This is a genomic window from Basilea psittacipulmonis DSM 24701 (assembly GCF_000743945.1).
GTDB classification, from domain to species: Bacteria; Pseudomonadota; Gammaproteobacteria; order Burkholderiales; family Burkholderiaceae_B; genus Basilea; species Basilea psittacipulmonis.
In genome coordinates, this window is the sequence record NZ_CP009238.1 from 173,015 (window position 1) to 230,685 (window position 57,671).

The window sequence follows — 57,671 nt, forward strand, 5'->3', positions numbered from 1 at the left end:
GGCGATTTCAGAAAAGTCCCGAGCAAAAGATGTTTTGACTCATCCAAATTTACTAAGACTCAATATCAGTGTGTTTGTTTTGCATTTTTGCATGATGGCTTTGTTTATGGCCGTACCAACGATTTTGTTCCAGATGGCAGGGATGACGGCATCTGATTTGTGGAAATTTTACTTACCCACTTTGTTTATCGCCTTAGTGGCTATGGTACCTTTGGTTATTGTGATTGAGGTAAAACGTTGTCATCGCTTGGGTTTGTGGGGAAGTGTGTGGGGATTGTGCGTTATCATGTTGTTGTTTATATTGACTTCCCACCATGTGTATGGCTTTGCGATCGTGTTTACGTTATTTTTTATAATGTTTAATTTATTGGAAGCCATTTTACCGTCTAGTGTGTCACAAGTCGCTACGCCTGAACATAAAGGTATGGCCTTAGGCTTTTTTAATATGTCGCAAGCGTTAGGCGTGGCTTCGGGAAGTGCTATGGGTGGCTGGGTGATTAGCCATTACGGGTTGCACTCGGTCTTTGTGATGGGAATCGTGATGAGTGTGATTTGGATGTTTTTTTTGAGAGGCTTTCGTTTAAGTCGGTAAAAATACGCTTGGATATTTGTTATGATGAGAAGCATGAAAAAAGAGTTCATGAATCATAATAACAACACGTTTAAATTTTTTAAGGAAATATTATGGCATCAGTAAATAAAGTGATTTTAGTGGGTAACTTGGGAAGAGACCCTGAATATCGTGTGTTCCCGAATGGTGAAGGGGGTGTCACGAATTTTTCAATCGCTACATCGTATCGTATGAGAGGACAGGATGGTAATTGGCGTGATGAAACAGAATGGCATAATATTGTTTTATTCGGTCGTAATGCAGAGAATGCAAAAACTTATCTAAAAAAAGGGAGTTCTGTTTATATTGAAGGTCGCATTCGTACTCGAAAATGGCAAGATAAAAACACAGGTGCGGAACGCACGTCTTATGAGATTCTTGGTGATGTGATGCAGTTTTTAGGTGGTCGTCCCGCTGATGCCTCACATGCATCGAGTGGTTATGGGGCGGATGCTTATGATGAAGCGACCTCGTCTTCTCAAAGAAACGAACATGCTGCTGCCACCTCTGTCGCGGCTTCAGTGTCACCTGCTACACCCGTGGCAACTTCTTATGGACAAACAGCACCATCGGCTGAACCATCTTTGGATAAGTCTAAGAGTCTTGATGATATGGAAGATGATATCCCGTTTTAATCGGATGCATCTTGCCAATGATGATTATGGCATACCGATGATATGAGACGGTATCATCGGTATCTGTTAAATGTCAAACAAATTTCTATATTCTTTCATCGCATAACGGTCGGTCATCCCCGCAATATAATCTCGAATAGCGATGGCTTGTTCTGTTTTGTCGGTCTTTTGATAATCCGTCGGTAAGAGTTTGGTATTATCCAAAAAGGTGGTATATAAAGACTTGACGATGTGTTCAGCTTTTAAAGACATCCTCATGACTTGATAATGTCGATAAAGATTATCCATCAAGAATTTCTTTAAGATTTGGGCCTGTTCTTTTATTTCAGGCGAGAAACTAACGATAAGTGGTGCAAAAGGGACATCTTCTGCTGTTTCAATACGATACTGGTGAATGTTTCTTTCGGTATGTTCGGCGATATCTTTGATTAATGTATTAATAATCTGCCGAATGGTTTCAGCAATCACGCGTCGTCCCTTGAGGTCAGGAAAAGTTTTGCGGATGTTTTGGTAATGAGTGTTCCAAAGCGTGATGTTTTCAAGCTGTTCAAGGTGAATTAATCCAGAACGTAAGCCGTCATCAATATCGTGATTATTATAGGCCACTTCATCGGAAAGATTGACTAATTGGGCTTCTAAGCTGGGTTGTTCATTTTTAAGGAATCGTTGTGCCACATCGCCTAACAACAAGGCATTTTTCTTTGAGCAATGTTTTAAAATGCCTGCACGCGTTTCAAAACTCAGGTTGAGTCCATTAAATAAAGCGTAACGTTCTTCTAATTCATCCACGACTCTTAATGACTGTAGATTGTGTTCAAACCCACCAATTTCAGGTGTTTTTTCTTTGACGATGGCGTTCAAAGCATCTTGCCCTGCGTGACCAAAGGGGGTATGCCCTAGATCATGTGCCAAGGCGATGGTTTCCGCTAAATCTTGATTCAGTTTTAAGATCCTTGCTAGAGAACGGGCGATTTGGGCCACTTCTAGGCTATGGGTTAATCGATTTCTAAATAAGTCGCCCTCATGATTTACGAAGACCTGTGTTTTATATTCTAGTCGTCGAAAGGCTGTGCAATGAATAATTCTGTCTCGATCGCGTTGGTAATAGGTGCGTTGAGGATCTTCAGGTTCAGAAAAACGGCGACCTTTTGATTTTTCGGGATGTGTGGCCCAAGGTGCTAGTATCATTTTATGCCTCCACGGTGCGTTCAATCACTTGGCTGACTAATTCATCCTTAACGGGTGTCATGACAGCTTCACCGATACGTTTAAGTAAAATATAGTGAATTTCTTTGCCAATGGATTTTTTATCATGTCGCATGTAATCTAACCACTTATCCGTTCCAAGATTTGGTGCCATGGTTGGACAATTCATGCGTTCAAATAACTGTCTAATGCGTAGGATATCTGCTTTGGGCAAGCCATAGACTTCATGAGATAGTTCGGCTGCTTGTATGATGCCACACGCGACGGCTTCGCCATGTAGCCATGTGCCAAATCCTAAACCTGCTTCAATAGCGTGTCCAAACGTGTGTCCTAGATTTAATAAGGCTCGGCGACCTTGTTCTTTTTCATCTTCTGATACGATTTTGGCTTTACATTCGCACGATTTTTGGATGGCGTAAATCAGTGCTTGAGGCTGACGTTGGCGTAATGCTTGAACATTTTCCTCACACCAATCAAAAAACTCTGCATCCATAATTAAGCCGTATTTGACGACTTCTGCTAAACCTGCACTGACCTCACGATCAGGTAATGTTTGGATCACATCCACATCGATATTGACGGCAATCGGCTGATAAAAGGCACCGATCATATTTTTACCAAGAGGGTGGTTAATGGCTGTTTTTCCCCCGACTGATGAGTCAACTTGGGATAAGATGGTGGTGGGAACTTGAATGAAACGAATACCTCTCATATAACAAGCGGAGGCAAAACCTGCTAAATCGCCTACAACGCCTCCTCCTAATGCCACCAGTACACTGCGTCTGTCCAGTCCCGCTTTAAGCATATGGGTAAAGGCCTCGTTCAGGATGTCGATGTTTTTATACTGTTCGCCATCTGGCATGCAATACGTGTGAATTGGCTTGTTTAGCTGGTTAAGACAGGTGTTTAAACGGTTGCCATATAAGTTATAAACAGTTGTGTTGCTTAACACAAAGATACTGCTTGTGTTGGCGGGAATGAATGATGAAATATCTTCAAAGTTGTTGCGACCAATTTTGATCGGATAGTGAGTATCAGATGTGTGGACAAATAAGGTGCTCATAACGGTTGTTGTTTTAAAAGTGTGTGAATATGGTTGACAGTGTGATTGACTGTTCCATAACCAGTATTGATCTTCATATTCGCTAATGACTCATACAGCCCATGGCGTGTTTCCATGAGTTCTTTGATTTTTTTTAGCGGATTGTCGGTTGCCATGAGAGGGCGGTTTTTGTCAAAAGCAATTCGATGATAGAGTTGCTTGGCATTGGCGTGTAAATAAATGATAAATCCTTGCTTCAGAAGTGCGCGGTTTTCAGGGCGTAATATCGCACCACCGCCAGTAGCAAGAATAATATTTTCTAAAGACATCATCTCTTCAAGCGTGGCAGATTCACGCTTTCTAAAACCATCTTCGCCCTCAATATCAAAAATCGTGGGGATACTGACACCGCATCGTTTGATGATTTCTTGGTCAAGGTCATAAAAATCTCTTTTTAGGTGATTAGCCAAAGCCTTGCCAATCGTGGTTTTTCCTGCCCCCATCATGCCGATAAGAATGATATTTTTATTTGGAATTTGGGAATGTATGGTCATGCTGTCTGATTAATACGTAAATATTTATGATAATATCACGCTCTTTGCTGATAAAGTAGGCATATATATGGACAATCACAAGATTTTTTTATAAAAACAAATTAAAATTTATTTTTCAGAAAATCAGATGAAATAAAGATGACAACCCCTAAGAAAAAATTTAGTTTTTGGCGTGGATTTTGGAAGTTAGTATATTTTTTCATTGGTTTAATGGTGTGTGCAGGACTGCTCGCTGCTGTCACGCTTTATACCACTTGGAAAAAACTCCCTGAATTGCAGGCGATGACGAATTATCGTCCAGCGATTCCGCTTCGTATTTATTCAAATGACGGTATTTTGTTGGCGGAATACGGTGAGGAAAGACGAGAGTATTTAAGTTTTAATGAAATTCCTCAAGTGATGAAAGATGCGTTATTAGCGGCTGAAGATGGCGGCTTTTATGAGCATGGTGGTGTTGATTGGATTGGTGTCGGTCGTGCGGTATTGGCTAATTTGATTTCAGGTGCCAAAATGCAAGGTGCCAGCACCATCACGATGCAGGTAGCACGTAACTTTTATCTGTCTTCCAAAAAAACTTATACACGAAAATTGTATGAAGTGTTGATGACGTATAAGATCGAAAGCGAGTTAAGCAAAGATCAAATTCTTGAGTTGTATATGAACCAGATTTATTTGGGACATCGAGCTTATGGCTTTGGTGCAGCTTCCCAAATTTATTTTGGTGTGCCTTTGGAAAAAGTAACGTTGGCTCAGGCTGCGATTCTGGCTGGTATTCCTAAAGCACCTTCTCGCATTAATCCTATTAGCAATTTAAAAGAAGCTAAAGAACGTCAAGCTTACGTGTTAGGGCGTATGTTGAAGTTAGGCAAGATTACGCAAGCTCAGTATGATCAGGCCAGAGCAGAACCGATTGTATTATCTAAAGATCGTGAAAAAGAAAATGAGGATGGTTCGATAAATGCCTCAAAACAAGGGCGTTATGTGGCTGAATTGGCTCGTCGCTTGATGTATGAAATCTATAAAGAAGATGTTTATTCGAGAGGATTGAGTGTTTATCTGACCGTTGATTCTAAAGATCAGGATCTTGCTTATCAAGCGGTAAGAGATGCCGTGTTGGCATATACGGCACGCCGTCCTTATCCTGGACCTGAAGCCCAATGGGATTTGCCAGTAGGTATCGAAAAGAATACGCAAGCATTTTCTTCGATTTTGTCTAAGATGAAAACAGAGTATCCCGATGATGACGATTTGCTCGCTTATATCGTGTTGTCGGCTGATGCAAAACAGGTGGTGGCAACGCGATCGTTAGGACAGTCTGTTACATTGACAGGGAAATCTCTGGATTATGTGAAAAGAGCCTTGGTCGCTGGGGCAAACAAAAAACTTAAAATCGATCGTGGTTCGGTGATTTATGTACAGAAATTGGCAGATGGTCAGTTGAAAATTATCAATAAACCAACGGTAGAAGCGGCTTTTGTTGCATTGGATCCTTCAAATGGTGCGATTCGTGCCATGGTGGGTGGTTTTGATTATGAGGGATCGTTTAACCGCGTCACTCAAGCATGGCGACAACCTGGTTCAACCTTTAAGCCTTTCTTATATGCGGCGGCTTTAGAAAGAGGTGTGACACCACAAACGATTGTGTCGGATGAGCCATTTTACATGGTCACCCCACAACACACGATTTGGATGCCTAAAAATTATGGGAACAAATATGATGGACAGCTGACCTTGCGTCGAGGTTTGTATATGTCTAAAAACATGGTGTCGATTCGAACCTTACAGGTGGTGGGGCCAGATTTTGCGACCGATTTTATTTCCCGTTTTGGCTTTGATCCGAATAAACAACCGCCTAAAGGTGCTTATTTAACGATGGCATTGGGTTCGGGAAGCGTGACACCTTTGCAGATGGCGACAGGGTTTTCTGTTTTCGCAAACGGAGGGTATCGTATTCAACCTTATTTGATCAATCGTGTGGTGGATAGTACGAATAATGTGTTGATGATGCAGGCGAATCCTGATCGTGCAGGCGATGAAAATAACCGTGTTATTGACGCAAGAACGGCTTATGTCATGCAAGATTTGCTAAGAGGGGTGGCTACGCATGGTACGGCTGCTCGAGTCAGAGGAGAGTTAAAACGTAGCGATATAGCTGGAAAAACGGGTACGACAAATAATTCTTTGGATGCTTGGTTTGTTGGCTTTAATTCAAAGTTAGTCGGTGCAGCTTGGTTAGGCTATGATAATCCTAAGCCTTTGGGTGAACGTGAAACGGGTGGTGGTAGTGCCATGCCGATTTTCATTACCTTTATGAAAGGAGCGTTGGCTGGGGTTCCAGAAGATACGGTTAAATCGCCACCTATCGGTTTGACTAAGGATGGCGAAAATTTCTGGTATCGAGAATTTCCACCTGGTAAGTATATTGCGATGATTCAAGCAGGTGATAGTATTCCGCCTCAAGAATTGCGTGATGAAAAAGCACGTCAAGACTACTTGAGACGCAAGAATAAAACGGGTCTATCATCTTCGGTGATAACGGTAAAACCGGGTAATAACCCATTTAGCAATCAACGTATCGATTCCAATGACGATGATCTCGATGAGTAGAGATTAGTTTGTAAGTGAATCGGACAAAAGCTCCCAATGATGAGGTTGGGGGCTTTTTTTATTCATAGAAATATGTCCAAGATCTAAGATAAGAGAGGAGATATGGAACCAGCAAGTGGCGATGCTAGCTCGGGAGCTTCTCAATGGCTAATAGATAAGGCGGGCGATTGATGAGATTGATAAAGCCGTATTGAAGAACTTGATAGTGAGATTGGGGCAAAGCACGGGCCCATTGTTCAATAGCGACGGATTCTTTGGCTCCCTCTTCATGGCCAGGGTAGATGCAAAGTATCAACAATCCCTTTTCAGATAACAAAGAGATGGCTTTATCGAGTGCGGTTAAACTCGTTTGTGTTTGAGTGGTGTATTGTTTGTCCGCACCCGGTAAATACCCAAAATTAAACATGATGATTTTGGGCGTTTCGTTTTGAATATATCGATCCAAAAACTCGTGAGAGGCTTGAATAAGGGTGACGGGAGTCAATGCTTGATGTTGATGGAGACGTTCCTGTGTACGAATTAAGGCCTGCTCTTGTACGTCAAACGCATAGACTTTGCCAGTATGACCGACCGCTTGAGCGAGCATGAGGGTGTCGTGTCCATTGCCCATAGTCGCGTCAACAGCGACATCACCCGCTTGCAAACGTTCTTTTGCTAATTGGTGGGCAAACTTTAAGATGGGTGTTAAGGAACTTTTTTGTGAACTCATATGCAAGGCCTAAGCGGTAGTAGAGGGAGGGTGGTGCTGATCGAGTTGCGTAATCTGTTGTTTTTGAGATATTAATAACAAGATGCCAGGAATGGCCATCATAATGGTAAAAACAAAGAATAAGGGCCAGCCCCAGTCTTGAACGATAAAACCTGAAATGGATGATAGGTACACTCGGCCGATGGAGGCCAAAGCAGATAAAAGGGCGAACTGCGTGGCGGTGTAGGTTTGGTGACATAGCAACATGATAAATGCAACGAATGCAGCCGTCCCCATGCCTCCGCAAATATTTTCAATTCCAATGGCACCAATGAGGTAGTAGGATTTTGGCCAATGATCAAGGCCAATTTGCGTTAACATCCATGTGAGGGGATCGTTAGGATAAAGCGATAAAACCCAGTAAACGAGGTTTGAAACCGCTTGCAAGATGCCAAAGATAATGAGTGAACGGTAAATCCCCCATTTGCTCGTTAAGGCCCCACCGATGAATGCCCCTAAAATGGATGCAATCACCCCAAAAATCTTATTAACCAAGCCAACTTCTGCTTGTGAAAATTCCATATATCGGACTAAAAACGCAATGGAGATGGAGCCTGCAAACGCATCGCCTAGTTTGTAAAGAATAATGGTCAGCAATAGGATGATGGCCCCTTTGCGACTGAAAAATTCTTTTAAGGGCAGTAAAAAAGAATCTTGTAAGGTTCTGGGTGAAAGAATGGGTTTGAGTTTGGGGGCGATAAGGGTGATCAACATCAATACCAACATAGCCAATGCCATGATTTTGTAGGTGTTGTTCCATCCTAATCCCAAACCATCTTGGGTGTCTGCCATGATAAAAGCGTATCCACCCGAAAGAATCATTCCTAATCGATATCCTAATACTCGAATGGCGGCTCCTGGTGCCATTTCATGGTCAAGTAATACTTCGCGACTATAGGCATCGAACGCAATGTCTTGTGTGGCCGATAAAAAGCCGATAATCACGGCAACAATCGCCATTTGTAAAAGATGTTCATGCGGATTTAACATCCCCATGTAAAAAATGGAAACAGCTAAGAGTAGTTGGGAAGCGATTATCCAAGAACGTCGGTGATCCAAAAAGCGGATATGGTAATGGTCAACTAAAGGGGCCCATAAAAATTTAAAGGTATAGGCAGAACCGACTAAGGTGAGTAGGCCAATGGATTTAATATCGGTGCCACTGCTGGTGGTCCAAGCTTGCAAAGAACCTGCCGTTAAAGCAAGCGGTAAGCCACTGGATACGCCTAAAAATAATAAAGGCAGGACACGAGGGCTTAGATAAGGTTTTAACCAAGATAGCAGATAAGACATGCCGAGTCGCCTTTAGGTCAAAGACCAATCATAGTCAATTGTTAAAGGGGCGTGGTCAGAAAAACGCTTATCTCTGTATATCGAGGTTTGGCGAGCCGCTTTGGCAATGCCAGGCGTGCCGATTTGATAGTCAATTCGCCATCCTACATTTTTTGCCCAAGCTTGTCCGCGATTACTCCACCACGTGTATTCATCAGGGTTTGGGTTGAGTTGACGAAAAATATCCACGAATCCGCGACGCGTCAATAAATCGTCTATCCAAGCACGTTCTTCTGGCGTAAAACCAGAGTTTTTAAGGTTGCCTTTCCAATTTTTGATATCAATTTCTTTATGGGCGATATTCCAATCACCGCAAATTAAATAGTTGTGGCCGGTTTTTTGATAATCTTCCATCATGGCATCGATCCAAGGATCAAATTCTGCTAAAAATCGGAATTTGGCGGCTTGACGTTCTTCACTACTGGAGCCAGAAGGCAGATAGGCACTGATAATGGTGAGATTCGGCCAAGTGGCTTTAATGAGACGGCCCTCAGGATCGAATTCTTTGCTCCCCATCCCGATAGATAAGGTGTCAGGAGCTTGTTTGGTGTATAGGCCCACGCCACTATACCCTTTCTTTTCGGCATGGCAAAAAGCACCTTGGTAATCTAATGGATGGCGTAATGACTCAGTTAAGTCGGGGTCGCTGATTTTGATTTCTTGTAAACAGACGACATCGGCTTGATGTTCGGCTAACCAATCGAAAAAATCTTTTTTCACGGCAGAACGAATGCCATTGACATTGACACTGGTAATTCTTAACAAAGAAGTCTCCTGTAAATTGGATGGGACATTTTATTTTATCAAGAATATCGCTCAATTCAGGTGAAAGAGTGCTTTGATCAGTGGTATGGGCACCATGCGTTCTCGCCTTGTATAAGGTGGGCCATGTTGACGCAGCTTGGTTACCATCGATACCAAGTGAGCTATCGTATCGTATAAGGGGATGACGGTGAGTGGCTTGCTTTTAGGGCAGGCGAAGTATTGTATAAAGAGGACGGGGCCAGTAAGGTGGGTGGAGGTGATGAGATGAATGTTTTTTTAGGATGAATAAATGAATCGCTTGTGATACGCTAATGCGTAGATGGATTAAATGAGGATTAAAAATCATGCAACGTGATGAACTGGTGAACTGGATGAATCAAGCTTTGAATATTGGTGCGTGGAAAGACTATGCTCCGAATGGTTTGCAGGTGCAGGGTAAGGCGGACGTGAAAAAAGTATTAGTGAGTGTGACCGCTTCTTTGGCGTGTTTACAAAAGGCGATCGATATTCAGGCGGATATGGTATTGGTTCATCATGGTTGGTTTTGGAAAGGAGAGGACTATCGAATCGTGGGCCAGCGTTATGATCGTATTGCCTTGGCGATTAAACATGATTTGAATGTGGTGGGCTATCATCTGCCTTTGGATGCCCATCCAGTTTGGGGGAATAATGTTCAGTTAGCCGAACAATTGGGATTGGATGTGCTGAAAAATGAACAACAAGATCCTTTAATGGTAGGGGAAAGCGAATTGGTTCTTTTGGCGACCCCGAAAAAAGCGGGTGAAGTGAAACAAATTGAAACACTTTCTGATTTGGCCGTTGTAATAGAACAACGTTTAGGGAGAAGGCCAGTAGTCATTGGTGATGGGTCAAAAATCATTCATCGTATCGCCTTATGCACAGGTGGGGCCCAAAGTTTTTACATGGATGCGGTGCATTCTGGAGCGGATGTGTTCATTACGGGAGAAGCGTCAGAGAGGAATTATCATGATGCTTTAGAACAAGGCGTGGGCTTTATTTCTGCGGGACATCACGCGACTGAACGATATGGGATTCAAGCTCTCGGTAATGCGATCAAAGCAAGGTTTGGGCTTGATGTAACTTACTTTGAGCTTGATAACCCTATTTAAAGATTAGATGAGTTAAATAGGGAGATTGATTTATTTGTTTTTCAACAAATCGCGGATTTCTTTAAGAAGAGCGATATCTGCTGGATCCGCTGCAGGTGCAGGTGGAGCAGGTGGCTCTTCAAAGTTAGCTCTTGCTTTAGCAACGACTTTAACAAGAATGAACACCACGAAAGCCAAAAGAATAAAGTTAATTAGGATGGTAATAAAGTTACCGTAACCTAGGATATTTGCACCTGCGGCAACTAAGGCATCGCGTGGTTGGTCTAAATTTAATCCTTCTGGCGCACTAAGCACGACAAACATATTGCTAAAATCTACTTTTCCGCCTACCAAGAAACTGATAACTGGCATAAAAATATCTTTTACCAAAGAGTCGATGATTTTACCGAACGCAGCACCGATGATGACACCGACTGCTAAATCCATCATATTGCCTTTAACAGCAAATTTTTTGAACTCGGTCAAGAAATTAGAAGCTTTACTCATGTTATTATCCTTATGTTATCCAGATTAAGTCTGGACAGGTTATAATATTGGTTTAAGTTTGAGCCGTTTTTTTAAAATGACTCGATTGTTAAATCAATTTAACTCATCTAATTCGTAAAGGATATTGCAGAATGAGTCAAGAATCAAATACTAAAGACAGATCGTTTCCAGAACAGCTACCTGCTGATCCGGATCGTCGTTTCTGGCTGGGTTCAGCCTGTGCGATGGGCGGGGTGGCCGCTGTAGCAACAGCTGTCCCATTTGTCGCATCGATGACCCCATCTGATCGAGCACGTGCAGCAGGTGCACCTGTTTCTGTCAATCTTTCAACTATTGCACCAGGTACGATGGTCGCTGTTCAGTGGCAAGGTAAACCTGTGTGGATTATTCACCGTACGCAAGCACAAATTGACGAGCTTCCTAAGCTTGATCATTTGTTGGCTGATCCTAATTCTGATCGTCCAGGATTTACGCCACCAGCGGTTAAGAATTATTATCGTTCGCTAAAACCAGAATGGATGGTGTGTATTGGTATCTGTACACACTTAGGCTGTACACCAACGCCTAAGTTTGTCGTGGGTGCTGCAGAGGGTATGTCTCCTGATTGGCAAGGTGGCTTCTTATGCCCATGCCATGGTTCGGAGTATGACTTGGCAGGACGTGTATTTAAAAATCAGCCCGCACCTGATAACCTCCTAGTTCCTCCTTATTATTTTGTTGACGATGAGAATATCGTTGTTGGCTTGGATAAAGCTGAGGGCTAAATTGTTTTTAATCAAAAGTTTGAAAGGAGCCATAAATGGCTAAGGAAAAAGTTGTTACCGCAACAGGGTTCCTCGGGTGGATTGATAGACGTTTCCCATTAATGTCGATTTGGAGAGATCACCTTTCTGAATACTACGCACCTAAGAACTTTAATTTTTGGTATTGGTTTGGTTCATTAGCATTGTTAGTGCTAGTGTTGCAGATCGTCACAGGTATCTTTTTGGTCATGCACTATAAGCCTGACTCAGAACTTGCGTTTTACTCAGTTGAGTATATTATGCGTGAAGTGCCTCTGGGCTGGTTAATTCGCTATATGCACTCTACAGGTGCTTCGATGTTCTTCGTCGTGGTGTACCTGCACATGCTAAGAGGTATGCTTTACGGTTCTTATCGTCAGCCTCGTGAATTGGTATGGATTTTTGGTGTGGCGATTTTCTTGTGCTTGATGGCAGAAGCGTTCTTTGGTTATTTGTTACCATGGGGTCAGATGTCATATTGGGGTGCACAAGTAATTGTGAACTTGTTCTCTGCTATTCCATTTGTGGGTGAAGAGTTATCCGTTTGGATTCGTGGTGACTTTGTTGTATCAGACGCTACATTAAACCGCTTCTTCTCTTTCCACGTTATCGCTATTCCTTTAGTGTTGCTAGGTTTGGTGGTTGCTCACATTATTGCTTTGCATGAAGTCGGTTCAAATAACCCTGATGGCGTTGAGATCAAAGAAAAGAAAAATGCGGAAGGTATTCCTTTAGATGGTATTCCTTTCCATCCTTACTACACCATTCATGATTTGTTAGGTGTGGCAGGGTTCTTGATTGTATTCTTTGCTATCGTATTCTTCTATCCTACGATGGGTGGCTATTTCTTAGAAGCGAATAACTTCTTACCTGCTAACCCACTCTCAACACCTGAGCATATTGCTCCAGTTTGGTACTTTACGCCATTTTACTCTATGCTTCGTGCAACGACAGATGAGTTTACATGGGTATTGGCGGCAATGGCGATTGTGTTTGCTATCGGATTGTTGTTCTCTAAGAAAACAAAAGGTGTTTGGAAAATTGTTTGGCCTCTAGTATTGGTTGCGGTTGCAATCGGACTTCGCGTGTTTGATGCGAAATTCTGGGGTGTAGTCGTTATGGGCGGTACAGTGGTCATTCTAGGGTTCTTACCATGGTTGGATCAATGTGCCGTGAAGTCGATTCGTTATCGTCCAAGTTGGCACAAAATCATGTACGCCATCTTTATGGTGAACTTCGTGATTTTAGGCGTGATTGGTACGAAAGCACCGAACCCAACATTGAACTTGATTTCACAGACTTGTACGTTGATTTACTTATTGTTCTTCTTCTGCATGCCATTGTGGAGTCGTTGGGGCAAATGCAAACCTGTGCCAGAACGTGTTACTTTCCATCCACATGCGTAAGGGGTTAAGAATGAAAAAGTTACTTGCTATATTAGCTTTATGTGTATCTTTTGCTGCCCCATTAGCTCAGGCAGCAGGGCATGGCGTTAAGTGGGATGAGGCTCCTAACCTTATCCATGATAAAGCGGCCTTGCAAAACGGTGCAAAATTATTTGTGAATTATTGCTTAAACTGTCACAGTGCAAAAGCTTTGCGTTATAACAATCTAGAAAAGATTGGGTTAACCGATACACAGATTCACGATAATTTGTTGTTTACGGGTAAGAAAGTAGGCGATTTGATGACAGTGGCGATGCATGCTGATGATGCACGTGTATGGTTCGGTACAGCACCTCCAGATTTGTCAGTGATGGCTCGTGCTAAAGCTGAAAACTTGGGTGCACCAGGTACTGATTATATTTATACGTATCTACGCAGTTTCTATCGTGACAATAGTCGTCCTACAGGCTGGAATAACTTAGTATTCCCGAACGTAGGGATGCCTAACCCATTCTGGGAACTACAAAGTCCATCTATCGTGACATTCACAAAAGTTCACTTAGATGCTGACGAGAACGGTAAACCAGCTTGGTTCAAAACTGTGACTCAGTATGATGAAAAAGGCTACAAACATGTTTTGAGCAATGAGAAGTTGCCAGCCGATTATGCAGGTGGCCCTTCTGAACATCATGAAGTTGAGTATTTGAACCCAGGTAAACAAGAGGAATTTGACAAAAATGTTGCTGATTTGACCGCCTTTATGGGTTGGATGGCTGAACCTGATCAGGTGTTACGTCATCGAATCGGGTATGTCGTGATGGCATTCTTGTTCGTATTCCTGTTTGTATGCTGGAGATTGAACAAGGCCTACTGGAAACACGTTAAGTAGGACTTGACGAGTAAGGTATAATATAAATATATACCACAAAGGTGTTAGTGCCGTGGCATTGACACCTTTATTTTTTCAAGATTAGATCACTTTAAAAGGATAATTTCATTATGATGGTGTTGTATTCGGGTACTTCATGTCCATTTTCTCATCGTTGTCGTTTTGCTTTATATGAGAAAGGCATGGACTTTGAGATTCGTGATGTAGATTTGTACGATAAGCCAGAAGAAATTAGTATGATGAACCCTTATGGTCGAGTACCGATTTTGGAAGAACGTGATTTAATTCTTTATGAATCTAATATTATCAATGAGTATATTGATGAGCGATTCCCTCATCCAGAGTTGATGCCAACTGATCCCGTATTAAGAGCAAGAACGCGTTTGTTTTTGCATAATTTTGAGCGTGAAATTTTTTCTCATGTTGCTGTGTTGGAAGACCGTTCGCTAAAAGACGATGAAAAAGTGCTTGAAAAACATCGTAAGGTGATTCGTGATCGCTTGACCCAATTGGCACCGATTCTTGCTAAAAGCCGCTTCATGTTAGGTGAAGAGTTTTCTATGTTGGATGTGGCGATTGCTCCATTGTTGTGGCGTTTGGGCTATTACAAAATTGATTTGCCAAAATCTGCTGCACCTTTGATGAAGTATGCAGAACGAATTTTCTCAAGACCTGCATTTATTGAGGCGTTGACCCCCTCAGAGAAAATTATGCGTCGTTAAGAAAATGATGTGAATGATACGAAAGGGTAGCGATTAAATGTTACCCTTTGTTTTTATTTGGAGACGAATATGTTACCGAGTATGAAACCTTATGTATTGCGTGGTATTTACGAATGGTGCGTTGATCAGGGGTTTACGCCTTATTTGCTAGTAAAGGTCGATGATTATTGCCAAGTGCCTCGTGCCTATGTGAAAGAGGGATTTATTACTTTAAATATTTCTCACCAAGCCACCAAACATTTAAAAATGGACAATGAATGGGTGGAGTTTACCGCAAGATTTGGTGGGGTCGCTCAACAAGTTATGGTGCCGATTAGTGCGGTGGCAGGTTTATTTTCAAAAGAAAGTCAGGAGGGATTGTATTTTGACACAAGCGATTATGAGCCTGCAGCGGATAGCGAGTTTGAGTTGAGTGATGATGAGGATGGAAAAGGCAAGGATAATGACTCATCTTCAAAAGATACTGGCTTGCAGTGGGTGGATTAAAGATAGATGAATTGTTGTTTTTTATCTACACTTTTTGCCTTGTTTGGATGAAAAGTGAATAAAAGTAAGGGAAGTGCTAGACTTTTTAGATAAACTCATTCATAATAACAATTCTTACGGGCCGGCTTAGCTCAGCAGGTAGAGCAGCTGATTTGTAATCAGAAGGTCACGAGTTCAATTCTTGTAGCCGGCACCATCCCACATTTTCTATACATTTCCCTACACATCTACCATTTCATAAATCCCTTAATTTTATTGAGTTTTTTATTTTTCAATGTTGTATGTTATTACATTGAATGACTGCTAATGCCTTTTGAATGAGGGTAGAAATGCGAGTATGCTTGTGGCATTCTGATAATGCGTCGTAGTGTTGGGTTATTTGGGTGAGGGACTGTTTTTTATATCCTGTATGTCATAGAATTTGTAATGTGCCTTGAATAGGGGTATAAATAAGGTATCACGCCCAAGCCAGTTTTTATAAGACTATCGGTAATGTTCTTTGAGAGGTATCAATCAAGGTGCGAATATGCAAAGTTCGGCTTGTGCGAATGATGTTAAGTAGTCGCGATCTAGTTCTCTTATGCCGATTTCAATGGGTGTAGGTGCAATGAGAAAAAGTTTTAAATGAATAATTTTGGAGGTGTGTTGTGCTAAGTGAAGCGGATAAATCGTTGAAACGTCAGATGTTGATTCTTTATATCGCTTATATTGGCGTATTGACAATGGGAAGTTTTATTTTTTTGATTGTGGCGTATTTTATGCGTCGTAAGATGAAAGAAACAATCTTGGAATCGCATATTAATTGGTTTATCACTACCGTATGGCAGGTTCTTGCGTTTACGTTTCTTGCCCAGTTTTTAATGTCGTCTTTTGTGCCAAATGATGCTTCGGTTGAGTCTTTGGTAAGTTCTAACTCGTTTTCCATGATGATATTAGCGATGTTTTTGATGTTGTTGTATTCAGGCGTGCGATGTGCCCAAGGCATTTTGCGTTTATCGAATAATGAACCGATGGAATGAAGCTGAAAATCATCATGGGTTTGATTTGATAAAAAGTGAACGTTGAGATTTTCTAATCATAAGTTTAAAAGTAAGGGGCTTTTTGGCCCCTTTTTTATTAGGTCAAAGCTTGGAGCAGGAGCAAGGTGTGATGGTTGTGTAAGTTGAAAGCCAGTCATGATAAGGGTTTCTGAGTGTGAGTGGGGGTGTGGAAGTGTTGGTTAAGGTTTGGAGTGGGAGCAGGGTGTGATGGTTATGCAAGTTGAAAGCTAGTCATGATAAGGGTTTCTGAGCGTGCGGGGGTGTGTGGAAGTGTGTGTTGAGGTTTGGAATGGGAGCAAGGTGTGATGGTTGAGCGAGTTGAAAGCTAGTCTTGATAAGGGTTTCTGAGCATGCGGGGGAGTGTGTTGAGGTTTGAAATGGGAGCAGGGTGTGATGGTTATGTGAGTTGAAAGTCAGTCATGATAAGGGTTTCTGAGTGTGCGGGGGTGTGAGGAAGTTTTGGTTCAGGTTTGCAGTGGGAGCAAGGTAGAGTGAGGTAGTTGTGAGGAGTGAGCGTGGATGGGATGACACTTTAGGCGTAAATTGATTATAATCACTGGCTTGCTGATTTTATGGTCAGTTTTCGTGGACAACATAACAGGTAGTTGACATCTGTTTTGTTTTGTCTGGTGTCCCCTCACTTTTTTTGAATATAAATATGAAAAAAATTATACGTATTGCAGTGATTTTGCTGCTTGTTTTATTGATTGCGTTTATCGCATTTTTATTCCGTCCTGTTGCGACTAAGCCCGTTTCGGTTAAGGATGAACCTGTTGTGGATGTGGTGTTGATTGGTGGCGGTATTATGAGTGCGACATTAGGCACTTATTTAAATGAGCTTGAACCAAATTGGACGATTCAAATGTATGAACGTTTGGACAATGTGGCTCAAGAAAGTTCATATGGTTTGCATAATGCAGGTACAGGGCATTCTGGTTTTATGGAAATGAACTATACCGCAGAAGATAAAGATGGTCATATCGATATTAAACGTGCAGAAAATATTGCGAGCCAGTTTGAGGTGTCTAAGCAGTTTTGGGCTTATCAAGTAAAACATGGTCATTTAGGTAATCCTAAAGGTTTTATCAATCCTGTTCCTCATATTGCTTTTGTAATGGGTAATGATGTGGATTTCTTAAAGCGTCGTTATGCTGCGATGGTCAAATCACCGTTGTTTAGTGATATGGTATTCTCAGAGGATAAGGCAGAGATTGGCAAATGGGCTCCTTTGATTGTTGAAGGACGCGATGTTAATCAACCGATAGCGGCAACTCGCATGGATATTGGTTCTGACGTGAACTATGGTGCGATTACAACCCAGTTGATTGATGGACTCAAGAAAAGCCCGAATTTCAAGCTATCGACAAATGCTGAAGTGACAGGTATTAGCCGTAATGAGGACAAAACATGGACGGTAACGGTTAAGAATTTAAAAACAAATGAAGTGACTTATACCAAAACGCACTTTGTTTTCATTGGTGCAGGTGGGGCGGCTATCAAGTTGTTACAATACACAGGGTTGCCTGAAAGCAAGTATTATGGCGGTTTTCCAGTGGGCGGTTTATTTTTGATTACCGATAAACCTGAAATTGTGAATAAACATACGGTAAAAGTATATGGTAAGGCTGAGTTGGGTGCACCTCCTATGTCTGTACCGCATATTGATACACGTTATATTAATGGTAAAAAATATGTCTTATTTGGCCCATTTGCGACATATTCTAATAAATTCTTGAAAAATGGATCACAGCTGGATTTGATTAACTCGGTGACCAAAGATAACGTATTATCAATGTTGTCGGTGGGTTTAGAAAATACGGCTTTGATTAAATATTTAATGAGCCAAGTGATGTTAAGTGATGAAGATCGTTTGGCAGAGTTGAAAAAATATTATCCAGAAGCAAAATTGGAAGATTGGACACCTTCGCAAGGTGGTCAGCGTGTGCAGGTGATTAAGAAATTGCCTGACCAGCCTGCGAAATTGCAGTTTGGTACGGAAATTTTTACGTCTTCTGATGGCTCGGTGGCTGCATTGTTAGGAGCTTCGCCAGGTGCATCTACCTCGCCACATATTTTGTTGAACTTGTTAGAAAAAGCTTTCCCAGAACAAGTTAAAGGTCCATGGAATGCTAAATTGCATGAAATTATTCCGTCTTATGGTAAGGATTTGTCTAGAGATCCAGCGTTGCTCGATCAAGTTCGTACTTATACTAGTGGGGTATTAGGATTGACTTATACACCTAAAGCGATTCAGGAATCAGCACCGCAAGTGCCTACAGATGAAGATAATGTAAAGCGTTTAAATGAAACGTCCGACGAAGTGGAGCTTCAGTTATAAGCGAAGCACTGAGTTGATGATAAGCAATAAATCCTCCGCAGCGATGTGGGGGATTTTTTTTGGAAAGAAAGTGGGAGGTGAGTGGTGTGCTGTGGTGAACGATGCTTAAAGACTGATCAAAGAAATGAAGTAGATGAGCGGGAAGTTGGTGTAATGAGGATAAGTGAGGTGGTGCAAAAGTGATCAATAGTGTGTAGGTGATGAGTGGTGTGTTGAACGGAGGTGATGAAATTGATGATGAAGATATGAAAAACTGTTGTTGGGATTCAACATTGAAGTGAAGTCGAGGGAGGTGGTAAACAAGGGGTTATCGATAAATCAGTTTGTGTTTGATTGGTGTGCCTTGTAAAGAAAGGGCGTCATCGGATCGTTTAAGATACATCCTGTCAAAAAAGTGATAAGAAATATGTATTGGTTAATATTGGATATTGTTTCATGAAGCGTGAGAGCTTGAAAAAATCGGCTACTAACATTGAATCGCCATTAATGTGGCAGGTTTTATGAAGTATGGGGGATGAGTTTGGTGAAAAAATGTCAACTTTTTTTAATTTAGGTTAATTTTACTGTATAAATGTACAGTAAAACAAGGATTTTGGACAAAATAAAAAACCCTGTATTTTCAACTAGTTGATTAAAAATCAACTGTTTATATATACAGGGTTTAAGTATTAGGTGGTGGCCTGGGGCGGAATCGAACCGCCGACACAAGGATTTTCAATCCTCTGCTCTACCGACTGAGCTACCTGGCCAGAAGATAAAATTATACACTGTTTAAAAGATAATGCAAGCCCCTTTTGATAAAAAACAAGGATTTTTGTTGAAAAAAAGTTGTACAATCTCTATTGGTTTAATAAGAAACTATATTGGCATATGAACAGTTGCGTTTTTACGTTTGGACTTAATCATCATTCTGCGCCCGTGGCGATACGCGAAAAGGTATCGTTAGGGCCTGAAAGCGTTCGTCCAGCGATTGATGCAATACGTTCCACGTTTGGCAAAGGTTTGGAAGAAACGGCGATTTTGTCAACCTGTAATCGCACGGAGTTTTACTGTTCTGTGAATTCGGTTATGTCGGATGATTTGCTGAATTGGATGGCGGATTATCATGCTTTATCGCCAGAGGTGTTGAAACCTCATTTGTTCCAGTTAAAACAAGATCAAGCCGTCCGACATACGTTCCGTGTGGCCAGTGGTTTGGACTCCATGGTGTTAGGCGAGACGCAGATTTTGGGGCAGATGAAAAAGGCCGTTGCAGCGGCAGATGAGGCGGGTTCTTTGGGATCGGTGCTTCATCAGCTTTTTCAAAAGACGTTCTCTGTGGCTAAAGAAGTACGTTCACAAACGGCTATTGGCTCAGAATCTATCTCTATGGCCGCTGCCGCAGTAAGACTCTGTGAACGCGTGTTTGGCGATATACATGACTGTCGTGTATTGTTTATCGGGGCGGGTGAGATGATTGAGTTGTGTGCAGCTCATTTTTCTGGACATCAACCGAAATCGATTACGGTCGCGAATCGAACGCAAGAACGAGCTCAGGTGCTAGCATCTCAGTATAATGGCGATACGTTGAAGCTCGCTGATTTGCCTGATGAATTGCATAAATTTGATATTATCGTTTCCTGTACGGCGAGTTCCTTGCCTATTTTAGGTTTGGGTTTGATGCAAAAAGTTATTAAAGAACGCCGTCATCAGCCTATTGTGATGGTGGATTTGGCTGTACCACGCGATATTGAGCCTGAGGTGGCTAGTATCTCCGATATTTATTTATACACGGTCGATGATTTGGGTGTATTGGTTCAGCAAGGCGAGTATTCTAGAAAAGCTGCTGTGGTAGAGGCGGAGCAGATTATTGACTCGCGTGTACAAAATTTTATGCATTGGATGCAATCGAGATCGATAGTTCCTTTGATCAAAGATTTAAATATGAATGCTGAGGCATTACGCCAAATCGAGATGGAAAAAGCGATGAAGCAAATTGCCGCTGGAGAAAGCGTTGAGATGGTGCTGGATCGATTAAGCAAATCATTAACGCAGAAATATCTTCATGCACCGATGTCTTTGCTTAACAAAAGTAATACCAGTGAACGTGAGCAGTTGCTTGCTTGGGTGCCCAAGCTATTTCCGTCACAACAGGATAAAACCAATCATTAATTATTTAAGATAAATTATGAAAGATTCTATGAGAGCTCGTTTAGAGCAGATGTCTCAACGTTTAATTGAAATTGACGCACTTTTGGCTGAGCCTGATACGGCTTCAGATATGGATCGTTTTCGCAAACTGTCCGTGGAACGTGCGGCCATCGAACCGTTGATTACTTTGTTTCAAGAGTACCAAGGGATTGAGGCTGATATGCAAACCGCTCAAGAAATGCTGTCTGATCCAGAAATGAAAGAGATGGCAGAAGAAGAAATCAAAGCTGGCAAAGAACGTATTGAAGCCTTAGAAGCACAGTTGCAGATTGAGTTATTGCCTAAAGATCCTGATGATACACGAAGCGTGTTTTTGGAAATTCGTGCAGGAACAGGTGGTGATGAGAGTGCTTTGTTTTCAGGCGATCTATTCCGTATGTATTCGCGTTATGCAGAATCAAAATGCTGGCGAGTTGAGATTATGTCTGAAAACGTATCAGAACTGGGCGGGTATCGTGAAGTGATCGCACGTGTGGATGGCGAGGGCGTTTATGGTCGCTTGAAATATGAGTCGGGTGCTCATCGTGTGCAACGCGTGCCTGATACAGAATCTCAAGGACGTGTTCATACGTCAGCATGCACCGTAGCGATTTTGCCTGAAGCAGATGAGGTGGCAGAGGTGGTGTTGAATCCTGCAGATTTGCGTATTGATACCTTCCGTGCAAGTGGTGCAGGTGGACAGCATATTAACAAAACCGATTCAGCGGTACGTATTACGCATATTCCAACGGGCATTGTGGCGGAGTGTCAAGATGACCGTTCTCAACATAAGAACAAAGCACGTGCGATGAGTGTGTTGGCAGCTCGTATTAATGATATTCAACGCCAAGAACAACAGGCAAAAGAAGCGGCTGAACGTAAAAGTTTAGTGGGAACCGGTGACCGTTCGGAGCGAATTCGCACGTATAACTATCCTCAAGGTCGTGTGACTGATCACCGTATTAATTTGACTTTGTATAAGTTAGGACAGATTATGGACGGCGATTTAGACGAGTTGACGGGTGCGTTGATCGCTGAGCGTCAGGCGGAGTTGTTAGCGGCTTTAGGTGACGAATGAGTGTAACGGTTGCCGATCTGTTAAATTCATGTGCTTTGCCAAATTTAGAAAAGCAAATGTTGTTGCAATATGTGCTTCAAGTGCCCCGAATTTGGCTGATTACGCATGATAAGGATGTATTGGCAACTGAACAGATTGATGCATTTCAAACGCTTGCACAAAAACGCCTCAATGGTTGTCCAATGGCGTATTTGCTGGGTGAGAGAGAGTTTTATTCTTTGTCGTTTAAAGTTAATGAGTCTGTGTTGATTCCTCGCCCAGAAACAGAAGAGTTGGTAGCGTTGAGTTTACAGTATTTACAAGGTATTGCAGGTTCGCAGACTTTTCATTTTCCTTTGATCCCCCAAGCATTACAGGGGCGTTCATTAACAGCACCGCGAGTATTGGATTTGGGAACAGGATCGGGTGTTTTGGCGGTTTGTATCAAAAAGCATTTTCCCTCTGCACAAGTGACCGCGGTGGATATCAGTGATCGTGCTTTGCAGGTGGCAAAAGAGAATGCGACACGACATCATTGTGATATTTCGTTTGTTCAAAGTAATTGGTTAGATGAAATAGGTGATCAAAAATTTGATTTGATCGTGAGTAATCCGCCTTATTTGGCCCCTCAAGATGAGCATTTGATGCAAGGAGATTTAAGGTTTGAGCCTCAACAGGCACTGACTGACTTTGTTGATGGGCTGCAACCTTATCGTCACATACTTGAACGAGTAAGGCAACATCTGTTTGTTCCTCACGCTGCGGTGCTGTTTGAACATGGTTGGGAGCAAGCAGAATCCATCAGAAAATTATTTGAGCAATATGGTTTCTTGGCACCGAATATAGGCACTTTGCGGGATTTGGCGGGAAGAGACCGTATTACTGGTGGTGTTATGCTTGACTAGATTGCTGTAACTTCAAGTATAATGAAAACGTTTTTGCTAAGGAACGGTGAGCTGAAATAAGTGGTTTGCCGTGTGGTAATGATTGACTTAAAAGAGGATAAAAATGAGTGATACGCAAAATGTACAAGATTGGATCAAAGAGATTGTTACTGGCCATAATGTGGTGCTGTTCATGAAAGGCGCGGCATCAATGCCTCAGTGCGGATTTTCAAAGCGTGCCGTAGAAATTTTGCGTGATTTGGGCGTGACTAAATTAGTGACGGTCAATATTTTAGAAGATCAAGAATTGCGTGCGGCCGTGAAAGAATATTCTAATTGGCCAACGTATCCACAGCTTTATGTGAAAGGTGAGTTTATCGGTGGTGTGGATATTATGAATGAAATGGCTGAAAGTGGTGAGTTAAAGCCTTTGCTTGAAGAAGCAGGTGCGATGGATGCCTAAAAAACGGGTGGTCGTAGCCGTAACAGGGGCGACTGGTATCGTTTATGCGGTTACGCTATTAAAAAAACTGCGAACACTGCCAGAAGTAGAGACGCATTTGGTGGTGTCGCCAACGGCTTTGTTGACCTTGAAGCACGAGATGAATCAGTCTCGTGCTTATTTGAATGACTTGGCTGATGTCATTCATCACTATCAAGATGTTGGGGCTAGCATTTCTAGTGGTAGTTTCAAAACGGCGGGAATGCTGATTGTGCCTTGTTCTATGAAAACATTGGCTTCTGTGGCCCATGGGTTTTCAGATAATTTAATCGCTCGTGCGGCAGATGTTCATCTAAAAGAAAAACGTCCGCTTGTGTTAGCGGTCAGAGAAACGCCATTTAATTTGGCCCATTTACGCAATATGACAGCGGTTGCCGAGATGGGTGGCATTATTTATCCGCCTTTGCCCGCCTTTTACCATCATCCCGAAACGATTGAAGATATGGTTGAGCACAATGTAGAACGTATGTTGGGATATCTGGGCTTGGATGTTGATACGCAGGAATGGCAGGGTTTATCCGCCTGACGAATGTGTTGATGATCTCAACGTTGAAAGAAGCGGGGTTTTAAAATAAGCCTGTACTTTGCTTTTTAACAATCATACAGGCTTTTTGATGTGTAATGGTTATGCGGGTGTAACCGTGCTGCTAATTTGTCTCGGCTTATTGGGTGAGTTGGTAGAAGCACTCTCATCTGGTCCATTGGAGTCATCTTTGTGTGGTTGACGTAAATCGTAGAGTTCGCCCAATGCATAGCGACTACAAAAGATAATAGAAAAGATGGGGACCAAAAAGTTCACAAACGGAATGAGAAATAATAATGAGCAAATAAAACCGATTTTCCAAAAAGTCCCGTTGCTATTTTTTTTGATCACTTTTAATTCATCTTTTGTCGCGTAATCAACCAAAGCATCGACTTTGGTCATATGCGTAAATAAATAAGCATTCCAAATAATTGGAAGAAATATTCCTATCCCAGTAAAATGTAGGGGGAAAGTGATGATCCAACCTAATATAAAAATCGTTAGTACTTTGATGGTGTTTAGTACGCTGGTGGTGTTGGCGAATTTGCCAAGTTCGGCCAGATCAGGGTAATAGCTATTTTTGATCGTGCGAACAATCATGGGGGTCATGAAGATGGATGCAATGGCAAATCCAATAATGATGCTGACAAAAGCGATAAAAGCAAGAATGAATAACTTCAGCACTACTAAATAAATACCGTTGGTTTTCTCAAAAGTGGCGACGGTGCTGGCTCCCTCATAAATCCCCTCTTCAATAAAGCCTGTGGGAAGAAAAATAAGTAATGCTAAAAAACATACCAAACAAAAAATAAAGGGCCAAAGAGACGTAAAGATCATTTTTGGCGTAAATAGGGTTTTGACCGAATCAAGAAAGGCTGCGGAAAAAGAGTTTTTCATAGGCTTGTCTTCAGTGTCTTTGATAAAAGTGCTTATTATACTTTTCTCATGGACAAAGAAAATAGAGAAGGGTAAAGATAATCTGTTTTTGAAATATTTAGAAAAAAATGGGGAGTAAATGTCAAAGATAATGGTGGGTGATAAAGATAGGTGGTAGGGGGATGCAGTGGGTGTGGTGGTGGATAGAATGAGTAAGTGGGATGAATGGGGTGGTGGAGATGGCTTGTTAGAGGCATTATTTAGATGTCATGATGAGGAAGTCGTAGAAAATATTCAGCTGTGTAAAAAAGCAACAATAAAAACAGGAGGTGAGTTAATTTTTTAAAAAAAGGAGGGTTTGTGTAAATTATTTTTATAAATCATCTGGATAGATTTTTGTGGTGGTATTTTGATACAGTGTTGAGTAAGATTTTTTAAAAAAGGTGTTGACAGTAAAAATAAAAGGGGTCTATAATTCTAATCTTTCGCGATTAAGCGAATCTGTTCTTTAACAACGAAACAACCGATAAGCGTAGGCATGCTAGTGGTAGGGAGTGCGAGCTTCAAATAAGCTAGTGTGCTACGCGAATGACAGAAATAAACGAGTGAGGTTTATTGCTAGAGATAGTGATGAACACATTAGTTAATTTTTTTGAGTAGACGCTAGAAGTAGTGGTGCGGTAAGCGCCACGACCAAGAAATACAGAGATTAAACTCAAGAGTTTGATCCTGGCTCAGATTGAACGCTAGCGGGATGCCTTACACATGCAAGTCGAACGGCAGCGAGAGGAAGCTTGCTTTCTTGTCGGCGAGTGGCGAACGGGTGAGTAAAGTATCGGAACGTACCCATCAGTGGGGGATAACTACGCGAAAGCGTAGCTAATACCGCATATTATCTAAGGATGAAAGCAGGGGACCGCAAGGCCTTGCGCTAATGGAGTGGCCGATATCGGATTAGCTAGTTGGTGGGGTAAAGGCCTACCAAGGCGACGATCCGTAGCTGGTTTGAGAGGACGACCAGCCACACTGGGACTGAGACACGGCCCAGACTCCTACGGGAGGCAGCAGTGGGGAATTTTGGACAATGGGGGCAACCCTGATCCAGCCATCCCGCGTGTGCGAAGAAGGCCTTCGGGTTGTAAAGCACTTTTGTCAGGGAAGAAAAGCTTAGTGATAATACCATTGAGTGATGACGGTACCTGAAGAATAAGCACCGGCTAACTACGTGCCAGCAGCCGCGGTAATACGTAGGGTGCAAGCGTTAATCGGAATTACTGGGCGTAAAGCGTGCGCAGGCGGCAGGAAAAGAAAGATGTGAAATCCCCGAGCTTAACTTGGGAATGGCATTTTTAACTGTCTTGCTAGAGTGTGTCAGAGGGAGGTGGAATTCCACGTGTAGCAGTGAAATGCGTAGAGATGTGGAGGAACACCGATGGCGAAGGCAGCCTCCTGGGATAACACTGACGCTCATGCACGAAAGCGTGGGGAGCAAACAGGATTAGATACCCTGGTAGTCCACGCCCTAAACGATGTCAACTAGCTGTTGGGTCAAGACTGACTTAGTAGCGAAGCTAACGCGAGAAGTTGACCGCCTGGGGAGTACGGTCGCAAGATTAAAACTCAAAGGAATTGACGGGGACCCGCACAAGCGGTGGATGATGTGGATTAATTCGATGCAACGCGAAAAACCTTACCTACCCTTGACATGTCTGGAATGCTTTAGAGATAGAGCAGTGCTCGCAAGAGAACTGGAACACAGGTGCTGCATGGCTGTCGTCAGCTCGTGTCGTGAGATGTTGGGTTAAGTCCCGCAACGAGCGCAACCCTTGTCATTAGTTGCCATCATTAAGTTGGGCACTCTAATGAGACTGCCGGTGACAAACCGGAGGAAGGTGGGGATGACGTCAAGTCCTCATGGCCCTTATGGGTAGGGCTTCACACGTCATACAATGGTCGGGACAGAGGGTTGCCAAGCCGCGAGGTGGAGCTAATCTCACAAACCCGATCGTAGTCCGGATTGCACTCTGCAACTCGAGTGCATGAAGTCGGAATCGCTAGTAATCGCGGATCAGCATGTCGCGGTGAATACGTTCCCGGGTCTTGTACACACCGCCCGTCACACCATGGGAGCGGGTTTTACCAGAAGTCGTTAGCCTAACCGAAAGGAGGGCGATGACCACGGTAGGATTCGTGACTGGGGTGAAGTCGTAACAAGGTAGCCGTACCGGAAGGTGCGGCTGGATCACCTCCTTTAAGATAGCATAAAGCGAGGCTTCTTATCGATTATCGTGCCTACACTTATCGGTTGTTGTTGGTAGGAACAACTGTTCTTTAATAATTAGGAAGAAGCACAACTAAAGTATTCAAGGGTTTCTAGTGTTTGAATGAACGCTAGAGACGCGTTAAATGAAGACGGGTTGTGATTGCAAAATGAAGTTCTCGACGTCTTAGGTAGTAGCGATACTACAGAAGATGAAGAAAACGGCACAAACGCGAAACATGTAAGAGCACAATAGTGGATAAAAAGGCGCTATTGTGTGGTAGATAAGAAATTATTTACCGAAGAAGTTTTCTATAACAAGATTAAGTTATAGGATCAAGTGACCAAGTGCACATGGTGGATGCCTTGGCGATCACAGGCGAAGAAGGACGTGATAGCCTGCGAAAAGCTGCGGGGAGCTGGCAAATAAGCATTGATCCGCAGATATCCGAATGGGGAAACCCACAGCAATAAGCTGTATCATTAGCTGAATATATAGGCTAAATGAGGCGAACCTGGTGAACTGAAACATCTAAGTAACCAGAGGAAAAGACATCAACCGAGATTCCGGCAGTAGTGGCGAGCGAACCCGGAGCAGCCTGAGCGAGATAGCCGATTGTATAGTCAAAAGAGATGGAAAGCTCTGCTATAGAGGGTGATAGCCCCGTAGACGAAATGCAATCGGTGGTACTAAGCGCTGAACAAGTAGAGCGGGACACGTGGAATCCTGTTTGAAGATGGGGGGACCATCCTCCAAGGCTAAATACTCGTGATCGACCGATAGTGAACCAGTACCGTGAGGGAAAGGCGAAAAGAACCCCGGGAGGGGAGTGAAATAGAACCTGAAACCGTGTGCATACAAACAGTCGGAGCAGTCAGGAACTGTGACGGCGTACCTTTTGTATAATGGGTCAGCGACTTACATTCAGTGGCAAGCTTAACGAATAAGGAAGGCGTAGCGAAAGCGAGTCCGAATAGGGCGTCTAGTCGCTGGGTGTAGACCCGAAACCAGATGATCTATCCATGGCCAGGTTGAAGGCAAGGTAACACTTGCTGGAGGACCGAACCCACTAATGTTGAAAAATTAGGGGATGAGCTGTGGATAGGGGTGAAAGGCTAAACAAATCTGGAAATAGCTGGTTCTCTCCGAAAACTATTTAGGTAGTGCCTCGTAGGGTATCTGTCGGGGGTAGAGCACTGTTATGGCTAGGGGGTCATGGCGACTTACCAAACCATGGCAAACTCCGAATACCGACAAGATTGACTACGGGAGACAGAGCACTGGGTGCTAACGTCCAGACTCAAGAGGGAAACAACCCAGACCGCCAGCTAAGGTCCCTAAAATTGGCTAAGTGGGAAACGAAGTGGGAAGGCATAGACAGTCAGGAGGTTGGCTTAGAAGCAGCCACCCTTTAAAGAAAGCGTAATAGCTCACTGATCGAGTCGTCCTGCGCGGAAGATGTAACGGGGCTCAAGCCAGTTACCGAAGCTGCGGGTTTGTAGGCAACTACAAGCGGTAGGAGAGCGTTCTGTAGGCCTGAGAAGGTGTGTTGAGAAGCATGCTGGAGGTATCAGAAGTGCGAATGCTGACATGAGTAGCGATAAAGCAGGTGAAAAGCCTGCTCGCCGTAAGTCCAAGGTTTCCTGCGCAACGTTCATCGGCGCAGGGTGAGTCGGCCCCTAAGGTGAGGCAGAGATGCGTAGCTGATGGGAAGTAGGTTAATATTCCTACACCGGCATAGGATGCGATGGGGGGACGGATTGCGAAATGTGATCGGGGTGATGGAAGTCCCCGTTGTTGGTACTGAGAGGGTAGTTAGGCAAATCCGGCTACGACAATCAAGGTATTGAGTCGAAGGTAAGCTTGCTTACCGAAGTCACAGGAAGTGGTCCCAAGAAAAGCCTCTAAGCTTCAGTTCTATGTTGACCGTACCGCAAACCGACACAGGTGGACGGGATGAATATTCTAAGGCGCTTGAGAGAACTCAGGAGAAGGAACTCGGCAAATTGATACCGTAACTTCGGGAGAAGGTATGCCCTGGTAGCGTGTTAAAGCGTGATAGGGCCGCAGAGAATCGGTGGCTGCGACTGTTTATTAAAAACACAGCACTGTGCCAACACGAAAGTGGACGTATACGGTGTGACGCCTGCCCGGTGCCGGAAGGTTAAGTGATGGGGTGCAAGCTCTTGATCGAAGCCCCGGTAAACGGCGGCCGTAACTATAACGGTCCTAAGGTAGCGAAATTCCTTGTCGGGTAAGTTCCGACCTGCACGAATGGCGTAACGATGGCCACACTGTCTCCTCCTGAGACTCAGCGAAGTTGAAATGTTTGTGATGATGCAATCTCCCCGCGGCTAGACGGAAAGACCCCATGAACCTTTACTGTAGCTTTACATTGGATTGTGAACCGGCCTGTGTAGGATAGGTGGGAGGCGAAGAAAGGTGGATGCTAGTTCACCTGGAGCCGTTGTTGAAATACCACCCTGGTTTGTTTGCGGTTCTAACCTGGTACCGTGATCCGGTATGGGGACAGTGTATGGTGGGCAGTTTGACTGGGGCGGTCTCCTCCCAAAGTGTAACGGAGGAGTTCGAAGGTACGCTAGGTACGGTCGGAAATCGTGCTGATAGTGCAATGGCAAAAGCGTGCTTGACTGCGAGACTGACAAGTCGAGCAGGTGCGAAAGCAGGACATAGTGATCCGGTGGTTCTGAATGGAAGGGCCATCGCTCAACGGATAAAAGGTACTCTGGGGATAACAGGCTGATACCGCCCAAGAGTTCATATCGACGGCGGTGTTTGGCACCTCGATGTCGGCTCATCTCATCCTGGGGCTGTAGCCGGTCCCAAGGGTATGGCTGTTCGCCATTTAAAGAGGTACGTGAGCTGGGTTTAAAACGTCGTGAGACAGTTTGGTCCCTATCTGCCGTGGGCGTTGGATACTTGACGGAGGCTGCTCCTAGTACGAGAGGACCGGAGTGGACGCACCTCTGGTGTACCGGTTGTCACGCCAGTGGCATCGCCGGGTAGCTATGTGCGGAAGAGATAACCGCTGAAGGCATCTAAGCGGGAAACTCGTCTGAAGATAAGGTATCCCGGAGTCTTGAACTCCCTAAAGGGTCGTTGTAGACCACAACGTTGATAGGCTGGGTGTGGAAGTGCAGTAATGCATGCAGCTAACCAGTACTAATTGCCCGTGCGGCTTGATCCTATAACTTAATGTTGTTCTTACATGGTTATATGTTCAACGTGCCGTAACAATGAATTAAGCTCATATATCCCAATTCCCTTCATCAATGACTCATACAGGTTCGTGCTTCTTCCTAAGTGTTAAAGACACTCACAGGCTTTTGCCTGACGACCATAGCAAGGTGGTCCCACGCCTTCCCATCCCGAACAGGACCGTGAAACACCTTAGCGCCGATGATAGTGGATGGACATCTGTGAAAGTAGGTCATCGTCAGGCTCTCTATACCCAAACCCTCGTTGCTCACAGCAACGGGGGTTTTTTTGTTTTTATAACGCCATTAAATTTTTCACACTTAATGCTAGGTGTTATTGATTCATTGCGTAAAAATGGCTTTATTGGTGGATTGAATTAATTCATTAAGAAGCTTAACAAGACATGACACCATCTGTCCTATTGAACAAAATATACTTCCTGCAAAGCATAAATATGTATTTATTTGCGTAAATCCCTTGTTATATAAGTACTTATCATGTTAGTATGTGCATGCTTTGTAATCATGCAGGTTATTTATGAAAAAAATTGATGTAGTGGTCATATTACTCGTTTCGCTCGTTTTATTGCTGAGTGAACAGTTATATCGTTTTTGCTTTGGTATCCCTTTGTTAACTTTTTCAAAGTTGATGGAGACTGGTGCCATTTTCTTGGTTTTTGTGAGTATCTTTCGATTCACTAAATACCGTTTCAGTCGTTATCTGATTATTTTGTTCTTTTTTATCGCTCATGTCGCCAATAATGTGCATTACGCCATTTATGAAAGTTGGTTGACAGGCATGAATCTTTATTTGTTCTTCAAAGAATTTAGCGAAGTCAAAAACGCCGGATTGCCGATGTTAGGCACTTTGTTGCCTTGTATTCTTTGGGGACTAGGCGATCTGGTGATTTTCTTAATGGCACGTTATCGCCGACAAAAGACTTATTGGTTCAATGATGTATTGTTTGTTGCAATGATGCTTTACATTATTATCCGTTCGTTTTCTACTTATCAAGATCACGCAATTTCGCCTAAATACAGTTACGGCAAAATCAAATCAGCTTATTTTAGCGTTGGATATATGTTGGGTAAGATATTGCCTTATCAATGGCTTAATTTAAGCGATATGCCTGTTTATACCTCAAATACCCCCCCCCATTCGCAATTGCATGATTTAAATATAAAAAATATTATTTTGGTGATGGGAGAGAGTGAGTCAGCCATTCATTTAGATACTTTTGGTTACGATAGAAAAACCAGCCCTTTTATTAGTCAACTAAAAGACGATCCTAATGCCCTAGTAAGAAGTGCCTATGCATCGGGTTTCTTGACATCGGTGGCATTGCCTTCATTTTTCAACGCGATACCTCATCCTAATGGCTTGATGCAGATTTATAGTGGTCGAACAAATATTTTTAATCTTGCACAACAGCAACATTACAAAACAATATTTCATACCGCTCAAGCAGAATACGAAATGGCGATTATTAATCTCATTGGCTTGCATTGGATGGATGAGATCACGTATCCCACTAATTATGGTTATCCAATTAAGGAGAATATGCCTGATAATCAATTATTGCCTATTTTCTATCAAATGGATTTGGATAATGGTAAGCATTTTGTGGTATTGCATCAAAGAGGCTCACATGCACCTTATGGAAAGTACTTAACACCAGAAGAAAGAGTGTTTGGCGATGATGTATTCGACCAATACGACAATACTATTTACAATACGGATAGGTTCTTGCAAAAGGTTTATGAACATTTAAGCAAACGCCCTGATAATGATTGGTTGCTGATTTATACCTCCGATCATGGCCAGTATGTAACAAAAGCGGTGGCCAATCAAGGAACCGATCACGAGGATAGTTATCTGGTGCCTTTGGTGATTTATACTCGCAATGAGGCGTTGAAAGAAAAAATCGCTAAAACCTTTGATCATTGCCAACGTAGTACACATCAGCAATTAGCTACCTTTATCATTCAAATTATGGGATATGACATGCCGATTGCGGATTGCACGTCTGCTGCGGTAAATAGGATGATTACAGGCGATCTTGGGTATTTAAAAATCGATATGATTCAAAATACAAAAACCTGGATTTATCCTAAAAAGCATTAAGTCAAATCCATTATCTGAGGGAGTGGTTGTTCGGAAATTCCGAACAACCACTCAATTTATCTCCAAAGTATTAAATATCCTATTTTTAAACATCCTGTTCCGATTGCTTTTTGAGACTCGGAACGTATGCTGAATTGCGTAAACGTTTCCCAGCATCAGTATTAAAAAATCGCAAAGCAATATTACCAGTTCACCGTGGGTTTTTAGATACAAAGACCTGGATTTATCCTAAAAAACATTAAATCAGGTGCATTATCTGAGAGAGTGGTTGTTGCAAATTTTGCAACAACCACTTAGTATGAGAAAACTGAAACTTTAATCATCGTACTTGATAATCCATATTAAGCCACCTGCATGTTCCCGACTATCACAACACAAACGGCGTGGTCTGATAGATACGATAGTTTATCCAGTTACTAAACAAGGTATTGGAATCAGAACGCCATTTGTAATTAATATCGTTTAAATCGCCAATACGTGTGCGATAGTAATTGACGGGTGGTTTGATGGCTTTTCCAAGATCTTTATCGCGAATAAATTCTTTGTGTAAGGTTTCACGCGTATATTCAGGGTGTCCCATAATGAAAATATCTTGGTCATTGCGTAGGACGGTTGAGCCCGCTTCTTCACTGTACAAAAGCACCTCTACGCCTGAAGCGTTTTTGACTTGGGTTTCGTTTAAAGCACTGTGACGAGAATGAGGAATGGCGACAAAATCATTGAGATTGGTCAGTAGTAAATCATCCGCTTGTTTTTCATGATCAAAGATACCAAATTTCTTCTCATCTAACGCGACTTTATCGATGCCATGGAAGTGATAAAGTCCAGCCATGGCTCCCCAACACAGGTATAGAGTGCTGGTGACATGTTCTTTCAGGAAGTTAAAAATCCCTTGTAATTCATGCCAATAATGTACATCAGTGTAAGCCAATGTTTCAACGGGTGCCCCTGTCACAATGGCACCATCAAAACGTCTTTTCTTCGCTTCTTCGATACCGATATAAAACTGATTTAAATGCTCAATAGGTGTATTTTGACCGATATAGGTTTGGGTAGAAAGTAGGGTAATATTCGTTTGTAAAGGTGAGTTTGATAATAACGATAGAATCTGATTTTCAGTATCGATTTTGGTGGGCATGAGATTGACAATTAAAATCTCTAATGGACGAATATCTTGGGTATTCGCACGCTCTGTATCCATCACAAATGAGCGGTCTTTTAAATACGCATAGGCGGGTATATCCTTTGGAATAATGACAGGCATTTTGAGTTCCCTTATAAAACAATCAAGGTGGAAAATAAACGAATAAATGAGGAAGGATAAGAGAGTGTATGCGCCTTAGCGCATCATGAAGTGCATAGAAGTAACAGCGTGCATTTTAAAATGACGAATCATGCTGTAACTCCTATGAAAAAATTGATAACAGATATATCCTAATCATTGGACGTGATTTTGTCAAGCGATTTCTGTTATGTTCATTGCTTTTTGAGGTAATCAATCCAGTGTTGAGTAGAAATATCGTGTGGATGGTGTGTGTCAGGGTGGTGAATCTCATCCATAATATGGCTAGCTAATACTTTGCCAAACTCGACTCCCCATTGATCAAAAGGATTGATGCCCCAGATCACACTTTGTACAAAAACCTTGTGTTCATATAAAGCAAGTAATGCACCAAGTGTAAAAGGATTAAGCGTTTCCAGTAGAATAAGGTTGCTTGGACGACCGCCAGTATAGGTGCGGTGTTTGGCTAGATACTGTGCTTCTTCTTGAGGCATTCCTGCTTCTAAACATTCTTGGTAAGATTGCTCAAAAGACTTTCCTTGCATTAAGGCTTCTCTTTGGGCAAGGCAATTGGCGAGTAATTGTTCGTGATGTTTGGGCCAGCGGTGATCGGCTTGTAAACACGCGATAAAGTCAACGGCCGCCCCATCAATACTTTGGTGTAACCATTGGTAGAATGTGTGTTGACCATCAGTGCCTGTCATTCCCCAAACAGTTGGACCCGTCGGAATCGTCACTTTTTGTCCATTGATGGCCGTTGATTTTCCTAATGATTCCATTTCAAGCTGTTGAATATAAGGAATGAGGTTGTTTAAACGAGCATCATATACAGATAGATTTAAACTGCTGAATCCTAATAAACTTCGGTTGGCAATGCCTGCCATCGCCATTTGAATAGGAATATTCTCATCGATGTCAGCAGTAGCAAAATGTTGGTCCATTACGGCTGCACCATTTTGTATGCCTCCAATAATTTCATTGCCAACGGATAAAGCGGCTGAAATGCCTAAAGAAGACCAAATAGAAAAACGACCGCCTACCCATTCCCAAAAGTGAAAAATATTACTGGGTGAAAGCCCCCATTGTTCAGCGGCTTGGGGATTGGCGGTGATGCCGATAATTTGGTTGTAAGGATTCTCAATACCCGCCTGTTTAAGCCATTCTAAAGCTCTTTGTGCATTTTCTAAGGTTTCACTTGTTTTAAATGATTTGGTGGCAATGACGATAAGCGTCTCGTGAGGATTTAAACCCGATAATGCCCCTTCAATCGAGTGTCCATCGATGTTTGAGGCAATACGAATGTCACGCCATTTTCCTGTATAACCAAAAGCAGAGGTTAATAGTCGCACGCCCCAGTCACTACCGCCAATGCCAATGTGTAGAATACTTCTCCATTTTCGTTCACTATCTGCTCTAAACACAAAGTCTATGGCTCGACTGCGTTCTTTAGCGATTTCAGTAGTGGGTGGCATGTGTTTGCGTAAAGCCGTGTGCCAAGCAGCACGTTTTTCGGTGATATTGGCCATTCCTCCATTGAGTAGGATGTCGCGTTTTTGATCAAAATTTCTTGCTTTTAGTAATTCTTTAATTGCCTTGGAAATCGTGCTGTTATAACGTTGTCCAGTCATATCTACATATAAACCGGCAGTTGAAAAGACACGAAGCTCAGATGAGGTAGGTCTAGCCTGAATAATCGCATCTGAATAGTGTTGCCACGCTGGTAAATCTTGTAATAATGGTTCAGATAGAAATTCTGATGGTTTCATAACATTAAAAATAGTAAAATTAGCATATTGTTTTAATTAGATATATTACTATGAATCCAATCAGAAAAGCAGTTTTTCCAGTTGCTGGATTAGGAACGCGTTTCTTACCCGCGACAAAAGCCATGCCCAAAGAGATGCTCCCGATTGTGGATAAGCCACTCATCCAGTATGCTGTAGAAGAGGCGGTGAAAGCCGGTATTACGGATTTGATTTTTATTACAGGCCGAAATAAGCGTGCTATCGAAGATCACTTTGACAAAATTCCAGAGTTGGAAGCCGAGTTGGAAGCCAAAGGAAAACAAGCTTTGCTTGAGATGTTAAAAGATTTATTGCCATCTCATGTGAATTGTATTTATATTCGCCAGCCAGCCCCTTTGGGTTTGGGCCATGCCGTGTTATGTGCTGAACCCGTGGTGGGAAATGAGCCGTTTGCGGTATTGTTAGCCGATGATTTGATCGATTCATCCGTTAGCGTTACCCAACAGCTTATCCAAGCCGCTCATGAATTTAATGGCAGTGTGCTAGGTACACAAATCGTACCAAAAGAAGATATATCCAAATACGGCGTGGTAGCAGGTAAACGATTGAATGACCGTACTTTGCAGGTAACAGGTATTGTCGAAAAACCAGATGTTAAAGATGCCCCATCGGATATGGCCGTGGTTGGTCGTTATGTATTTGAATCCCGTATTTTTGAGCATCTTCGCCATGTAAAACAAGGTGTAGGCGGTGAGATACAGTTAACAGATGGGATTGCATCGTTAATGAAAGAACGTGCCGTCTATGCTTATGCTTATGAGGGAACACGATATGACTGTGGTTCTAAATTTGGATTCCTAAAAGCGAATTTGGAATTAGGTCGTAAATATCATGGATTTAATGACTTCTAAATGAACATATTAGTCACAGGTGGTGCAGGGTTTATCGGAAGTCATTTTATAGCATCCTGCACAGATGATGACACGCTTGTCAATCTGGACATTTTAAATTATGCGGCCGATCCTGAATTTGCCAAACGTTCCAGCCACTTTGTTCATGCCGATATTGCTGATCAAAACACGGTGGCAAGGGTGTTGGCATCTTATGATATTGGTGCGGTGGTGCATTTTGCGGCCCAAACTCATGTGGACAGATCCTTAAAACAGCCAGATGACTTTCTTGAACATAATACCGTCGGGACGGTGAGATTATTAGAGACCGTGCAAGCATATTGGGAACAAAAAGGTCGCCCAGATGCCTTTCGCTTTTTACATATCTCTACGGATGAAGTATATGGTGCGATTTTAGAGGGGCAGGCAGATGAGTTGGCCCCCATTTTTCCTAACAGTCCTTATGCCGCCAGCAAAGCAGCCGCTGAGCATTATGTACGAGCTTGGCATCGTAGTTATGGACTACCCGTCATTATCTCAAGGTGTGCCAATAATTTTGGACCGCGTCAATATAAAGAAAAGTTAATCCCTTTGATGATCGATCGTGCCTTGCAAGGACTGCCTTTGCCTATTTACGGTTCAGGCTTGCAAGTCAGAGATTGGTTGTACGTGGGTGATCACGTTGCCGCACTCAAGTTGTTGTTGGAAAAAGGACAGGTTGGGGAAATCTATAATATTAGTGCCCAAGATTATTGGCGTAATATTGATCTGGTGACTTATCTTTGTGAGTTATTAGATCGGTATCGTCCGACCCGTTATGCTTATAAAGATTTAATTCATTATGTAGATGACCGTCCAGGCCATGATGTTCGTTACGCCATCACTGCTGATAAGATGAATGCATTGGGGTGGTGTCCGACAAAAACGCTGAAAACGGGGCTTGAAGAAATGATTAAAAATATATAAGAGGGTGGTGATGAAAGCATTACAAAACATTATTGATTTAATGCAGCTCGAAAAGGACAATGACTCAGTTTTTATCGGAGCCACGCAAGATGTATTAGGAACGGGAAGAGTGTTTGGCGGACTGACGTTGGCACAGTCTTTGATGGCGATGTCTTTGACCTGTCCTGATCGTCATTTACATTCTTTGCACGCTTATTTTATGCGACCTGGCGATACGCAAACATCCACGTATTATCAAGTGGAGAACTTACGTGATGGAGCTGGTTTTAGTACACGTTCCGTTTTAGCGTGCCAACACGATCGTCCTATTTTCACTATGCAAGGATCGTTTCAAAAGCTTGAAACAGGCGTAGAACACCAAGATTTCATGCCTAATGTTCCAAGACCTGAACAGCTGGTGTCTTTGGAGGTGATCAAAAGAACGATGCTAGATAGAATGCCTGAACAGGTGGCTTTACGATGGCAAAAAGAACAGCCTTTTGATATCAGGCCCGTGGAGCATTTTAAAGAAGAGATTGCTTATCATCAGGCAAAAAGACATATTTGGTTTAAAGCGAATGGACAGATCCCCAACCACCAAGCCTTACATCAGGCTTTATTGCTTTATGTGTCGGATTTTTATTTATTGCTCACGGCTTTATTACCTCATGGCTTAAATGCTTTAAACCCTGATTTAAGAGTCGCTAGTTTGGACCATGCGATGTGGTTTCATCGCGAAGTGAATATGAATGATTGGGTGTTGTATTGTATGGATAGCCCTAATGCGGCGGGAGCTAGAGGGTTTAGTCGCGGACAGTTTTATAATATAGAGGGACATTTGATTGCATCAACCGCTCAAGAAGGTTTAATTAGGCACTTATAGTATATGGATATCTTGATAATTATTGGCTTGATTTTGTTAAATGGTTTGTTTGCGATGAGTGAAATCGCGGTGGTTTCCTCACGTCGGGTTCGTTTGCAGAATGAGATTGATAAGGGAAGTAAACGTGCTAAAGATGCTTTACAGCTGACGGAAGACCCGAGTCGTTTTTTATCAGTCGTGCAGGTGGGCATTACCTTAATCGGTATTTTCAATGGTGCAATGGGTGAAGCCTCCTTAGTCACCAAATTAAAACCCATGTTACAAGATTTGCCTGTTATTGGTGTATATGCTGATCAGTTTGCGACGGCTTTAGTGGTGATTGGTATTACTTTTGGGTCTTTGATTTTTGGTGAATTGGTACCTAAACGAATTGCGATGCGATACCCCGAAGCCGTGGCGTATTGGATGGCCAAACCCATGATTATTTTGGCAACGATTAGTTATCCGTTTGTGTGGATTCTGTCTAAAACCACTGACTTTATTTTGAAGATCTTAGGGTTTGGCAAAGAAGAAGGACAGGAATTAACGGAAGAAGATATTAGTGGGATTCTTAAACAAGGGGCTACTGAAGGGGTTTTTGAAAAAACAGAACATGAGATTATGGCAAGAGCCTCTCAATTAGACGATGTGGCGATACAGTCTATTATGACCCCAAGAAATGAAGTGCATTATATTGATTTATCACATACGTTGGATGAGTCTTTGGAACGTATTGCAGAAAGTCCATATTCACGTTTTCCTGTTTGTGAGAATGGCTTAGATACGGTGTTAGGTGTGGTGGATGCAGGCTCTTTGTTTGAACAAATGATTCGTGGCCAAAAAGTAGATATTCGCTCGTCTATGAAAGAAGTGGTCTTTGTCCCTGAAGTCATTAGTGTGATGGATTTGTTGGAGACTCTTCAGAAAAACCGTGCTGAGATGGCGGTGGTGTTGAATGAATTCGGCGAAGTAGAGGGTGTCGTCACGTTACGAGATATTTTAAAAGTGTTGGTTGGCCATAAGTTACTGAGTAATGAAAACGAAAAAGAAGATGCAATACAAGTGGCTACAGGTGGCTGGATTCTTGATGGTTCGGTCACTTTAGATCAGTTCCGTGAGATTTTTCAAACGGATGTAGAATTTCCAGATGAGAATGAAGAAAGCTATCATACGATTGCGGGCTTTGTTATGGATAATTTGGGACATATTCCCAAACCTGGTGAAAGCTTTGAGTGGAATGGTTACCAGTTTGAAGTCGTTTTAATGAATCGTTTAAGAATAGAAAGAATTTTTGTCAAAGCGATCGCTTAAATAATGAGTCATTTTTTTAAACGTTATTTTTGTATCGGCATACTTAACACCTTGATTCATTGGTCCGTAGCAGGTGCGATTTATTATTGTATGAATGGTTCTCAGGCAATGAGTAATTTACTGGGGTTTGCGGTGGCAACGACGTTTAGTTTTTTTGCGAATGCCTCGTGGAATTTTAAAATGTCACCTACTTTTAAGCGTTATATTTTATTTACCTTGTTTATGGGATGTTTGGCTTATAGTCAAGGTGCTGTGAATCATTATTTTGGCTTACCTTTGATCGTCAGCTTATTTGTATTCTCCCTCAGTAGTTTAGTGTTGGGTTTTTTATACGCACGGTTTATTGTTTTTAAAAGTTAACACACGGGTTAAATATAGCAAACAAGAGGTTGTGTAACGTTAAGGCGTTGATGGGCTGTTTGACGGGTGATTGGGTAATGGTCAGTCTGTGTTGGGTGGCGAATTGTTAAATATAGCAAACAAGAGGCTGTTCAATGTTAAGGTGTTGATGGCTTGTTTGACTGGTGATTGGGTAATGGTCAACGGTATCAAAATAGATGTAAAGTTGGTGGTCTTCAAAATAATCTAATGGCTTTAGGATAAGAAAATAAGCGGTTTTGGTGGGTGGTATGGATAAGAAAGTAACAATTTTTCCAGAAGTGTTTTTGATTAAACCCATGCGTTATCATGATCAAAGAGGGTATTTTCAAGAGTCCTATCAAGAAGAAAATTTTCACGCTTTGGGTATTACACATCATTGGGTACAAGATAATCTTGTGTCATCGAAACATGCAGTATTGCGTGGATTGCACGCTCAAAAACGACATCCTCAAGCCAAATTGGTACAGGTTTTACAAGGAGAAATTTACGATGTGGTGGTGGATATTCGCTTGGATTCGCCTACACTCGGTCAATACTTTTCGGTGTATTTAGATGCTGAACAAGGGTGGCAGCTTTATATTCCAGAGGGGTTTGCACATGGTTATTTGGTGGTGTCGGAAACCGCTTTGGTAATGTACAAAACCAATCGTTATTACGATCCCAGTAGTGAAGTGTGTTTGGCTTGGAATGATCGGGATTTAAATATCAGCTGGCCGTTAGATAGCTTGAAAACCGCCCCTGTCCTATCTCAGAAAGATCAGAGCGCGATTACTTATCAGACATTATTAAACACTTACTAATTAGTAAATAAGCCCGACTCGAGTGTAGAACTAGAATGACATGCCGTCATCACTAAGGCTGTGTCCACGTTTTAGCTATTTCGTCTCACGATAAAATTTATCGCTTGTATCGATTTAATCTTTTTGGAGAATGAGTTTGTCTGATTTAAAAATGGCCTGTGGTGTAAAAAAGCGTCTGTAAACGAGTACCACGGCCAATATGCTCCCCATGCTGGCAGCGGCACACATTAAAAATAAAATAACGATTTGATAACGAACGGCTTGTTCAGGATCGCCTCCTGCAAGGATTTGCCCTGTCATCATCCCAGGTAAACTCACAATACCGACAACACTCATATTATTAATAGAAGGGAGCATTCCTGCGGTAACCGCTTGTTTGGCACATTGACGAAACGCTTCCCAAGGCGTAGCTCCCATGGCTAATAACATTTCAATTTGAGGTTTATCTTGAGCCAATAGTTGGGTGATGCGATGAAATGTGAGTGAAACAGCATTTAAACTATTACCTAATATCATACCTATGATAGGGATGATGTATTGAGGTGAGTACCATGGATGGATATGAAGAACGATATAAAGCCCGATAATCGCCACTATCCAAGCGGTTATCCATACGCTGATTAATGAATCGATCTTTTGACCGCGATAAGTGTATTGGCTTCGAGCAGCGGCTGATAAACCCGCTATCATGGTCATGATCAAAATGATGATAACGACCCACAAAGGATGATCAGTGGAAAAAATATATTTCAGAATAAATCCAATGGCACTTAACTGAACGATGGTACGGATGGCCGCAATCAATGTTTTTTTGGCTAAGCCAAGCTTCATCATAAAAGAGATGAAAATGCTGATACACACCAAACTAGACGCAATGCTTAAATCAATCCAATTAATGTTGTACATGATAAGGCTCGGTATTTAGATGTCCGTGATCCATGGTCCAGATATGTTCAGACATTCTATCCAACTGTTCAGGTAGATGTGAAACCATGATATAAGAACGATCGTTGCTTTGTTCAAACCAATGAGAGATTAAATGTTCCGCATGATCGGTAGAAGCAGGGTCCAGTGCAGCGGTAGGTTCATCGAGTAATAGCACCTGTGGGTTTAACTGTAATATTCTCATCAGGCAGACTAATTGGGCTTCTCCACCTGATAGAGTATGACTATCTTTTTCCAAAAAATTTAAAGGTCGGTCAATTTCTGTTAACATCCTTTCCCAGTTTTCTTTGTTCAATACTCGACGGCGATAGATGTTTAAACGCCAAGGCAAGGAAAGGTTGTCGGCGACCGTTCCTGGCACGAGAACAGCCTGTTGTCGAATATAAGCAATCTGTGTACGATATTTCAAAATATCGTCGGGAGACTGCTGTAAAACAGGCTTTTGTTTCCAGAAAATATCACCTTTAGAAGGCTCGTTTAATAGTGCTAACGTTCTCAGAAAAACACTTTTACCACTGCCAGAGTTACCTTGTAATCCTATCTTAGTGTGAGGAAATAAGCGGATATCGGTGGGTGATAGCAGATCCCCAAAACTTAAATCTCTCGTGAATAAAATAGGTTCATCCATAAGGTTACTCTTTAGATGACAGAAATTAGGCGTTTTTCTTTTGTTTTTTAATTTTTGTTTTAATGCGACTTAATTTTAAAGGCGATAAACGTTCGACAAATACTTTGCCATTTAAATGGTCAAGCTCGTGTTGAACGCAAACAGCCAAAAGTCCATCTGCATCAAATTCAAATGCTTCGCCTTGTTCATCAAAAGCTTTGACTTTAATCTGTGCGGAACGTTCGACTTTTTCATAAATGCCTGGAACAGACAAACAGCCTTCTTCCCAAGGAATTTTCTCCTCGCTCATCCAAGTGATTTCTGGATTAATCAATACGAGTAGATCATTAGCTTCTTCGGAAACATCGATAACGACGATGCGTTCGTGTATATCGACTTGGGTAGCCGCCAAACCTACGCCAGGAGCATCGTACATGGTCTCAGCCATATTTTTTATAATCTCTCTGACACGATCATCGATCTCTTTAACCGGTGCCGCTACTTTATGAAGTCTTTCGTCAGGGTAGGTCAAAATGGGTAATAACATATTTCAAATTATCTTTAAATGATGTTTAATTATACTCCTGAGGCATATAATTCACAAATACTTAAAGGAGTCAACGTCATGAACATCACAGCGATCACGGAAAAAGAATTACGAACCTGTTTGAGATTGACTTTAAATCATGAGATTAAACCTAGTTTTTGCAGAATATTGTTGGCTCATTTTGGTTTTGATGTGTTTGAACAAACAGCCTCTCAGATCGCGTTGCTATCGAGTATGGAGCAGGCTGAAATAGTTTTGAAGCCTTTGACTCAAGAACAAGATGCATTACTTGAAAAAACCATGGAATGGGCCAGTAAGGATCAAAACTTCATCCTCACCTTAGCCGATCCTTTATACCCTAAAAAATTACTTGAAATTAGCGATCCACCGATATTGCTGTACGCTCATGGACATATTGATACCTTGAAAAGACGCATGTTAGCCATGGTAGGTTCTCGGAATGCAACGTTTTATGGCTTATCTAATGCTGAACAATTTGCTAAAAACTTGGCCCCTCATTTTTGTATAGTGAGTGGATTAGCTCGTGGTATCGATGCTTCAGCTCATCAAGGTGCCTTGGCAGCAGGCTGTCCTCAAGCCACGATTGCGGTGATGGCTACAGGTATGAATTATATTTATCCGTCTGAGAATAAGGATCTGGCTCATCGTGTTGCAGAACAGGGTTTGATTGTGAGTGAATATGCACTCGATACCCGTGCCAAAAATTATCATTTTCCTCGTCGAAACCGCATTATTGCTGGTTTATCCGATGGCACTTTGGTCATTGAAGCTAACGAAAAAAGTGGATCCTTAATTACGGCACAATTATCGCTAGATATGGGAAGAGAGGTGTTTGCCATCCCCGGATCGATTCATTCGCCCGAATCAAAAGGTTGTCATGCTTTGATTAAGAACGGTGCGAAACTAGTGGAATCTAGTGATGATGTTTTGCAAGAATTTGATTTGAATGGTTTGTTAATGCAAGAGGAGATGACGTTGAATGTTCAGCCCGCTTTAACGAATCAAGAAGAAAAGTTTTTAAGAAAAATGGGGTTTGAAGCATTAAGTTTGGAAGAGTTGATTTATCACACAGGTATTGATTTGGCAGGCTTAAATGCAAGATTATTCCGTTTGGAGCAGTTGGGATGCGTTAAACGATTGCCAGATGGACGTTATATTCAGTTGTCTCGATAGTGCCGATAAACGCGAACTCTCATTGTTTGAAAGATGTGTGAAAGGGCTTTTAAACAGCGGATGAGAATGGTTGGGTAAGATGACGCTTATCTTTTGATGAACGAGGATGGCGGTGTTGGCTTATCTGAGCATGTCATGATAGCGGGATATGGATAACTATAGAACTCTTTTATAATATTAAATGAGCTGAAAATAATGGATATAGAAAGATGGATAAAAATATGAAAGTCGTATTTGCGGGTACACCAGAATTTGCCAAAGTCGCTTATCAAGCCATTTTAGACGCAGGGTTTGAAGTGCCTTTGGTGATGACCCAGCCTGATCGCCCTGCTGGACGTGGTATGAAATTAACGCCTAGTCCAGTGAAATCTTTAGCATTAGAACATCACGCCCCCGTTATTCAGGTGCAAAGCTTACGTCTTGATGGTCGATATCCAGATGAGGCGGCCCAAGCCAAGACCATGTTAGAGGCTTTGCAACCAGATGTGATGGTGGTGGCAGCTTATGGTTTAATTCTACCCAAATGGGTGTTGAGTCTGCCAAAATACGGCTGTTTGAATATTCATGCGAGTTTACTGCCTAGATGGCGAGGAGCAGCACCCATTCAACGTGCCATTGAGGCAGGTGATGCTGAAACAGGTGTGTGTATTATGCAAATGAATGAGGGTTTGGATACAGGCGATGTATTGCTTCAAAGAACCTTGCCGATTGAGTATAAAAATGCTGCCCAGTTACATGATGAATTGGCAGTATTGGGAGGTGAGATGATTGTTGAGGTTATGAAGTCTATCGATGAAATCAACGCTCAACCACAGCCAGAAGTAGGTATCACCTATGCCCAAAAACTCACTAAGCAAGAAGCTCAACTAGACTGGAATGAATCAGCAAGCACTTTAGAACGTAAGATTCGTGCGTTTAATCCTGTCCCTGGAGCCAGTGTGTCACTTAAAGGAGAACGAATCAAAGTCTGGGCCTCTCAAGTACTAGACGAACGAGCAAATCAACATCCGATAGGTGAAATTATCCAAGTAAGTGAGCAAGGGATTGATGTACAAACGGCTCAAGGTGTGTTACGTTTATTGGAATTACAAAAACCAGGTGGAAAACGTCAGGCAGTAGATGTTTTTGTGCGAGGCTGGCATTAAATCTATCTGATAATTAAAAAAAGCCCAAAGCGTCAAGCGATGGGCTTTTTTAAAAACGATGGTAATTTTATTCTACGACAGGCGTTGCCCATAAATCGTATTCATCAGAGTCGGTAATATCACAGGTGACAATATCGCCAGGGAAAAGCTCATATTCGGTATCAATAAAAACATTTCCATCAATTTCTGGTGCATCACCCATTGAACGACCAATGGTTAAGCCATCTTCGGCGATTTCATCGACTAAAATCTCCATACGTTTGCCAACTTTTTGTTGTAAACGTTGGGTAGAGATGTCTTGTTGATGCTCCATAAAGCGTTCCCAACGTTCTTGTTTTACTTCTTCGGGAATTTGATCGGGTAACTGATTGGCTTGAGCACCCTCGACATTCGAGTATTGGAAACAGCCTATGCGGTCTAACTGTGCTTCATCTAACCAATCTAGTAGATATTGGAAATCTTCCTCAGTTTCGCCAGGATAACCCACGATGAACGTTGAACGGATTGTGAGATCTGGGCAAATGCTTCGCCATTGTTTAATACGTTCTAACGTTTTCTCCTCAAAAGCAGGACGTTTCATTGAACGTAAGATTTTGGGACTGGCATGCTGAAAAGGAATATCCAAGTAAGGCAGAATCTTACCTTCAGCCATTAAAGGAATAATATCATCTACGCTGGGGTAAGGGTACACATAGTGCAAACGAACCCAAACGCCAAGTTCTCCCAAAGCTTTGCATAGCTCATCTAAGCGTGTTTTCATCGGACGACCGTTCCAGAAACCACTACGATATTTTAGATCCACACCATAAGCACTGGTATCTTGTGAAATCACTAATAATTCTTTGACCCCTGCATTGACCAGTCTTTCTGCTTCCCCCATAACATCGCCAATTGGGCGACTGACGAGTTTGCCTCGCATAGAGGGGATAATGCAAAACGAACAGCTATGATTGCAGCCCTCAGAAATTTTGAGATAAGCATAGTGACGAGGGGTCAGTTTAATGCCTTGAGGGGGGACTAAATCGGTAAACGGATCATGTTCTTTGCTGGGTGGAGCGACTTTATGGACAGCACGTACTACTTCCTCGTATTGCTGAGGACCTGTCACCGCCAAAACGCTTGGGTGGACATCACGAATCGCCTGTTCATCGCCACCCATACAGCCTGTGACGATCACACGTCCGTTTTCAGCAATCGCTTCGCCGATAGCATCAAGTGATTCTGCTTTGGCACTATCGATAAAACCACAGGTATTCACCACGACAACGGCAGCGTCGTCATAATCGGAAGAAATTTCATATCCTTCTGTGCGTAACTGGGTCAAAATACGCTCAGAATCAACTAAGGCTTTGGGGCAGCCTAGACTAACAAAACTAACTTTTGGATTGGCCATATTGATTTTAATTATTTAAAGATGATGGGGGAATTATAACGTTTTATCCTCTTTGACAGTAAAACTTTAGCGTGAAAATAGGCGTTATAGGGTATGATAGAGTTTAGTAAAATTTATTTATATTGAATTTATGGCAACTTTAGTTCCCTTATCTTCATTGATTTTAGAGGTATCTGACTGTATTCGTTCGGTTCAATCAGGTGCTTCTTTAAACGATGTGCTACCGAAAGTCACTCATCGAGCCGCTACGCAGTCCTTAGCTTTTTATGTATTAAGACAATACTATCTTTGTCAGAAGATTAAGGAACAGTTGTTGACCAAAAAATCTCCCAATCCCAAGTTTGATAGCCTACTATTGGTATCGATAGCCTTGTTGTTACCCTCAAAATCGCCTGAAGCACCTGTTTATGCTGAATTTACAGTAGTGGATGAGGCGGTTAAAGCCTGTTCTCGTCATCCCAAAACAAAACCTTTTAAAGGTCTGTTAAATGCGTGTTTACGATCGTTTTTACGTTCAAAATTATCGATGATTGAACAAGCAGAATCGTTAAGTTTAGAAGCAAAATATGGATTTCCAATTTGGTGGCAAAAACGTTTGGAACAAGACTATGGCGAACAACGTTTTGAGATAATGGAGCGTTTGTATACGCCAGGTCCAATGGTGTTAAGGGTGAATCAACGTGTTTGTACACCTGAGCGTTACCTTGAAAAACTCCAACAAAATGGTATGAATGGCCGTTTGGTAGGCGATTCGGGGATTATTCTGGATCAGGCTTGTCCTGTTGATAAACTCCCTGATTTTGAAAAGGGAGCTTGCTCGGTTCAAGATTCGGGTGCTCAATTGGCCGCGACATTATTACCTTTGCAAAAAGGTATGCGTGTGCTGGATGCGTGTTCTGCACCAGGGGGTAAAACGGCTCATTTACTAGAACGTGAGGATATTTCTTTGACTGCTTTGGACATTGATGCTAAACGTATGGAAAAGGTACGTCAAAATCTAGAACGCTTAGGGTTGATGGGCGATCGAGTTTGTCTTAAAGTCGCCGATGCAGCAAAATTAGAGACTTGGTGGGATGGTGAATGTTTTGATATGATTTTGGCGGATGTGCCTTGTACAGCTTCTGGCATTGTGAGACGACATCCAGATATTCGTTTGCTGAGAAAAGAAAGTGATATTGCCCAAACGGCTTCCTTACAAAGAGAGATAATAAGCCGTTTATGGCAGGTGCTGAAACCGGGCGGTACACTACTTTATGCGACTTGCTCGATTTTTAAAGAAGAGGGGCCAGAACAGTTGGAATATTTTAAAACGTTGGCAGGTATTGAACTGATAGAACAACGGCAGTTGTTGCCTAGCGTACATGACGGATTTTATTATGCCAAATTCCAAAAAAGAGCTTAAACATTTTCCTTTTAAGCGTTATGTTTTTTTGTTGTGTTCGATAGTGCTGATGGCGGTTGTATTAGCTTGGCCTAGCGGTGAAAGCAATGAAAAAATATACAGCATGATTGATATTAAACACGTAACGGTCAATCAAGACCATCGAAATTTTTATCTATCGGTAGAGGCTGATTTGAGCTTGCAAAAAGAGTTGTTGATAGCGGTTCAAAGAGGCGTGCCTTTGTCTTTTACTTATGAGTTGGAAATTTATCGAAAAGAAGCGGGTTTGAGTCAGTTATATCGCACGCAGAAAAAAGTGTGGACGATTTATCATCATGTGTTATTGAAACAATGGTCGATTCAAACCGATCGTGTCGTGGATATTGAATTATCGTTAGAAGATTGTCTCAAACATTTAACTTCTTTGAGACGATGGGCAATTGGGACCTTAGACGCTTTACCTGACGGTCAGACGTATGAGGCAAAAATAAGGTTATATCTAGATCCTACTTTATTACCCAGAGCTTTTGAATTTGATGTGTTAAGTAACCCTAATTTATCGTTAAAAACAACATGGAAAACGTTCGAGATCAAAAGTCCCCAAGATTAAGACTGATGGTGAATTGGTGCTTGAGGGGCTTATTAGTTTTTGCTGTCGCATTTAGTGTTTTCTTAATTGGTGCCTTAGTCACGGCCACAGGAAATGATACCTACTTTAGTGAATATTTCTTATGGTTATTAGGCATTATCGGCTTCTTGGCGGTGGTGTTGGCTGCATGGGTGGTATTTTTGTTAGTACGGATGTATTGGTGTCTGAAAACAAACAAATTTGGTTCCAGAATTACAGCAAAATACGCGTTGTCTTACGCGGCGATTGCCATTATTCCAGGTGTGCTGATTTATTTGGTTTCTGTTCAGTACATGACGCGTTCGATTGAATCTTGGTTTAATGTCAAGGTAGATAAGGCATTGGAATCGGGTATTGAACTGGGACAAAACCTACTCGATACACAAATTGCAGATTTAAAAGCTAGGGCTAATGCGATTAATGCAGATTTGATTGGGGTGAGTGAATCGAAACTGTTATCGACCTTATTGCAATCGAGAGATGCAATGGGGACCTCTGCTGATGCGATGGTTTTTTCGTTTCCGGGTAACCGAATTTTAGCGTTTACGGGTGGGAATTTTGGACGTTTATTGCCGTCTTTGCCTCCTGTATCGGTACTGAATCAGGTAAGGGTATCTAGAGAATATGCACGTGCTGAAGTCGTGGACGGCTCTGATCCTAATCATCCTATTATGCAAATCCGAGTGGTGTTGCCTGTTTTGTCCAGTAGTTTGGGATCTGAGGGAAGTTTAGGCGGTGCCAGTAGCGAAAGTTATTGGTTACAACTGACTATTTTGATTCCCCAAAATTTAAGTGATAACTTAACGCAGGTCCAAAATGGTTTTCGCGATTATGAGGAATTATCTATCTCGCGACATGGCATGCGAAAATTGTTTTCCGTTGCATTAACGGTGGTGTTGATGTTAACGATTTTTATGGCGGTTTCGGTTGCACTCAGAATGGCTAAAAGACTGGTAGAGCCTTTATTACAGTTGGCAAAAGGTACGCATGCTGTGGCTAAAGGACAGTATGAACTATTGCCCAAAGCACACTCAAATGATGAAGTTGCCCAGTTAACCGAAGATTTTAACCTTATGGTCAATCAGTTAGATGAGGCCAGACAAGAGGTCCAAACAAAGCAAACTCAGTTAGAAGAAAGTAATCTGCATTTAGAAAGTATTCTGGAAAGCTTGTCTTCAGGGGTTATTGTATTTGATAGCCAAATGCGTGTGACGATCATTAATCGGGCAGCAGAAGTGATTTTAGAAGAAGATTTAAGTCAGTTGCCAGGTAAGCCTTTGACCAGTCTTGAATCGATTTCTGAGTTTGCAAAAGAGGTGTCTTTGGCGTTTAGTATTCACAAAGAAAATGATAATCATCAACCTTATTGGCAAGAACAGATTGAAATTCACGGGCAACAACATGCAAGTGGCGTGGATAAAGGGATTGTCTTGCTGATGAGAGGAATGCAGTTAGTCACTACGCATGATGAAATCGGTTACGTTTTGGTATTTGATGATATTTCTAGCGTGATCGCCGCCAACCGCGTGGTCGCGTGGGGTGAGGTGGCTAGACGTTTGGCTCATGAGATTAAAAATCCTTTGACCCCCATTCAACTGTCTGCTGAAAGAATTAGCATGAAGTTAGAAAGTAAACTGGATGAGAAAGATAGTGAGTTTTTAAAACGTTCGATAGGTACGATTGTGAACCAAGTCAGTTCGCTTAAACAAATGGTCAATGATTTTAGAGACTATGCCAAAACTCCCGAAACGACCTATCAAGCGGTAGATTTAAATGCCTTAATTGTGGATGTGGCAAGTTTGTATGGATGGGATCCAAAAGGGCATGCGGGTTCAGACAATCCTTCCGCTATTATGTTGGATTTGGATCCGCATATTCCTTTTGTGGAGGGAAACGAAAATCAACTGCGTCAGGTGTTGAACAATCTATTGGGTAATGCAAAAGATGCTTTGCAAAATGTTGTGTTGTCACAAGAAGAAGCCGGTATTGTAATCCGTACTCAGTTATTGCAAGATGAACAAAGATCGGTGGTGAAACTGGTGATCGATGATGTCGGCGAGGGATTTAATCCTGAATTTTTAGACACGGCTTTTGAACCCTATGTTACGAGTAAACCAACGGGAACAGGATTGGGCTTGGCGATTGTTAAAAAAATTATTGAAGAACATGGTGGTAAAGTGGAGTTATGCAACCGTCAGGTTAAGGGTGCAAGGGTCACAATTTTGTTCTTAAAGCTTATAAAGTCAGTATAATGTGCTCGAGCATGGTTATAATCTATACTCGAGACTAATCATTTAATGAATAATTGTTTGTAATTAGAAGGTTGTAATATGGCCAGAATTCTGGTAGTTGATGATGAAATTGGTATTAGAGAATTACTTTCTGAAATTCTTTACGATGAGGGGCATACCGTTGAGTTAGCAGAAAATGCGACTCAGGCTAGATTGGCTCGTCAGCAATTTAGCCCAGACTTAGTCTTGTTGGATATTTGGATGCCTGATACAGACGGCGTAAGTCTTTTGAAAGAATGGTCTGCTCAAGGATTGTTAACGATGCCAGTGATTATGATGAGTGGTCATGGTACGATAGATACGGCGGTAGAAGCGGTTAGAATTGGTGCGACGGCTTTTTTAGAAAAACCTATTGCATTACAGAAATTATTAAAAACAGTAAAAGAAGCATTAAGTTCTGGCATGGTATTAAGAGCGAATCAAATACCATCAGCGGCTGCGATTAAGGAAGTTTCGCCAGTGACCTCTATTACTGAAGGTGTTATGGGCAAAAATGCGTTCTTGGGCGATACGATTGAACAAACAACAACTTCAGAAGTCGCTAATGCACCGTTAATCGAGTCAGATGTATCGACGTTAAGTGATGATGTATTGGTCAGCTCAGTCGGTTCTATTAATCTTGGACAAGAGTTAAGATTGGCTAGAGATCAGTTTGAGCGTTTGTATTTTGATTATCATTTGGCAAAAGAAAACTTTAGTATGACACGCGTCTCTAAGAGTACAGGTTTGGAGCGTACAAACTTATATCGTAAGTTACGTCAATTAGGTATTGATACCAAGCGTAGTCGAAAAGACTAATAAGGATGTTTGATGATGAGAAAGCCAGCAGTAAGGTTGCTGGCTTTTTTATTTCAGTAAGACAATGTCGCTGAATCCTTGCCTACCCTCAACGCTTAAAGAGGATTCGCCCTTAAACCAGCCTATCAAGAATACAAACATGCTTGCACCCCTGCCACCACTTGCGACGGATGAATAAGCTGATAAAAAGGGGGGTAGGCATGTCCTTATCCTTAAAACAGCCTATCAAGAATACAAACACGCTTATATCCCTGCCACCACTTGCGACGGATGAATAAGCTGATAAAAGGGTGGTGAGGTTCGCCTTTAAAACTGTGTGGAACAGCTCTGTAGCTAAACACCGCCTTGATAATTAATTTGTCGCCATGCTTCATACACGACAACGGCGACAGCATTAGAAAGATTTAAACTTCTTGAATTAGGTTTCATTGGCAGTCGAATAGCCTGTTCTCGTCCGATAATTTCCCATTCTTCAGGTCTTAATCCCGATGTTTCGCGTCCAAAAATAAAACAATCGTTTTCTTGGAACTGAACGGATTGTGAAAATGTTTTGCCTTTTGTTGAGATAGCAAATAGGCGGTCTTTGGGGGCTTGTATAAACTGAATTGCTGAACGCAGATCATCATGAACTTTAATGTCAGCCCATTCATGGTAATCCAGTCCTGCACGTTTAAGACGTTTATCATCCAGTTGGAAACCCAGAGGACGAATAAGATGAAGATTAGCTCCCGTATTGGCAGCTAAACGAATGATATTGCCTGTATTGGCGGGGATTTCTGGCGAAACTAAAATAATATTAAACATTGTTAAAATTGGCTACGTGCGATAACGAGGCCATAAATAGTTTGTACACCTGATGATTGTAACGCTCTTGAGGCTAAATGTAATGTTTTTCCAGTTGTGTAAATATCATCAACTAAGATAACGGTTGGATGCGGTACCCAAGCATCGCAATAGTATTGACTTTTATCCTTTGTAAAACGTTCTGATTTTTTAAGAGAAGACTTTTTTTGGTTCCCAATACGTTTTAAATATCCCGTGGCTAAAGGAAGCTGAAATTTCTTGGATAAGTTTTGAGCAAATACCTGTGCTGGATTATATCCTCGTTTATAAAGAGAACGTGGATTGGTGGGAATGGGGATGAGTACGGCATCTTGGGGTAGGGTAAATAAATGAGCCTCTTGCTTTTCCCAAGCAAACTGTGCAAACGCCTGTGCAAGATGGGTGGCTTGTTGATTTTTAAATTGCCAAATCAGATAAGACCAAGGTGGTATGTAATCAAATAGATGGTAGAGTTGTTTGATTTGGGTGAGGCGTTGTGAACAGTTAGGGCAACGTTGACGAATGAGATAAGCATGACAAAATGAACAGCGAGGGTGCTGGATATGTTGATCTAACAGTGTTTGCGTACAATGAGAGCAGAAAAAACCTTTATGACTTTTGCCTTGGCAAATAGGACAAGAGGATGGAATGAGGTTCAAAAATGAAAAGAGATTCATTTTGCGAAAGTTTTTGTATTTGATTAAAATGATTTTAAAAAAGCAGTGATGCGTGATCAAGATAAGATAGGATAAATATGTCAGATACTCATGAGTTGCCCATTCATCCCGTATGGGTTAAACAGCAGTCCGAACGACGTTCAGGAAATCAAGATGCTGATTTTTTCTACGATGAAATTGCACAGCGTTTAATGGAGAAGTTAGATCCCATTGTGATTAATGTTCAGCATTTGGTCGATATGGGGTGTCATGAGGGACAGCGTTATGAAACACTAAGACAAAAGTTTCCCCAAGCTCGTTATACAGGGGTGGATATTAGTTCGCGAGCATTGGAAAAGGCCAGAAAACGTTGTCGTCCTGCCAGTCTCATCGCTCGCTGGTTAAAGAAAACACCGGTGACGTTTTTAGAGCATGATATGGCTAAGACAGACATTGCACCTGAGTCGGTGGATATGATTTGGTCGAATTTAAGTTTGTTTTGGCACCCTAGTCCTGAACGAGTGTTTGCTGAATGGCGGCGTATTTTGCGTCCTGAGGGGTTATGTTTGTTTACTACATTGGGGCCAGGAAATTTTCTTCAGTTGCGTCAAGCCGTCGCCGATGCACAGCTGTCTAGTCGTTTAATGCCTTATACGGATATGCACGATCTGGGTGATATGTTGGTCAATGCAGGATTTAGCGATCCTGTCATGGAGCAAGAGGTGATTACCTTGCAATATAAAAAACCAGAGACTTTGTTAAAAGATGTTTATGCTCTCGGTGGTAATGCTAGTAAAGGACAGTCGCCAGGCTTGAAAGGACGAGGTTTTTATCAAAAACTTTGTCAAGCTTTAGAAGCCCAGAGAAAGCCAGATGGTTATTTGCACTTGGACTTGGAAGTGGTTTACGGACATGCTTGGCGTGCCAATATGGTTCAAAGAGGGCCATCGGAAGTAGGAATTTCACTGCAAAGCATTCAAAAACGGATGTTTTAATAAGGTGCATTAAAAAAACCCTTAATCAAGGTGACTAAGGGGAAACATAATCAGGAGAAATGTCGTTGATTACTGAGGAGGATTAGGATAATTTCTTATCTTCTGTTTTTTTGTCTTGTTCAGCGGCATCGGCTGCAAGTTTTTGCTCATACAAACCTTGGAAGTTAACTTCAGCTAGGTGTAATGGAGGCAATGACGCACGTGTGATTAAATCAGCTACGTTCGCACGTAGGTATGGATAAATCATCTGTGGACAAACAATGTTTAATAATGGATCTAATTGATCTTCAGGAATGTTCTCAATCGCGAAAATAGCGGCTTGCTCTGCTTCGATCAAATAAAGTGTTTTGTCGTTTACTTTTGTTGTTAACGTTACACGAACCGTTGCTTCATAAATCGTATCTTCAACTTTTGTGTGAGCAACGGCTAAAGAAATATCGACATGAGGTGCTTCTTGTTCTAAGAATACTTTCGGTGCATTCGGTAATTCCAAAGACGCATCTTTTAGATAAATGCGTTGAAGTGCAAAAATTGGTTCTTTCTTTTGTTCAGCCATTTTTGGGTTCCTCTTAATGTAAAAGTGTATCTAATTTGCCTTGAGCATCAAGGGCATAAAGATCATCACAGCCTCCCACATGTGTGGTGCCAATGAATATCTGTGGAACGGTCGTGCGTCCCGAACGTTCAATCATAACATCTCTTTCAGATGGAAGACTGCTAATATCTATTTTAGTTATATTGGTCACGCCTTTTGATTCTAGTAAAGCAAATGCTTTTTGACAATAAGGACAAGTGGGTCTGTAGTAGATAGTAACAGCATTTTTCATATTTTTAACCTCTTTTTAGGGGTAAGTTTGCTTTTTGCCATGCAGAAATACCACCTTGTAACACGTAAACTGGACGATTAGGATCGAGCTTTTCAATGGTCTTAGCCACTTTAAATGCCTCACGATCAAAAGCATCTACTAATATGATAGGCTTTTTTGCATTAAATTTCTTTAGTTGTGTTTCTAAGTTTGAAACATCTAGGTGTTTAGACGTAGCAATTGCAACAGATTTAAAGGCTTCTTCCTTACGAATGTCTAATAATAAGGCCCCTTCTTGATTACATAGTTTAATAGCATCATTAGGGAGAATGCCTAATTTTGACATAAATGGACTGCCTTTAGATTGCACAGCAATCATGATTAAGGCAATGATTAAAATTAAGGCCCACGCCCATGTGTAATTAAATGTAAGAAAACTCACGTTTCACCTCTTGCTTACGGTAAAATATTTTAAAGTCTTTAGTATAACGGAAATTGAGATGTATAAACTTGTATTAATGCGTCATGGCGAAAGCCAATGGAATTTGGAAAACCGTTTCACTGGGTGGGCCGATGTCGATTTGACTGAAAAGGGCCGAGAACAGGCTCGCAACGCAGGTAAATTATTATCGGGGTTTCGATTTGATAAGGCCTATGTGTCGATGTTAAAACGTGCGATTCGTACCTTATGGATAACATTGGACACCATGGATTGCATGTATATTCCTGTCGAAAAAAGTTGGCGCCTAAATGAACGTCATTATGGTAATTTGCAAGGATTGAATAAGGCGGAAACGGCACAGAAGTTTGGAGACGAACAGGTTTTGATTTGGCGTCGTTCTTATTCTATTGCCCCACCTGCTTTGCCAGAGGATGATCCTAGACATCCCAAGTGGGAAGAACGTTATGCACACGTACCTCAAGATGCTTTACCCTCAACAGAATGCCTAAAAGATACCGTTGCACGCGTGTTGCCGTTATGGAATGAACAGATTGCTCCCGATATTAAAGCAGGTAAGACTATTTTGATCACCGCTCATGGTAATAGTCTAAGGGCTTTAATTCAGCATCTGGATAAGATGAGTGAAGAAGCGATTTTGGCATTGAATATTCCAACAGGACAGCCATTGGTTTATGAATTGGATGAGAATTTAACGCCTATTCGCCATTATTATTTGGCCGATCCAGAGGAAATTGCCAGAGAGTTAGAAGCGGTAAAAGCCCAAGGCAAAGCAAAATAAGTCGTGTTAAAAAGTAATGCGTCATGCTATCAATGACTGATGAACAATTATTAAGATACGCTCGCCATCTTAACTTAGATGATATCGGTATAGATGGGCAGGAAAAACTACTCAAGGCCCGTGTATTGATCGCGGGTCTGGGTGGATTGGGGTCGCCAGTGGGGATGTATTTGGCGGCAAGTGGTATCGGACAGTTAGATTTGGTGGACTTTGATACGGTTGAGTTATCGAATTTACAAAGACAAATCATCCATACAACTGAATATATTGGTTGGTCAAAGGTCCAATCTGCTGCTCATACCATCGCTTCACTGAATCCAGAAGTACGGTGTTATTTGCACACGCAAAAACCTAATTCTTTGGCTGATTGGTTATCTTTGATTCAATCGGTGGATTTGGTCTTGGATTGTACAGATAATTACCCCACGCGGCAGATGATTAATCAGGCTTGTGTTGAGTTGCGTAAACCGTTGGTGTCGGCGGCTGCCATACGCTATATGGGTAATATTTTTATGTATAACCCGTTTAAGCCTGAAAGTGCGTGTTATGCCTGTTTGTTTGATGAAATGGAACAGGTACAAACTGATCGATGTGCGACGATGGGGGTGTTGTCGCCTTTATTGGGGGTGATGGGCAGTATGCAAAGTATCGTGGCCATTAACTATTTGACGCAAGGACGAGATCTTAACAATAGAATGTTGATGTTAGATGCGAAAACGTTAACTTGGCAAACGCTGATGATTCCTAAACGTGAGCATTGTTCAATCTGTTCAAAACCAACAAAATAGCTTAAACGATAAATCATGTACTACAAATGAAAACTATTTTTATTTGAATTCATTGACTTATGATACACATTGAAAGGAAAAAAACTTGAGTCCTTAGTTTTTAAGCTTTACAATGTGTCCAAGTGATTTGAAATAGATTGGATTGAAACTAATCTTCAACGTATTTTTTAATGAGGTATAAACATGCAAGGTAATAAAGAAGTATTAGATTGCCTAAATAAATTGTTGGCAGGCGAATTAGCGGCTCGTGACCAGTATTTCATTCATTCTCGTATGTATGAAGAATGGCACTACACTAAGTTAGCAGCACGTATCGGTCATGAAGTAGATGATGAAACTTCTCATGCTAGCGATATTATCAAACGTATGTTGATGTTGGGTGGTACACCTAATATGACTCCAGCTCCGATCAAAGTAGGTACTTGCCCTAAAACTATGTTGGAAGCTGACTTGGAAGTAGAGTACGAAGTTCGTACAAACTTACAAGATGCGATTGCATTATGCGAGTCTAAGAAAGACTATGTCACTCGTGATATTCTGTTAAAACAATTAATCGATACAGAAATTGATCATGCTCACTGGTTAGAACAACAGCTTGGCTTGATTGAAAAAATGGGTATCCAAAACTACCTACAATCGATGGCTCAGTAAACTTAACGGTGAAATGTTGAGAATAAAAAGCCGCCCATTGGGGCGGCTTTCTTAATGGGATATCTCAAATCAATCGGATAGTCAAAAAATAACTACCTCTATGCCTGAGAAATCACTATCCCTATACCAACGCTTTATTCGTAATCTTTTGCCACGCGAGGCTGATCGGGGTGTTGGATCAGATCTTGAAATGCC

General features: G+C 42.0%; 54 protein-coding genes, 2 tRNA genes and 3 rRNA genes (2 of these 59 running past the window's edge). 38 read left to right on the plus strand and 21 right to left on the minus strand.

Annotated features, from left to right (window positions below):
- Positions 1–592: the 3' portion of an MFS transporter gene (locus tag IX83_RS00740; RefSeq protein WP_038498034.1), read on the plus strand. 590 nt of this gene lie to the left of the window's left edge; 592 of the gene's 1,182 nt are visible here — the last part of the coding sequence; the start codon falls outside the window, past its left edge; its stop codon occupies positions 590–592.
- Between the two features lie 92 nt (positions 593–684).
- A complete protein-coding gene (locus tag IX83_RS00745) occupies positions 685–1,245 on the plus strand; it encodes a single-stranded DNA-binding protein (RefSeq protein WP_038498037.1) in 561 nt (186 codons plus the stop codon).
- A 66-nt stretch (positions 1,246–1,311) separates the two neighbouring features.
- On the opposite strand, the gene IX83_RS00750 is transcribed toward IX83_RS00745, so the two are convergent.
- Genes IX83_RS00750 through IX83_RS00760 form a run of 3 tightly spaced genes read right to left on the minus strand, consistent with a single transcriptional unit; the run spans position 1,312 to position 4,047 of the window.
- Positions 1,312–2,433 (minus strand): deoxyguanosinetriphosphate triphosphohydrolase, encoded by a 1,122-nt coding sequence (locus IX83_RS00750; RefSeq protein WP_051918982.1) that lies wholly within the window; start codon positions 2,431–2,433, stop codon positions 1,312–1,314.
- A 1-nt stretch (position 2,434) separates the two neighbouring features.
- A complete protein-coding gene (aroB, locus tag IX83_RS00755) occupies positions 2,435–3,514 on the minus strand; it encodes a 3-dehydroquinate synthase (protein WP_038498043.1) in 1,080 nt (359 codons plus the stop codon).
- Positions 3,511–4,047, minus strand: a complete 537-nt coding sequence (locus IX83_RS00760; protein WP_038498046.1) for a shikimate kinase — start codon at positions 4,045–4,047, stop codon at positions 3,511–3,513. The genes aroB and IX83_RS00760 overlap by 4 nt, the downstream gene beginning before the upstream one ends.
- A gap of 138 nt (positions 4,048–4,185) precedes the next feature.
- On the opposite strand from IX83_RS00760, the gene IX83_RS00765 reads away from it, so the two are divergent.
- The gene (locus IX83_RS00765; protein WP_051918984.1) at positions 4,186–6,654 is read left to right on the plus strand and encodes a penicillin-binding protein 1A; all 2,469 of its coding nucleotides are present in this window, start codon (positions 4,186–4,188) and stop codon (positions 6,652–6,654) included.
- 124 nt (positions 6,655–6,778) lie between these two features.
- Here the strand turns inward: IX83_RS00765 and IX83_RS00770 are convergent, their stop codons facing one another.
- Genes IX83_RS00770 through IX83_RS00780 form a run of 3 tightly spaced genes read right to left on the minus strand, consistent with a single transcriptional unit; the run spans position 6,779 to position 9,499 of the window.
- Positions 6,779–7,363, minus strand: coding sequence for a class I SAM-dependent methyltransferase (locus IX83_RS00770; RefSeq protein WP_038498049.1), 585 nt, complete (start codon positions 7,361–7,363; stop codon positions 6,779–6,781).
- Between the two features lie 9 nt (positions 7,364–7,372).
- Positions 7,373–8,695: an AmpG family muropeptide MFS transporter gene (locus IX83_RS00775; RefSeq protein ID WP_038498052.1), complete on the minus strand. Its 1,323-nt coding sequence runs from the start codon at positions 8,693–8,695 to the stop codon at positions 7,373–7,375.
- 12 nt (positions 8,696–8,707) lie between these two features.
- Entirely contained in the window at positions 8,708–9,499 is a 792-nt protein-coding gene (locus IX83_RS00780; RefSeq protein ID WP_038498055.1) for an exodeoxyribonuclease III, read from the minus strand.
- Positions 9,500–9,843: 344 nt separating this feature from the next.
- Between IX83_RS00780 and IX83_RS00785 the strand changes: the two genes are divergently transcribed.
- On the plus strand, positions 9,844–10,629 hold the full coding sequence (locus IX83_RS00785) for a Nif3-like dinuclear metal center hexameric protein (RefSeq protein WP_038498058.1): 786 nt from the start codon (positions 9,844–9,846) through the stop codon (positions 10,627–10,629).
- A gap of 30 nt (positions 10,630–10,659) precedes the next feature.
- Here the strand turns inward: IX83_RS00785 and mscL are convergent, their stop codons facing one another.
- On the minus strand, positions 10,660–11,115 hold the full coding sequence (gene mscL / locus IX83_RS00790; protein ID WP_038498061.1) for a large conductance mechanosensitive channel protein MscL: 456 nt from the start codon (positions 11,113–11,115) through the stop codon (positions 10,660–10,662).
- A gap of 131 nt (positions 11,116–11,246) precedes the next feature.
- Between mscL and petA the strand changes: the two genes are divergently transcribed.
- The 8 genes from petA (at position 11,247) to mqo (ending at position 18,757) form a co-directional block, all read left to right on the plus strand.
- The gene (gene petA, locus IX83_RS00795) at positions 11,247–11,879 is read left to right on the plus strand and encodes a ubiquinol-cytochrome c reductase iron-sulfur subunit (RefSeq protein WP_038498064.1); all 633 of its coding nucleotides are present in this window, start codon (positions 11,247–11,249) and stop codon (positions 11,877–11,879) included.
- Between the two features lie 35 nt (positions 11,880–11,914).
- The gene (locus IX83_RS00800; RefSeq protein ID WP_038498067.1) at positions 11,915–13,303 is read left to right on the plus strand and encodes a cytochrome b; all 1,389 of its coding nucleotides are present in this window, start codon (positions 11,915–11,917) and stop codon (positions 13,301–13,303) included.
- A 10-nt stretch (positions 13,304–13,313) separates the two neighbouring features.
- Entirely contained in the window at positions 13,314–14,171 is an 858-nt protein-coding gene (locus IX83_RS00805) for a cytochrome c1 (protein WP_038498070.1), read from the plus strand.
- 110 nt (positions 14,172–14,281) lie between these two features.
- Positions 14,282–14,893 carry a glutathione S-transferase N-terminal domain-containing protein gene (locus IX83_RS00810; RefSeq protein WP_038498073.1) on the plus strand — a complete coding sequence of 204 codons (612 nt, stop codon included), beginning with the start codon at positions 14,282–14,284 and terminating at the stop codon, positions 14,891–14,893.
- A gap of 69 nt (positions 14,894–14,962) precedes the next feature.
- On the plus strand, positions 14,963–15,379 hold the full coding sequence (locus IX83_RS00815; RefSeq protein WP_038498075.1) for a ClpXP protease specificity-enhancing factor: 417 nt from the start codon (positions 14,963–14,965) through the stop codon (positions 15,377–15,379).
- Between the two features lie 120 nt (positions 15,380–15,499).
- Positions 15,500–15,575, plus strand: a tRNA-Thr gene (locus tag IX83_RS00820).
- Positions 15,576–16,026: 451 nt separating this feature from the next.
- Entirely contained in the window at positions 16,027–16,398 is a 372-nt protein-coding gene (locus IX83_RS00825; RefSeq protein WP_038498078.1) for a hypothetical protein, read from the plus strand.
- 679 nt (positions 16,399–17,077) lie between these two features.
- Complete coding sequence (mqo, locus tag IX83_RS00830; RefSeq protein WP_051918987.1) at positions 17,078–18,757, plus strand: malate dehydrogenase (quinone); 1,680 nt, start codon at positions 17,078–17,080, stop codon at positions 18,755–18,757.
- 673 nt (positions 18,758–19,430) lie between these two features.
- Here the strand turns inward: mqo and IX83_RS00835 are convergent.
- Positions 19,431–19,506, minus strand: a tRNA-Phe gene (locus IX83_RS00835).
- A gap of 121 nt (positions 19,507–19,627) precedes the next feature.
- Between IX83_RS00835 and hemA the strand changes: the two genes are divergently transcribed.
- The 5 genes from hemA (at position 19,628) to IX83_RS00860 (ending at position 23,895) form a co-directional block, all read left to right on the plus strand.
- Positions 19,628–20,908, plus strand: a complete 1,281-nt coding sequence (gene hemA / locus IX83_RS00840) for a glutamyl-tRNA reductase (protein ID WP_038498081.1) — start codon at positions 19,628–19,630, stop codon at positions 20,906–20,908.
- 16 nt (positions 20,909–20,924) lie between these two features.
- Positions 20,925–22,004, plus strand: coding sequence for a peptide chain release factor 1 (prfA, locus tag IX83_RS00845; protein WP_038498084.1), 1,080 nt, complete (start codon positions 20,925–20,927; stop codon positions 22,002–22,004).
- Complete coding sequence (gene prmC / locus IX83_RS00850) at positions 22,001–22,888, plus strand: peptide chain release factor N(5)-glutamine methyltransferase (protein WP_038498087.1); 888 nt, start codon at positions 22,001–22,003, stop codon at positions 22,886–22,888. The genes prfA and prmC overlap by 4 nt, the downstream gene beginning before the upstream one ends.
- Positions 22,889–22,991: 103 nt before the next feature.
- On the plus strand, positions 22,992–23,330 hold the full coding sequence (gene grxD / locus IX83_RS00855; RefSeq protein WP_038498090.1) for a Grx4 family monothiol glutaredoxin: 339 nt from the start codon (positions 22,992–22,994) through the stop codon (positions 23,328–23,330).
- Positions 23,323–23,895 (plus strand): UbiX family flavin prenyltransferase, encoded by a 573-nt coding sequence (locus IX83_RS00860; protein ID WP_038498093.1) that lies wholly within the window; start codon positions 23,323–23,325, stop codon positions 23,893–23,895. The genes grxD and IX83_RS00860 overlap by 8 nt, the downstream gene beginning before the upstream one ends.
- Positions 23,896–23,994: 99 nt before the next feature.
- On the opposite strand, the gene IX83_RS08495 is transcribed toward IX83_RS00860, so the two are convergent.
- Entirely contained in the window at positions 23,995–24,789 is a 795-nt protein-coding gene (locus IX83_RS08495) for an EI24 domain-containing protein (RefSeq protein WP_051918989.1), read from the minus strand.
- Positions 24,790–24,976: 187 nt separating this feature from the next.
- Here IX83_RS08495 and IX83_RS09010 point away from each other — a divergent pair, with 187 nt between their 5' ends.
- The 5 genes from IX83_RS09010 (at position 24,977) to IX83_RS00885 (ending at position 32,372) form a co-directional block, all read left to right on the plus strand.
- The gene (locus tag IX83_RS09010) at positions 24,977–25,114 is read left to right on the plus strand and encodes a hypothetical protein (RefSeq protein WP_158074708.1); all 138 of its coding nucleotides are present in this window, start codon (positions 24,977–24,979) and stop codon (positions 25,112–25,114) included.
- A gap of 365 nt (positions 25,115–25,479) precedes the next feature.
- A 16S ribosomal RNA gene (locus tag IX83_RS00870) occupies positions 25,480–27,021 on the plus strand.
- A 341-nt stretch (positions 27,022–27,362) separates the two neighbouring features.
- A 23S ribosomal RNA gene (locus IX83_RS00875) occupies positions 27,363–30,237 on the plus strand.
- A 142-nt stretch (positions 30,238–30,379) separates the two neighbouring features.
- Positions 30,380–30,492: ribosomal RNA gene (gene rrf / locus IX83_RS00880) — 5S ribosomal RNA — on the plus strand.
- Together the 16S, 23S and 5S rRNA genes form the textbook arrangement of a ribosomal RNA operon.
- Before the next feature lie 293 nt (positions 30,493–30,785).
- The gene (locus IX83_RS00885) at positions 30,786–32,372 is read left to right on the plus strand and encodes a phosphoethanolamine transferase (protein WP_038498096.1); all 1,587 of its coding nucleotides are present in this window, start codon (positions 30,786–30,788) and stop codon (positions 32,370–32,372) included.
- 367 nt (positions 32,373–32,739) lie between these two features.
- Here the strand turns inward: IX83_RS00885 and IX83_RS00890 are convergent, their stop codons facing one another.
- Together IX83_RS00890 and pgi are read right to left on the minus strand one after the other, a co-directional pair.
- The gene (locus IX83_RS00890; RefSeq protein WP_038498099.1) at positions 32,740–33,636 is read right to left on the minus strand and encodes a homoserine O-succinyltransferase; all 897 of its coding nucleotides are present in this window, start codon (positions 33,634–33,636) and stop codon (positions 32,740–32,742) included.
- 212 nt (positions 33,637–33,848) lie between these two features.
- Positions 33,849–35,420, minus strand: coding sequence for a glucose-6-phosphate isomerase (pgi, locus tag IX83_RS00895; protein ID WP_038498101.1), 1,572 nt, complete (start codon positions 35,418–35,420; stop codon positions 33,849–33,851).
- Positions 35,421–35,470: 50 nt separating this feature from the next.
- Here pgi and galU point away from each other — a divergent pair, with 50 nt between their 5' ends.
- From galU to rfbC, 6 genes are all read left to right on the plus strand, one after another.
- On the plus strand, positions 35,471–36,310 hold the full coding sequence (gene galU / locus IX83_RS00900; protein WP_038498104.1) for a UTP--glucose-1-phosphate uridylyltransferase GalU: 840 nt from the start codon (positions 35,471–35,473) through the stop codon (positions 36,308–36,310).
- Positions 36,311–37,255: a dTDP-glucose 4,6-dehydratase gene (gene rfbB, locus IX83_RS00905; protein WP_051918992.1), complete on the plus strand. Its 945-nt coding sequence runs from the start codon at positions 36,311–36,313 to the stop codon at positions 37,253–37,255.
- 10 nt (positions 37,256–37,265) lie between these two features.
- Positions 37,266–38,117 carry an acyl-CoA thioesterase gene (locus IX83_RS00910; protein WP_051918994.1) on the plus strand — a complete coding sequence of 284 codons (852 nt, stop codon included), beginning with the start codon at positions 37,266–37,268 and terminating at the stop codon, positions 38,115–38,117.
- A 3-nt stretch (positions 38,118–38,120) separates the two neighbouring features.
- Positions 38,121–39,407, plus strand: coding sequence for a hemolysin family protein (locus IX83_RS00915; protein WP_038498106.1), 1,287 nt, complete (start codon positions 38,121–38,123; stop codon positions 39,405–39,407).
- Positions 39,408–39,410: 3 nt separating this feature from the next.
- Positions 39,411–39,767 carry a GtrA family protein gene (locus IX83_RS00920; protein WP_038498109.1) on the plus strand — a complete coding sequence of 119 codons (357 nt, stop codon included), beginning with the start codon at positions 39,411–39,413 and terminating at the stop codon, positions 39,765–39,767.
- 269 nt (positions 39,768–40,036) lie between these two features.
- Positions 40,037–40,588 (plus strand): dTDP-4-dehydrorhamnose 3,5-epimerase, encoded by a 552-nt coding sequence (gene rfbC, locus IX83_RS00925; protein WP_038498112.1) that lies wholly within the window; start codon positions 40,037–40,039, stop codon positions 40,586–40,588.
- A 114-nt stretch (positions 40,589–40,702) separates the two neighbouring features.
- Here rfbC and IX83_RS00930 read toward each other — a convergent pair whose 3' ends face one another.
- From IX83_RS00930 to def, 3 genes are read right to left on the minus strand one after another with little or no spacing between them, the layout of a single operon-like run.
- Positions 40,703–41,494 (minus strand): ABC transporter permease, encoded by a 792-nt coding sequence (locus IX83_RS00930; protein ID WP_038498115.1) that lies wholly within the window; start codon positions 41,492–41,494, stop codon positions 40,703–40,705.
- Entirely contained in the window at positions 41,481–42,161 is a 681-nt protein-coding gene (locus IX83_RS00935) for an ABC transporter ATP-binding protein (protein WP_038498118.1), read from the minus strand. Before IX83_RS00935 ends, IX83_RS00930 begins: the two co-directional genes overlap by 14 nt.
- Before the next feature lie 25 nt (positions 42,162–42,186).
- Positions 42,187–42,687 carry a peptide deformylase gene (def, locus tag IX83_RS00940; RefSeq protein WP_038498121.1) on the minus strand — a complete coding sequence of 167 codons (501 nt, stop codon included), beginning with the start codon at positions 42,685–42,687 and terminating at the stop codon, positions 42,187–42,189.
- Positions 42,688–42,765: 78 nt separating this feature from the next.
- Between def and dprA the strand changes: the two genes are divergently transcribed.
- Together dprA and fmt are read left to right on the plus strand one after the other, a co-directional pair.
- Positions 42,766–43,881 carry a DNA-processing protein DprA gene (dprA, locus tag IX83_RS00945; RefSeq protein ID WP_038498124.1) on the plus strand — a complete coding sequence of 372 codons (1,116 nt, stop codon included), beginning with the start codon at positions 42,766–42,768 and terminating at the stop codon, positions 43,879–43,881.
- Between the two features lie 221 nt (positions 43,882–44,102).
- On the plus strand, positions 44,103–45,026 hold the full coding sequence (gene fmt, locus IX83_RS00950; protein ID WP_038501367.1) for a methionyl-tRNA formyltransferase: 924 nt from the start codon (positions 44,103–44,105) through the stop codon (positions 45,024–45,026).
- A gap of 67 nt (positions 45,027–45,093) precedes the next feature.
- On the opposite strand, the gene rimO is transcribed toward fmt, so the two are convergent.
- On the minus strand, positions 45,094–46,419 hold the full coding sequence (gene rimO / locus IX83_RS00955) for a 30S ribosomal protein S12 methylthiotransferase RimO (RefSeq protein ID WP_038498127.1): 1,326 nt from the start codon (positions 46,417–46,419) through the stop codon (positions 45,094–45,096).
- Positions 46,420–46,549: 130 nt separating this feature from the next.
- On the opposite strand from rimO, the gene rsmB reads away from it, so the two are divergent.
- From rsmB to IX83_RS00975, 4 genes are all read left to right on the plus strand, one after another.
- Positions 46,550–47,821, plus strand: coding sequence for a 16S rRNA (cytosine(967)-C(5))-methyltransferase RsmB (gene rsmB / locus IX83_RS00960; protein ID WP_038498130.1), 1,272 nt, complete (start codon positions 46,550–46,552; stop codon positions 47,819–47,821).
- A complete protein-coding gene (locus IX83_RS00965) occupies positions 47,796–48,410 on the plus strand; it encodes a DUF4390 domain-containing protein (protein ID WP_158074720.1) in 615 nt (204 codons plus the stop codon). Before rsmB ends, IX83_RS00965 begins: the two co-directional genes overlap by 26 nt.
- A 5-nt stretch (positions 48,411–48,415) precedes the next feature.
- Positions 48,416–50,680: a sensor histidine kinase gene (locus IX83_RS00970; RefSeq protein ID WP_051918996.1), complete on the plus strand. Its 2,265-nt coding sequence runs from the start codon at positions 48,416–48,418 to the stop codon at positions 50,678–50,680.
- A 78-nt stretch (positions 50,681–50,758) separates the two neighbouring features.
- Positions 50,759–51,517, plus strand: coding sequence for a response regulator (locus IX83_RS00975; protein WP_038498136.1), 759 nt, complete (start codon positions 50,759–50,761; stop codon positions 51,515–51,517).
- A gap of 333 nt (positions 51,518–51,850) precedes the next feature.
- Here the strand turns inward: IX83_RS00975 and IX83_RS00980 are convergent, their stop codons facing one another.
- Complete coding sequence (locus IX83_RS00980; RefSeq protein WP_038498139.1) at positions 51,851–52,321, minus strand: tRNA (cytidine(34)-2'-O)-methyltransferase; 471 nt, start codon at positions 52,319–52,321, stop codon at positions 51,851–51,853.
- Positions 52,322–52,323: 2 nt separating this feature from the next.
- On the minus strand, positions 52,324–53,016 hold the full coding sequence (locus IX83_RS00985; RefSeq protein ID WP_077315931.1) for a ComF family protein: 693 nt from the start codon (positions 53,014–53,016) through the stop codon (positions 52,324–52,326).
- Positions 53,017–53,093: 77 nt separating this feature from the next.
- Here IX83_RS00985 and IX83_RS00990 point away from each other — a divergent pair, with 77 nt between their 5' ends.
- Positions 53,094–53,990, plus strand: a complete 897-nt coding sequence (locus IX83_RS00990; protein WP_038498142.1) for a methyltransferase domain-containing protein — start codon at positions 53,094–53,096, stop codon at positions 53,988–53,990.
- 82 nt (positions 53,991–54,072) lie between these two features.
- Here IX83_RS00990 and secB read toward each other — a convergent pair whose 3' ends face one another.
- Genes secB through IX83_RS01005 form a run of 3 tightly spaced genes read right to left on the minus strand, consistent with a single transcriptional unit; the run spans position 54,073 to position 55,238 of the window.
- On the minus strand, positions 54,073–54,546 hold the full coding sequence (gene secB / locus IX83_RS00995) for a protein-export chaperone SecB (protein WP_038498145.1): 474 nt from the start codon (positions 54,544–54,546) through the stop codon (positions 54,073–54,075).
- A gap of 13 nt (positions 54,547–54,559) precedes the next feature.
- The gene (gene grxC, locus IX83_RS01000; protein ID WP_038498147.1) at positions 54,560–54,817 is read right to left on the minus strand and encodes a glutaredoxin 3; all 258 of its coding nucleotides are present in this window, start codon (positions 54,815–54,817) and stop codon (positions 54,560–54,562) included.
- Between the two features lie 4 nt (positions 54,818–54,821).
- Positions 54,822–55,238, minus strand: coding sequence for a rhodanese-like domain-containing protein (locus tag IX83_RS01005; RefSeq protein ID WP_038498150.1), 417 nt, complete (start codon positions 55,236–55,238; stop codon positions 54,822–54,824).
- A 58-nt stretch (positions 55,239–55,296) separates the two neighbouring features.
- Here IX83_RS01005 and gpmA point away from each other — a divergent pair, with 58 nt between their 5' ends.
- The 3 genes from gpmA (at position 55,297) to bfr (ending at position 57,476) form a co-directional block, all read left to right on the plus strand.
- Entirely contained in the window at positions 55,297–56,037 is a 741-nt protein-coding gene (gene gpmA / locus IX83_RS01010; protein WP_038498153.1) for a 2,3-diphosphoglycerate-dependent phosphoglycerate mutase, read from the plus strand.
- A 23-nt stretch (positions 56,038–56,060) separates the two neighbouring features.
- A complete protein-coding gene (locus tag IX83_RS01015; protein ID WP_236620615.1) occupies positions 56,061–56,825 on the plus strand; it encodes a HesA/MoeB/ThiF family protein in 765 nt (254 codons plus the stop codon).
- 183 nt (positions 56,826–57,008) lie between these two features.
- Positions 57,009–57,476: a bacterioferritin gene (gene bfr / locus IX83_RS01020; RefSeq protein ID WP_038498159.1), complete on the plus strand. Its 468-nt coding sequence runs from the start codon at positions 57,009–57,011 to the stop codon at positions 57,474–57,476.
- Between the two features lie 134 nt (positions 57,477–57,610).
- On the opposite strand, the gene IX83_RS01025 is transcribed toward bfr, so the two are convergent.
- On the minus strand, positions 57,611–57,671 hold the final stretch of the coding sequence (locus IX83_RS01025) for an amino acid ABC transporter substrate-binding protein (protein ID WP_051919002.1). It continues 854 nt past the right edge of the window; 61 of the gene's 915 nt are visible here — the last part of the coding sequence; its start codon lies off the right edge, out of view; the stop codon is at positions 57,611–57,613.

Bases quoted from the DNA above. Each gene is read 5' to 3' on its own strand.
- pgi (WP_038498101.1), bottom strand. From the start codon at position 35,420: ATGAAACCATCAGAATTTCTATCTGAACCATTATTACAAGATTTACCA.
- gpmA (WP_038498153.1), top strand. From the start codon at position 55,297: ATGTATAAACTTGTATTAATGCGTCATGGCGAAAGCCAATGGAATTTG.
- IX83_RS00990 (WP_038498142.1), top strand. From the start codon at position 53,094: ATGTCAGATACTCATGAGTTGCCCATTCATCCCGTATGGGTTAAACAG.
- rimO (WP_038498127.1), bottom strand. From the start codon at position 46,419: ATGGCCAATCCAAAAGTTAGTTTTGTTAGTCTAGGCTGCCCCAAAGCC.
- IX83_RS00890 (WP_038498099.1), bottom strand. From the start codon at position 33,636: ATGCCTGTCATTATTCCAAAGGATATACCCGCCTATGCGTATTTAAAA.
- hemA (WP_038498081.1), top strand. From the start codon at position 19,628: ATGAACAGTTGCGTTTTTACGTTTGGACTTAATCATCATTCTGCGCCC.
- IX83_RS00970 (WP_051918996.1), top strand. From the start codon at position 48,416: ATGGTGAATTGGTGCTTGAGGGGCTTATTAGTTTTTGCTGTCGCATTT.
- IX83_RS00860 (WP_038498093.1), top strand. From the start codon at position 23,323: ATGCCTAAAAAACGGGTGGTCGTAGCCGTAACAGGGGCGACTGGTATC.
- IX83_RS01015 (WP_236620615.1), top strand. From the start codon at position 56,061: ATGCTATCAATGACTGATGAACAATTATTAAGATACGCTCGCCATCTT.
- mqo (WP_051918987.1), top strand. From the start codon at position 17,078: ATGAAAAAAATTATACGTATTGCAGTGATTTTGCTGCTTGTTTTATTG.
- prmC (WP_038498087.1), top strand. From the start codon at position 22,001: ATGAGTGTAACGGTTGCCGATCTGTTAAATTCATGTGCTTTGCCAAAT.
- IX83_RS00910 (WP_051918994.1), top strand. From the start codon at position 37,266: ATGAAAGCATTACAAAACATTATTGATTTAATGCAGCTCGAAAAGGAC.
- IX83_RS00810 (WP_038498073.1), top strand. From the start codon at position 14,282: ATGATGGTGTTGTATTCGGGTACTTCATGTCCATTTTCTCATCGTTGT.
- IX83_RS00975 (WP_038498136.1), top strand. From the start codon at position 50,759: ATGGCCAGAATTCTGGTAGTTGATGATGAAATTGGTATTAGAGAATTA.
- prfA (WP_038498084.1), top strand. From the start codon at position 20,925: ATGAAAGATTCTATGAGAGCTCGTTTAGAGCAGATGTCTCAACGTTTA.
- rsmB (WP_038498130.1), top strand. From the start codon at position 46,550: ATGGCAACTTTAGTTCCCTTATCTTCATTGATTTTAGAGGTATCTGAC.
- galU (WP_038498104.1), top strand. From the start codon at position 35,471: ATGAATCCAATCAGAAAAGCAGTTTTTCCAGTTGCTGGATTAGGAACG.
- IX83_RS00785 (WP_038498058.1), top strand. From the start codon at position 9,844: ATGCAACGTGATGAACTGGTGAACTGGATGAATCAAGCTTTGAATATT.
- IX83_RS00765 (WP_051918984.1), top strand. From the start codon at position 4,186: ATGACAACCCCTAAGAAAAAATTTAGTTTTTGGCGTGGATTTTGGAAG.
- IX83_RS00980 (WP_038498139.1), bottom strand. From the start codon at position 52,321: ATGTTTAATATTATTTTAGTTTCGCCAGAAATCCCCGCCAATACAGGC.
- mscL (WP_038498061.1), bottom strand. From the start codon at position 11,115: ATGAGTAAAGCTTCTAATTTCTTGACCGAGTTCAAAAAATTTGCTGTT.
- IX83_RS00985 (WP_077315931.1), bottom strand. From the start codon at position 53,016: ATGAATCTCTTTTCATTTTTGAACCTCATTCCATCCTCTTGTCCTATT.
- aroB (WP_038498043.1), bottom strand. From the start codon at position 3,514: ATGAGCACCTTATTTGTCCACACATCTGATACTCACTATCCGATCAAA.
- IX83_RS00815 (WP_038498075.1), top strand. From the start codon at position 14,963: ATGTTACCGAGTATGAAACCTTATGTATTGCGTGGTATTTACGAATGG.
- IX83_RS00800 (WP_038498067.1), top strand. From the start codon at position 11,915: ATGGCTAAGGAAAAAGTTGTTACCGCAACAGGGTTCCTCGGGTGGATT.
- IX83_RS00770 (WP_038498049.1), bottom strand. From the start codon at position 7,363: ATGAGTTCACAAAAAAGTTCCTTAACACCCATCTTAAAGTTTGCCCAC.
- IX83_RS08495 (WP_051918989.1), bottom strand. From the start codon at position 24,789: ATGAAAAACTCTTTTTCCGCAGCCTTTCTTGATTCGGTCAAAACCCTA.
- petA (WP_038498064.1), top strand. From the start codon at position 11,247: ATGAGTCAAGAATCAAATACTAAAGACAGATCGTTTCCAGAACAGCTA.
- IX83_RS00915 (WP_038498106.1), top strand. From the start codon at position 38,121: ATGGATATCTTGATAATTATTGGCTTGATTTTGTTAAATGGTTTGTTT.
- IX83_RS00745 (WP_038498037.1), top strand. From the start codon at position 685: ATGGCATCAGTAAATAAAGTGATTTTAGTGGGTAACTTGGGAAGAGAC.
- IX83_RS00935 (WP_038498118.1), bottom strand. From the start codon at position 42,161: ATGGATGAACCTATTTTATTCACGAGAGATTTAAGTTTTGGGGATCTG.
- IX83_RS09010 (WP_158074708.1), top strand. From the start codon at position 24,977: ATGAGTAAGTGGGATGAATGGGGTGGTGGAGATGGCTTGTTAGAGGCA.
- IX83_RS00930 (WP_038498115.1), bottom strand. From the start codon at position 41,494: ATGTACAACATTAATTGGATTGATTTAAGCATTGCGTCTAGTTTGGTG.
- rfbC (WP_038498112.1), top strand. From the start codon at position 40,037: ATGGATAAGAAAGTAACAATTTTTCCAGAAGTGTTTTTGATTAAACCC.
- IX83_RS00965 (WP_158074720.1), top strand. From the start codon at position 47,796: ATGCCAAATTCCAAAAAAGAGCTTAAACATTTTCCTTTTAAGCGTTAT.
- IX83_RS00885 (WP_038498096.1), top strand. From the start codon at position 30,786: ATGAAAAAAATTGATGTAGTGGTCATATTACTCGTTTCGCTCGTTTTA.
- bfr (WP_038498159.1), top strand. From the start codon at position 57,009: ATGCAAGGTAATAAAGAAGTATTAGATTGCCTAAATAAATTGTTGGCA.
- IX83_RS00920 (WP_038498109.1), top strand. From the start codon at position 39,411: ATGAGTCATTTTTTTAAACGTTATTTTTGTATCGGCATACTTAACACC.
- IX83_RS00750 (WP_051918982.1), bottom strand. From the start codon at position 2,433: ATGATACTAGCACCTTGGGCCACACATCCCGAAAAATCAAAAGGTCGC.
- IX83_RS00775 (WP_038498052.1), bottom strand. From the start codon at position 8,695: ATGTCTTATCTGCTATCTTGGTTAAAACCTTATCTAAGCCCTCGTGTC.
- secB (WP_038498145.1), bottom strand. From the start codon at position 54,546: ATGGCTGAACAAAAGAAAGAACCAATTTTTGCACTTCAACGCATTTAT.
- IX83_RS00805 (WP_038498070.1), top strand. From the start codon at position 13,314: ATGAAAAAGTTACTTGCTATATTAGCTTTATGTGTATCTTTTGCTGCC.
- fmt (WP_038501367.1), top strand. From the start codon at position 44,103: ATGAAAGTCGTATTTGCGGGTACACCAGAATTTGCCAAAGTCGCTTAT.
- def (WP_038498121.1), bottom strand. From the start codon at position 42,687: ATGTTATTACCCATTTTGACCTACCCTGACGAAAGACTTCATAAAGTA.
- grxC (WP_038498147.1), bottom strand. From the start codon at position 54,817: ATGAAAAATGCTGTTACTATCTACTACAGACCCACTTGTCCTTATTGT.
- rfbB (WP_051918992.1), top strand. From the start codon at position 36,311: ATGAACATATTAGTCACAGGTGGTGCAGGGTTTATCGGAAGTCATTTT.
- dprA (WP_038498124.1), top strand. From the start codon at position 42,766: ATGAACATCACAGCGATCACGGAAAAAGAATTACGAACCTGTTTGAGA.
- IX83_RS00760 (WP_038498046.1), bottom strand. From the start codon at position 4,047: ATGACCATACATTCCCAAATTCCAAATAAAAATATCATTCTTATCGGC.
- grxD (WP_038498090.1), top strand. From the start codon at position 22,992: ATGAGTGATACGCAAAATGTACAAGATTGGATCAAAGAGATTGTTACT.